Genomic DNA, 57,513 nt, shown 5'->3' on the forward strand with positions numbered 1-57,513 from the left:
AACAGGAAGTCCAGCCGATGCCGACTGAAGAATTGCAACGCAGTTGCGCCACGGCTGCGGCCGACCCAGCGCGTCAAACGGGAATCTGGACGGTACTGCAGCGCGGGCCAGACGAACGACAGCAAGGTACCTATGATCGCAAACTCACCCGTCCAGTTCGGAATGATCCGTGCCCAGTTATGGGTAATCTTTTCGAACAGATGACTTTCCCCGAGGGGGAAATGGCCGGCTACCGGATCGTAGAGCAGGTTGCTGAGCATGATGTCCAGGCGGGTCAGATCGAAGGTGGCGAACACCACCAGACCGAACACTAAAGGAAACACCAGATTGTTGCGGTAGAAGGTGTAACGGGCGCTGGACGGTGTCTTCAATTCAGTTGCTCGCTGTCGATATCTGCCCATTGCCTGGCATTCAGGGATCCAAGGATTTTCGGAGTGTGCGTGCCGTCCACTTGAACGAATACCGCTTCGGCGTAGGCGCTTGAGCGTTCATTGAAGGGCACGCCCAGCTTGCGCTCGAACTGATCGATGCAGCCGCTGTGGGTGACCAGGATCATGTTTTCGCCCTTGACCTTGTGCGCCTGCACGGCGTTCTTGAAATTACCGTTGCAGTCGTTGGGCCACGCCTCGTTGGCGACAGCGTGCCCAGAGATCAGGTCGGCGGTCTGCTGGGTGCGCATTCTCGGGCTAGTGATCATCCGGGCGTTGACGAAACCAAGCCGCTTGAGGCCCGCGCCTACTGCAAGCGCTGCCTCGCTGCCCTTGAGCGTGATGCCCTGCGGGTCGGCCATGCAGGGATTGCTGGACCGATCACAGCGTTCCGCATGCCGAATCATGACCACCACATCGCCCTGCTTCCAGCGCGCATAAAGGCCCGACTTCTTCAACATGCCGCTGCCCCCCAGGTTGACGACGTGGGCTGCCTTGAAAGCGCTGACGCCCCAGCCACCGACTGCAGCGGTGGCCACCACGACGAGCATCAGAGCGATCTGTCGATTGGTCAACAACGGTTTCCCGGTCGTCGACCTGAAGAACCAGGGTCTGGTGATGGACCCGTCTCTGCTGGTTGAACTGCGCGCCACGTGGCCGCTCCTGTACTGGGTATCTGCGTGATGTCAGCTGCGGCCAAGATAGGGTCGGGTTCGTGCGGAAGCGGTGAAGAAGATGTGAAAAAGACGTTGCAGGATGCGCGTGACTGGCAATGCCCTGACGCAGACTTTCAGCCTGCAGGCCACATGCCATAAGGCCTGCATGAACAAATGGGGTTCAACGTGGAATGCCTGCGCGCTGCAGGATGAAAACTATTTAACGTTTTTTCTGAAAATCCCTGTCGCTGTCCCGTCCTTTGACTCGCACATACATTGAGATCAATTCTCATTCAAAGTTTGCGGGCCAAGGCCCGTATAGGGACACGGGATGACACCGAACATTCAGCCATCGCACAACCTGACCACGGCGATCCGCAGGCATTTGAACCATGCCGCGCAACTGAGCGCCCTGAGTCTTTGCTGGGCGATCGGCAGCCAGACCGTCATGGCCAGCACCACGCTGAACGAACGTGAGCCGATCCTGCAAACCCTGCACAGCTTCGATATCTCGGTGCAAAAACTCGACGCGGCATTGATCAGTTTTGGTCAGCAGAGCGGCCTGCAAGTGTCGGTCGATCCCGGCTTGCTGGCCAACCGCTATTCGCAAGCGGTCAAAGGCTCTATGAGCAGCGAGCAGGCACTGAAAAAACTGCTGTCCGGCAGTGGCGTGGACTGGCGCTACGAACAAGGCAGTCTGGCGTTGCGCCTGAGCAGCGGCATGGCCTTCGACAAGCCCATGGAATTGCAGAGCACTGTGGTGCTCGGTCAGCCTGAAGAGAACAGCTTCCAAGGCGAAACGGTCATCGGTCGAAAAGCAATTCAGGCGTTTCCCGGAGCCAACGGCGACATCACCACCTTGCTGCGCATGCACCCCAGCGTGCAGTTCGACAGCAACCAGCAGAGTTCCAACTCGCCGGGCGAGATCGATCCCGCAGACATCAGCATCAACGGCGCGAAGTACTACCAGAATAATTTCATGATCGACGGCATCTCGATCAACAACGACCTGGACCCCGGCGAACATGACTACAACTCGGTTCGTCAGTTCGACTCCGCCCCCAGCCGCTCTCATGGCATCGCGCTGGACGCTGATCTGTTGCAGGAAGTGCGGGTTTACGACAGCAACGTGCCGGCGGAATACGGCGGCTTCAACGGCGGCGTGGTCGATGCGGTGACCCGCAAGCCGACCCGTGAGCTGCACGGCAAGCTGTCGGCGTCCATGACCCGTTCGGCCTGGACCCGGTACCACATCAGCGAGGACGATCAGGCAAACTTCGACAATGCCTCCGACGAGCAATATCAGCCGGATTTCGACAAGACCACCGTGCGCGGGACGCTGGAGGGTCACCTGACCGACGATTTCGGCGCGATTCTCAATTTTTCGCAGAAGCGCTCGACCATCGCCCTCAATGCCTTCGAAAACGGCTACAGCAGCCCCAACGCAGACAACAGCAAGGACCAGACCCGGCGCATCGACAACTATCTGGTCAAGACCTACTGGAACGTCAACGACCGGCTGACCCTCGACACCTCGCTGACCTATGCACCGCAGGAAAGCTATTACTTCCAGGCCAACCGCATCAACTCCGGTTTCACCACTGAAGGCGGCGGGTATCAGGGCTCGCTCAAAGCCACCTGGCTGGCCGACAACGCCACCTGGACCCACAAACTGGCGCTTACCAACCTCACCAGTTCACGGGATGCCGAGTCCGACAGCTACACCAACTGGTACTACTCGCAGGCCAAGAACTGGGGCAATCCGAGCAGCGCTACCGCACGCAGTGCCGACGGCGCGTTCGGCTCTCTGGATCAGACCCAGCGCGGCGTCACCTACAGCACCAAGGCCGACTGGCTGCCCGTGGAACTGGCAGGTACCGAACACACCTTCACCACAGGCATGGAGCTGTCGCACCAGACCGCTACCTGGGAACGCCCCGACACCGTAATTGCAGCCACCGGTTTCACCCGCGACAACGGCACCACCTGCGGCGTCGATGAGCTGTGCTCGGTCAGCCCGCTGCTCAACGGCAACCGACGTCAATACGCCAACCGCAGAACCGAATACGCTGCCGGCAAGCTTGAGGAAACCGAAAACAAGTACGCGTTCTTCATGCAGGACAAGATTCAACTGGGCCCGTTGACCCTGCGTCCCGGCCTGCGTTTCGAAGGCGATGACTACATGGAAAAGAAAACCATCGCCCCGCGCTTTTCCGGTGACTACGACGTGTTCGGTGATCGCAGCACGGTGGTGGTGTTCGGCGCCAACCGCTACTACGGTCGCAACCTGTTCAAGTACCGACTGGCCGACGGTCGCAATTCGCTGCTGACCAGCTACACCCGCACCAGTCAGACCGGTGCCTGGAGCGGTACGCGCCAGAGCAGCCTGACCAGGTTCTCGACGCTGGACATTCCCTACGACGACGAGCTGACCCTGGGCCTGGATCAACGTTGGCTGGACACTGACTTTCGTCTGAAATACGTCAACCGCAAGGGCAAGGACAAGATCAACCGCTCGCTGGGCCGCGTGCAGGGATTGCCGAGCGAACCCGGTTACGCCACCGAGTACTACACCTACACCAACGAAGGCTCCAGCGAGAGCGACAACGTCACACTGAGCATCACGCCGTTGCAGGAACTGAAACTTCAGGGCACCCATACCAGCGTGCAGATGGCCTTTGACTGGTCCCGGACCCGCGATGCCTATGGCAACTACGATGACGCCATCAACTCCGAACTGCTGCTCAACGATGACGTGCTGTACGACGGCAGCCTGATCAAGTACAGCGACCTGCCGGCGGGCAATTTCAACCGGCCATGGACGGCGCGCATGACCACCATCACCGAGATCCCGCAACTGCACCTGACCTGGAGCAACTTCTTCCGTTACCGCGGCCCGTACGACCAGATCGTCAACACCAATGATGACGTGATCATCGATGGCCGAAGCGTCTCGGTCTTCGAGACCGAAAGCGTCAGCGCTGCCCCTACCTGGGACATGCGCGTCGACTGGGAACTGCCGACCGGCAAGGACGAGGCGGTGTTCGTCGCCGTAGACGTTACCAACGTCGCCGACCGGGTCAATTCCATCGTGAGCCGCGGCGGCAACACGACCTATGAAGTCGGGCGCCAGTATTGGCTGGAAGTGGGCTACCGCTTCTGACCACATCCTCTTCGCCCATACCTATAAAACGCTCGAACCGGGATACCTGATGAACACAATAATCATGAGCCTGATCGGCTTGCTGATGCTGGGCGGCTGCGCCCGTGGTCTGGACAGCCAGGAGGCTCAGGTCTGGGATGGCCAGGTCACACGAGGGCAGCTGAGCAACGGCCTGGAATACCGTCTCGTGCGCGAGGCAGGCCAGCCGGGGCGTATCGACATGCGCCTGACCGTCAAGGCCGGTTCAGTGGATGAAGAAGACGATCAAGTGGGCGTCGCGCACATGGTCGAACATTTGAATTTCTACAGCCGTGGCCAGCAATCACAAGATATCCGCAGCCTCATGGACCAGTGGGGCTGGATCCAGGGCCGCAGTTACAACGCCATGACCAGCTACGACCGCACCCAGTACCTTCTGAGCCCGCCGGGCGGCACGGCGCAGACCGAACAGGCGTTGCAAGCGCTGGCAACGCTGACGCTGGCGCAGGATTACACCGCCGAAAACCTCAAACGCGAACGCCCGATCGTCATCGAAGAATGGCGCGGCGGCCTGGGCGTGGCGCAGCGCATGAACGACCAGCGCACCGCGTCGCAACGCATCGGTTCACGCTATCCCGCGCACCGCACCATCGGCAACGAAGCGGCGATCCGCTCGGCACAGATTTCCGATCTGAAGGATTTCCAACAGCGCTGGTACGTGCCGAACAACATGCTGCTGACCGTGGTCGGCGACATCGACCCCGCCACCCTTCCTGCCCGTATCGAGCACTGGTTCGGTGAGGCAAAACCGAAGCTACTTCCCGAAAAAGGCTATCGCGAGTTGCCACTGCAGCCGACGCTGAAGATCGTTCGCTTGCAGGACAGCCAGAGCGGCAGCAATCAGGTCACCCTGTTGTTCCGTCTGCATGAGTCGGCGAGCCGCACTTCGACGCTGGACGGCGTTCGGGAACGCCTGATCGACCGCCTGACCCTGAATGCCTTGCAGGCCCAGTTGCGCCGTCAGCCGCATGAACCGGGCGTACGCAGCCTGACCGTGCAGAAAAGCCTGATCGGCGACCACTCAAGCGTGCTGGGCATCGCCGCCGGTGTCGACGGTCAGAACCACGCTGCGGCGTTGCGGCAATTGTTGAACGAGATCGAACGCCTGCGTCGTCATGGGCTGCAGGCAATGGACCTGGACAAGGAGCGCGAGGCCATCCGGGGTATCGCCAGGCGCATGCTGAGCGAAAACAAGCCGCGCACCTTCGAACAATGGGTGACCGGACTGAACGATGCGGCGACCCAGAACAAAGTATTGTCCAGCAAGCACGACATTGCCTCGCAATACCTGGCAGTGCTGGACACGGTGACGCCTGAGGACATCAATGCGCGCCTGGTGCGCTGGACCGACAATCAGGATCAGGTGCTGCAAATGACGGCGCCCGGCCTGACTCCGCTCGAGCTGCCGGGCGTGAGCGACGTCCGGACGCTCATGGCTCTGGTGCGCAACAGCGAACTGGCTGCACCTGAATCCGCCTCTGTCGTGGCACAAATCGAGACACAGCAGTTACCGGAAATTCCGGCTGCACGCGGCGCCGGAACGATCACCGAGCGCAAGCATTTTGCCCGACAGAACGTCGAGCACTGGCAACTGAGCAACGGCGACAAACTGGTCTGGCTCAAGCGCAACGGCGACAAGGGCCGCTTCGTGATGCAGGCCGACTCAAGCGCAGGCTTCATGACGCCCGAGCTGCCTTACTGGCGCAATCAGATGGCTGCGCAACTGGCGGGGCAAAGCGCGCCGGAAGGCTGGAGCGAGGAGCAGATTCGTCGCTGGCGCAGCGAGTCCGGCACATCGTTGTCGCTAGACCAGCAGGCCGACCGGCTGCAAATCGACGTGACAACGGTGGACGCCAAAAGCGATCTTCCTGCACTGCAACGTTTGCAGGCCTTGCTGCAAACCTACCGCCTTGGCCAGGCCGTCAATATTGAAGCCAGCGCCGTCGAACAGGCGCGGGACGATCTGGCCGACGAGCTCTCACGCAACACGGTCAATGTTCGCGAACAACAGGACAAGGCGTTGCGCGAGCTGCAGTACGGTCCGGAAACCTGGCTCACACCGACCGCGCAAGAGGTTGCTCAGGTTCAGGCCTCACAGCTCAACAGTGACTGGCAGCGTTTGAGTCAGGCTCCGGTGACCTATTACCTGATGGCCGATGTCGAGCCACAGGTGCTACAGCCGTTGATCGAACGCGAGCTGGCGAGTATCCAGCGCGGCGCAGCCCTGAAGCCGCAGGTCCGGGTACAGCGCGACGGTCGACATCAGCAGTCGCTGGCCCTCGGCATCGAGCCGAGGGCCTTGCTGCAAGTCATCACCTTCAAACCTCACCCATGGACACCCGAAGACGCCGCACGTATTTCGGTGCTCCAGGAAATCGCCAGTGCCGCTCTGAAGCGGCAACTACGAGGCGAGGCGTCGGGCGTCTACCGGTTGTCCTTCGACAGCACCTTGAACCAGCAAAGCCAGCGTATCGAAAGTCGTCTGAGTTTCAGCAGTGATCCGGCGCGGGTCGAAGAGCTGTGGCAACTGGCGAACAGGACCCTGTCGTCATTGCCGATCACGGTGAGCGAGAAAGACGCGGCGACAGCGCGCAGTCGTCTCAGGCAACAGGAACGTCTGCGTCAGGATGATCCGCAGACGCAACTGCGTCGTCTGATCCTCAGCGAGCGTCATTGGGGGGATCCACGTTACCTCACCGAACAGGCACGACTGCCTGACGCGCTGACCGTCAAGGCGCTCAAGCGAATGGCTGGCGAGTTGTTCAATGACCGGAATCAGGTGCAACTGCGTCTGTTGCCTGCGCCGGAGGCGACGGCAGGACAATGAATACGCTCAGAACCTTTTACCGTCTGGCTGCACCGTACTGGCTGGATCGCAGGCAGTGGCTGTCCTGGGTGCTGCTGGCCAGCGTCATCGGCCTGGGCCTTCTGGTGGTGCAGGTCAACGTTCTGATCAACACCTGGAGCAAGACCTTCTTCGATGCGCTGGGCGGGTTCAATACTGGGGCGCTGTATGCGCTGATGGGCGAATACGTGATCTACATCGCCGCCTATGTGGTGATCATGGTTTACCTGGAGTGGCTGCGCAAAGCGCTGGTCCTGCGCTGGCGGCGGGCGATGACCGCGAGCACGCTGGAAAACTGGATGCAGGGTCAGGCGTACTACCGACTGGGCCTGACCGGTGAGCCGGACAACCCGGACCAGCGCATCGCCGAAGACATCGCCGTACTGGTCGACCGCAGTGTCGAGCTGCTGGCTTCACTGATCATCAACACCGCGCAGGTCGGCGCCTTTGCCGTGGTGCTGTGGAACCTGTCCGGCGTGCTGACTGTTCAGGTGCTCGGTCAGGACGTTACGATTCACGGCTACCTGCTGTGGATTGCCGTCGCCTACACCTTGCTCGGCACCGCCTTCACGCACGTCATCGGTCGCCCGTTGCAACCGCTGAATTACCAGCAGCAGCGCTACGAAGCGGACTTTCGCGCCAGCCTGCTGCGCAAGCGCGACCATGCCGAACAGATTGCGCTGTATCGCGGTGAAGCGGTCGAACAACGGCAACTGGGCGAACGCTTCGAACACATCGCGGGCAACTGGTGGCAATTGATGAACCGCATGCGCAAGCTGCAGTTCTTCACTGTCAGCTATGACCGGGTCAGCCGGATCATTCCGGTGTTCGCCGCACTCCCCGCCTTTCTCGCCAAGACCATTACGCTGGGTGGTCTGATGCAGATCCGCAACGCATTTCAGTTAGTGCAGGGCTCGCTGAGCTGGTTCATCGACGTGTACCCGCGTCTGGCTGCATGGAGCGCGACGGTCGAGCGGCTTGGCCAGTTCCAGCAGGCCATCGAGGCGACACGCGGTCAGGTTGTCAAACCTGAACAGGGTGCAGTGCTACGCGTTGAGAACCTGGTGATTCATCACGCTGATGGCAGTCATTTGCTGGGCACACTGAACTTCATCGCCGGGCCCGGCCAGTGGTTGCGGATTGCGGGCCGCAGCGGCATCGGTAAATCGACTTTGCTGCGCACGCTGCAAGGATTGTGGCCCTACTACCAGGGCAGTTGGCAATTGCCGGGCGGAAGCAGCCTGTTGATCCCGCAGCAGCCGTACCTGCCCAACCTGCCGTTGCGGCAATTGCTGGCATACCCGGCCACCGAGTGCCCCGCAGACGAGGTGCTCGTGTCGGTGCTGCATCAGGTGGGCCTCGCACAACTGGTCGACAGTCTGGCGCATGAGCGCGAGTGGAGCCGGGAACTGTCCGGCGGCGAACAGCAGCGCATCGGCCTGGCCCGCGCCCTGCTGTGTGCGCCTCAGACGCTGTATCTGGATGAAGCGACCAATCAACTGGACGAACCGAGTGCCTGTCAGTTGCTGGAAACCGTCCGACAGGCACTGCCGAACACACTGATCATCGGCATCAGCCATCAACCCGCTGTTGCCAGACTGTTCTCGCGCACGCTGACGCTTGAGGTGCAAGAGCGGGCACTGGCGCTTTCGGACAACAGATAACCTCCTGGTGATACCTCCCTTCATCAAAGACCCTGTTACCGGCTGAAGAAACGCGATGTTGTGGGAGCGGACAGCGCTACGTCGAAGACGTGGTGAGACTTCCCACAGACCAATGAACGATCAATCTCTTGCACAAAGGTATGACGACTTTTCAGCCGTCATATCACCCAGTAAACCAAGCCTCCTACGCGCCTCCGCCAGTATCATGCCCTATAAACAACGTTTATATCGCATAAAGTCATCATACGACCCTTGACATCGTCCTACAAAAGCACAAATACTCGGCTCAACGTTGTATGACGACATACTAGAAATTTTCAAATAACTACAATAACTTTGAAGGCTCTCATGAACATCACATCGGTCAGTGTCGACGTCTTTACCTTTCCCTCGCGACGCGCTGTAGACAGCGCAGGCCACGCCCATCCCGGCGAAGAAAAACCGGTCAGGATGGCCATGCTGCGTATCGCCTGTGACGACGGCAGCGAAGGCTTCTCCTTCGGCCCGCCAGAACTGATCCGTCCCCACATCATCGAGTCGTTCGTCAAGAAAGTGCTGGTCGGCCAGAACCCGATGAACCGGGAAAAGATCTGGCAGGAACTGGCCCACTGGCAACGTGGCAGCGCCAGCCAGTTCACCGACCGCGCCCTGGCGCTGGTGGAGCAGGCACTGTGGGATCTGGCGGGGCGTGTGCTGAAACAGCCCGTGCACCAACTGCTGGGTGGTTATCGCGACAAGGTGCTGGCGTACGGATCGACCATGTGCGGCGATGACCTGGCAGGCGGCCTGTCCACCCCGGACGAGTACGGCCAGTTCGCCGAGAAACTGGTCCAGCGCGGCTATAAAGGCATCAAGTTGCACACCTGGATGCCCCCGATCTCCTTCGCCCCCGATCCGCGCATGGACGTTCAGGCCTGCGCCGCCGTACGTGAAGCGGTCGGCCCGGACATCGCCCTGATGCTCGACGGCTACCACTGGTATAGCCGCACCGACGCGCTGTACATCGGACGCGAGCTGCAAAAGCTCGACTTCGCCTGGTTCGAAGAGCCGATGATGGAAGATTCCGCGGAATCCTATGCCTGGCTGGCGGCCAACCTGGACATTCCGGTCCTGGGCCCGGAAAGCATCGCTGGCAAATACCACAGTCGTGCCAGCTGGGTGGCCAACAAATCCTGCGACATTCTGCGCGCAGGCGTGGCCGGTGTGGGCGGTATCGGACCCTGCCTGAAAGTCGCGCATCTGGCGGAATCTTTCGGCATGGATTGCGAGGTCCACGGCAACGGTGCCGCCAACCTGGCCGTGGTCGGCGCGATCAGCAACTGTCGATGGTACGAACGCGGCCTGCTGCATCCGTTTCTCGATTACGATGACGTACCGGCGTACCTCAATACGCTGGTCGACCCAATGGACAAGGACGGCTTCGTACACCTTAGCGAGAAGCCCGGGCTGGGTGAGGACATCAACTTCAGCTACATCGAGACCCATACCGTACAACGCTACTGACCGGTGGCGTAACGAGGGGTGCTCGAGGCGCCCCTCGCTAAAGTGTTTCGACAAACAAGCGTCTGAATAACTATAAAAAAGGACCGCACCCATGAAGCTCTGGCCCAAGCGCCTGCCCTGGCTGCTTTGCTTCGCCATGACGGCGACACTCATGCACACCCCGCCCGCTCTGGCACGCGGCGAGACACCGGTGGATCAACTGGTGGTCGGCATGAGCATGATCAACCTGCTGTCACTCGATCCTGCCGGTGCAACCGGACTGGAAGTGGCCGAGGTCAATTCCAACGTCTACGACATGCTGCTGGAGCAGGACGCAGCCAGACCGGACCAGTTGATCCCGGCACTGGCCGAGCGCTGGGAAATCAGTCCCGACCGCATGCGCCTGACCTTTCACTTGCGTGCCGGCGTGACGTTTCATTCCGGCAACCCGCTGACCGCCCAGGATGTCGCCTGGTCGCTGCAACGAGTGGTGACGCTGAACAAGGCACTGGCTTCGACCTGGAAAGCCTACGGCTATACCGGCAGCAATGTCAGTGCGTTGATGCGCGCTGAAGGCCCGTCCACCTTCGTGCTCGATCTGCCCAAAGCCACTGATCCGATGCTGGTACTCAACACCCTGGCGACTTCGCCGAGTGCCTTCATCATCGACCGCGTTACCGCACTGCAGCATGCCAAAGGCGATGATCTGGGCGCAGGCTGGCTGACCACCAATACCGCCGGTTCCGGCGCCTTCAAGCTGGACATCTGGCGTGCCAACGACGTGATCCTGATGAGCCGCTACGACCAGTACTGGCGCGGTCCGGCGAAAATGCGCCGGGTAATCATGCGCAACATGACCGAATCCCAGGCCCTGCGCCTGATGGTCGAGCGTGGAGATCTGGACGTCGCTCGCGGCATGGCTGCCACCGACATCAAGGCCCTGACCCGCTCGGACGAGGTCACGGTACAGACCATTGCGCGCGGCACGATCTATTACGTTGCCCTCAGCATGGAGCAGCCCGTGTTCAAGGACATTCGCGTGCGTCAGGCCATTCGCTCGCTGATCGACTATCAAGGCATCAACAACGTGGTCATGCCGCACTATGGCGTGATCAACCAGCGCCCGCTGCAATTGGGTCTGCCCGCCCGCCTCGACGATCCGGGCTACGCGCTGAATGTCGCGAAAGCCAAACGCCTGCTGGCTGAAGCCGGGTACCCGGATGGTTTCAAGATCACCATCCGCTCGCTCACCGATTCGCCCTTCATCAACATCGCCACCAGCCTGCAGTCGACCCTCGCTCAGGCCGGCATTCACGCCAATATCATTACCGGCACTGGCAACCAGATCTACGGCGCGATGCGTGATCGACGCTTCGACATCCTGGTCGGTCGCGGCGGCGGCGGTGCCGAACGTCATCCCCACTCCAGCCTGCGCGCACTGATCTACAACCCCGACAACCGTGAGGAGGCCAGGCTGAGCAACTTCCAGGGCTGGCGCACCTCGTTCTACGACGCCGAGATCAATCAATTGATCGAGCAGGCCGAGCGCGAGCGCGACGCCGCGCAGCAACTGGCGGATTACCAGCGTATCCAGGCCCTCTACGACCAGAAAGCCGGGCCGATCATGCCGGTGTCGCAGATGACGGACGAGGTGGTGATTCACGCCGACGTGCGCGAATACCTGGGGCATAGCGCCGCCACCACGCGCCTGCGTGACGTCTACAAGCAACGCTGAACACACGCGTTCAATCGCTCAAGCCAAGGCAGGAATACACCATGTCGAGTGCATCGATTTCATTTTGGAGCAGTCGGGTCGCCAACGGCACCCGTCGCAGCGGATCAGTGGCGGCGACCCTGTTCGGCCTGCTTTTGCTCACTTTCTTTATCGGCCGGGTCATGCCGCTGGACCCGGTACTGGCCATCGTCGGACCGGACGCAGACGCGGCCGCCTACGCTCAGGCCTACCAGGAACTGGGCCTGGACAAACCGCTGACCACCCAGTTCGTGATGTACATCAAGGACCTGTTGCACGGTGATCTGGGCAAGGCCCTGCTGACCGGCCACCCGGTAATCGAAGACATCGCCAGGGTGTTCCCGGCCACGCTGGAACTGGCGACCCTGGCTATTCTGTTCGGCGTACTGATCGGCCTGCCACTGGGCGTTTATGCCGCAACGCATCAGGGCCGCGCCGGTGATCATGTCGCCCGGGTCATCACCCTGTTCGGTTACTCAACACCGATCTTCTGGCTCGGCATGATGGCGTTTCTGGTGTTCTACGCCTGGCTCGGCTGGGCCGGCGGCGTAGGACGCATCGGCCTGGCCTACGACGGCCTGATCGAAACCCGCACCGGCCTGCTGCTGATCGATACCGCACTGTCCGGCGACTGGGAGGCGTTTCGCAGTGCGCTGCGTCACATCCTGCTGCCTGCGGTGATTCTGAGCTTCAACTCGGTGGCCTACATCAGCCGTATGACCCGCAGCTTCATGCTTGAACAGCTGTCGCAGGAATACATCATCACCGCCCGGGTAAAAGGCCTGTCGCAACGCCGCATTGTCTGGGGCCATGCATTCCGCAACATTCGCGTGCAGCTGCTGACCATCGTCGCCCTCGCCTACGGCGGTCTGCTGGAAGGTGCGGTGCTGATCGAAACCGTCTTCGCCTGGCCCGGCTTTGGCCAGTACCTGACCAGCAGCCTGTTGCTGGGCGACATGAATGCAGTGATGGCCTGCGTGTTATTGATCGGCCTGATCTTCGTGGTCCTGAACCAGATCAGTGACGCCCTCTACAAAGTCTTCGACCCGAGAACCCGCTGATGACGACTTCCATGACAAGCAGCGCCAAATCGACGTTTCAGGCCCCGACTTCAAGCCTGGCGGCCTTCGCCAATAGCAGCGCAAAGCTGATGCGCTTCCTGCTGCGCAACCCGATGACCCTGGCGGGACTGATCGTGATCAGCACGCTGATGATCGTCGCCCTGTTCGCACCCTGGATCGCGACCCATGATCCGCTGGCACAGGATCTGTCGGCCGCGCTGCGCAGCCCTGGCGCGCAGAACTGGTTCGGCACCGACGAGTACGGCCGTGACGTGTTCAGCCGTCTGGTGTACGGCTCGCGCATCACGCTCTACATCGTGATGCTGGTGACCGTGATCGTCGGCCCCATCGGCCTGCTGATCGGCACGGTGTCGGGCTACTTTGGTGGCTGGGTCGACAGCCTGTTCATGCGCATCACCGACATCTTCATCTCGTTCCCGAGCCTGGTGCTGGCACTGGCCTTCATCGCGGCACTGGGCCCCGGCCTTGAGCATGCGGTGATTGCCATCGCCCTCACCGCCTGGCCACCCATCGCGCGTCTGGCACGGGCCGAAACCCTGTCGCTGCGCAACGCCGATTTCGTCGTCGCAGTGAAGCTGCAAGGCGCCTCGTCGGTGCGGGTCATTGGCCGTCACATCATTCCGATGTGCCTGTCCTCGGTGATCATCCGCCTGACCATGAACATGGCCAGCATCATCCTCACCGCTGCCGCGCTGGGCTTTCTCGGGCTGGGCGCTCAGGCGCCGCTGCCGGAATGGGGCGCGATGATCTCCAGCGGTCGGCGCTACATGCTGGAAAGCTGGTGGCTGGTGGCAGCGCCCGGCGCAACCATCATGCTGGTCAGCCTGGCGTTCAACCTGCTCGGCGACGGCCTGCGCGACGTACTCGATCCACGCAGCGAATGACAATAACAAGGACGATAACCATGTCTCAGATAAAGCTTGCGGTAGAAGATTTGCGGGTCGAGTTCCACAACGCCGGCAAGACCACGGCGGCGGTTCGCGACGTATCGTTCACGCTGGGCCGCGAAAAGCTGGCAATCGTCGGCGAGTCCGGCTCGGGTAAATCCACGGTCGGACGCAGTCTATTGCGCCTGCATCCGGCCAGCGCGCGGATCACTGCCAAAACGCTGCGCTTCGGCGACGTCAATCTGCTCGAATGCAGTGAAAAACAGATCCAGGGCATTCGTGGCCGACGCATGTCGATGATCATGCAGGACCCGAAATACTCACTCAATCCAGTGATCAAGGTCGGCGAGCAGATCGCCGAAGCCTATCTGGCGCATCACCGGGTATCGCGCAAGGAAGCCCGCGAACGCACGCTGGACATGCTCGCCAAGGTCCATATCCGCGAACCGGCCCGGGTCTACGAGCTGTACCCGCACGAGGTGTCGGGCGGCATGGGGCAACGGATCATGATCGCCATGATGGTCATCACCGATCCGCAGGTCATCATCGCCGACGAGCCGACCTCGGCCCTGGACGTGTCGGTACGCCGCCAGGTGCTCAATGTGCTCGAAGAACTGGTCAGCGAGCGGGACCTGGGGCTGATCTTCATCAGCCACGACCTGAACATGGTGCGGCATTTCTGCGACCGCGTGCTGGTGATGTATGCCGGGCGCGTCGTGGAATCACTCAAGGCCGATGAACTGGATCAAGCCTGTCACCCCTATACCCAAGGCCTGCTGGCCGCACTGCCCAGCCTTGATCGCCCGCGCGCCAGCCTGCCGGTATTGCAGCGCGATCCCCTCTGGCTCACTCACTGAGAACGCTCCCATGGCAATGATTGAAGTCAATTCACTGAACCTGAGCTTCGGCACGGGCGCTGCTTTGAATCAGGTGCTGCGCGACGTCAACCTGCAGGTCGAGCAAGGCCAGTCGTTCGGGCTGGTCGGCGAGTCGGGGTCGGGCAAGACCACCGTACTGCGCTGCCTGGCGGGGCAGTATCACCACTGGACCGGCGTCTTGAGCGTGGCGGGCCAGAAAGTCGGCCGCAAGCTCGACGCCAGCCATTACCGCACCGTGCAGATGGTGTTCCAGGACCCCTACGCATCGTTACACCCGCGTCACACCATTGACGCGGCCCTCAAGGAACCGCTGAGCATCCACAAGATCGATCAGCGTGACCGACGCGTCTGCGACGTGCTTAACCGCGTCGGCCTCAACGAGAGTTTCCGCTTCCGTTATCCGCATCAACTGTCCGGCGGCCAGCGCCAGCGCGTTGCGATTGCCAGGGCGCTGATTCTGGAGCCGCGCGTATTGCTGCTGGATGAACCGACCTCGGCACTCGACGTCTCGGTGCAGGCTGAAATCCTCAACCTGCTGGCTGACCTTCGCCAGCAGCAGGGCCTGACCTACCTGATGGTGACCCACGATCTGGGCGTGGTCGCGCACCTGTGCGACCGGGTTGCAGTGATGCAACAGGGTCAGGTCGTGGAAACCCTCGACAGCAGCCAGTTGAGCAACGATCAGGCGCAGCACGACTACTCACGACTGCTGATCCAGGCCAGTCGCGACATGGACGTGCGCCCGAGCGGATGACCGCTGCAGGTCCGCCTACCCCCAAACCTGGCTGACAGCGTGATCCCTGGCCGAACCGGCCATCGGATCCGGCTGCCTGCGATTTGCCCAAGACACCTTTTTTCTCACTCGAACAAGAATAAAAAAATGAAAAAATCAACCGCATTGCTTTCTCTGGCCGCCCTGTTTCCAAGCGCATGGACCCATGCCGACAGCGCCTACATCAACTACCGCCACCAATACGCAGAAAGTACCCGCATGCACGCCGACCGGGTCAAGTTCGGCACGCGCCTGGACAGCGGCTGGGGCTTTGAGGGCGAACTGAAATACAAGACGGCGGGTGATCGTCAGGACGTTGCCTTCGACAACACCGTGGGCAACGGCCACGAGCTGACGGTCAGCTATCAGCACAAGCTCAATGACAAATGGCTGCTGACCCCTTCCCTTGCGCTGGAAAGCATCGAGCGCTCCACGGCTTACAAGATGGGGTTGAAGGTCGGCTACAAGGTGACCGACCAACTGACGCTGTCGGGTCGCTATCGCTATGACTCGATCAAGCTCGACCGGGACAAGATCAACAAGGACATGCCCGACAATCAGATGAACGATCAGTCGATCAACCGCTACGACGTCTGGGTCAACTACGCCACCAAAGGCCCCTGGTCATACGAGTACCAGTTCACCTATTTCGACGCCGACTATATCCGCTACGACAATGACAAGACCGACTACGAACAGAACGCCGCCTTCAAATACAAATGGGACAAGAACTGGGTGCCGTTTTTCGAAGTGGGCGACATCAAGGTCAACGCCGAGGACGACAAGCGCCAACTGAGGTTGCGGGTGGGGGTGCAGTACAACTTTCTTTGAGGGTTGAAGCGCAAAAGGGGCCGCAACGATGACATCCCGTTGAACGCATGACCCGTGGGAGGCGGCGTGCTGGCGATGACGTCAGCTCAGTCACTGAAAAGTCGCATCAGAAAATGCATCGCCGGCAAGCCGCCTCCCACAGCTCGTTGATTGCGACAGGATTTGTACAAACAGCAGAACGGACGCTCAGCATCCCTTCGATGTCAGTCGCTGTAGAGCGCCTGGGTCCTGCGCAGGCGCATGCGGCTGCCGTTGAGGTGCAGGTACATGGCAGAGCGGGCGGCGTCGACATTGCCTTCGGCGATGGCGTTGTAAATCTGTCGGTGTTCGGCATTGATGCCGGCCAGATAGGCATGTCGGTCGCTCTGGCCGGTGTAGGCGGAGTTCATGCGCGTGCGGGGAATCAGCTTGGTGCCGAGGTGTTTCATGATATCGATCAGGTAGGCATTGCCCGACGCCTTGGCAATCTTGAGGTGAAACTGAAAGTCGGCATTGATGGTCGTTCCGGACTTCTGCGGGCCTTCCAGCAGCGCGTCGAAGGCCCGTTTGAGCTCCAGCAATGCTTCAGGACTGCGTCGTTGGGCGGCCAGACCTGCCGCTTCGACCTCAAGGCTCAGACGAAACTCCAGCAGGTTCAGCACGTCCGCCACCGTGACGATGGTGGCAGGCCCGACGGAAAAACCCTCCGGCGGCGGCATATCAAGCACAAAGGTTCCGACCCCATGACGCGTTTCCACCAGCCCCGCAGCCTGCATCCGCGACAACGCATCGCGCACCACCGTGCGGCTGACGCCCTCGGCTTCCATGATATGAAGCTCCGAAGGCAACTTTTCGCCACGCTGAAGCACACCGTCACGCATGCGCTGGGCAAAGCGGTCGACCAGGGTTTCAGCCAGGCGGCGATGATTCTTTTGCGAGGAAAGCGCGTTGTCCGACATTGCAGCCTCATGTCTATCGAATACCCGAGTATAGGCTGCGATCCCCGCACAAAACACGCCCTGAGTGAGGTTATACTCAGCGCCCCGATACGGACCTGATCACCCGCCATGGAACCTACCGCATCCCCGAAAGGCCGCCGTTCCAGCCTGACCCAGCAATTGGTCGCCGAATTCGCCCGCAAAATTCGCGAAGGCGAGATCCAGAGCGGCGAAAAGCTGCCCACCGAGCAGGTGATCATTCGGGAAACCGGGGTCAGCCGTACCGTTGTCCGTGAAGCCATGTCACGCCTGCAGGCCGAAGGACTGGTCGAAACCCGGCATGGCATCGGCACCTTCGTCGTCGATGCCTCCCAGGCCAGGGCCGATCAATCGGACGAGCTGTCCATCGGCACGCCCGGCGACGCCGTGGCAATCATTGAACTGCGACTGAGCCTGGAGCCCGAAGCTGCCGCGCTGGCTGCACAACGTCGCACGCCTGAACAATTGAGCGCCATTCGTCAGGCCCTCGACGAGTTGCACCGCTGCGTCCGGACCGGCCAGGACACCCTGCAGGCCGATTACGAATTCCATCGGCGCATTTCCCTGTGCACCGCCAACAGTTTCTTCACCGATGTGATGAACCAGTTGGGCAGCAGCATCCTGCCGCGCGCGCGCAGTGGTTTCGGCAACATCACGTCGTTGCAGATGGAAGACGATCCTCATATTCAGCAACGCGAGCAGGAACAGATCTTCGATGCCCTCGCCCATCAGGATCGCGACGCCGCCCGGGCCGCCATGCGCCTGCATCTGATCAACAGCCTGCAACGCCTGCGTGCAAAGCCGTAGCGAGCCCATCCCTTATCGTTTACCATGCCGCCCGTCGGTTTCCGAGAGGAACTAACAGGGAATTCGCCCGCCTCGCGCCACGAGCCGAAACGAAACTGCCCCCGCAACTGTAGGCATCGAGCCAGCTCCACCACTGCCACTGGGTGATACCCGGGAAGGCCGGAGCCAGGCAATGACATGCCAGTCAGGAGACCTGCCGACCTTAATCAATCACTAACCGGCGGGGTGTCCGGGAAGGACATCCGCGCATGGCCTTATTGCGCCAATTGCTGCTGTTTCCGGCAGATCGGGATGTGTTTTCCTGCTGTGCGTGCGCCCTGACACACGTTCGAATCGAGGTCGCATTCCATGTCTCTGCCCCGCCTTGTCGCACTCGCTGCCAGCCTGGCCCTTTCAAGCCTGGCGCTTGCCGCACCGACCCACTATCCGCTGACTATTGAAAACTGCGGCTACTCGCTGACCTTCGCTCATGCGCCAGCCAAGGCCGTGACCATTGGACAATCGGGCACCGAGATGTTGTACGAATTGGGCCTGGGCGACAGGCTGGCCGGTACATCCCTGTGGTTCAACGATGTACTGCCGCGTTTCAAGGAACAGAACGACAAGGTCGAGCGTCTGGCCAACAACGAACCCAGCTTTGAGGCCGTGATTGGCAAACGTCCCGAACTGGTTGCCGTGCAACTGGAATGGATGGTCGGCAAGCAAGGTGCAGTCGGCACGCGGGAGCAGTTCCACGAACTGAAGATCCCGACCTACCTGATGCCGTCCGACTGCGAAGGCAAAGACAATCTGGTCGGCGCAGACGGCACGCGTCTCGAAGCGTTCCGCATCGAGACCATCTACAAGAGCATCGAGCAACTGGCGCAGATCTTTGATGTGCAGGATCGTGGCGACAAGCTGGTCGCCGACCTCAAGGCCCGCCTGAGCGCTGCGGTGGCCAACGTCCAGCAGAACCATGCCAAGGATGTGTCGGCGGTGTTCTGGTTCTCAAGCTCCGATCTGAAAGCCGATCCTTTCGTCGCGGGCCGCAAGGGTATTCCGGACTTCATGCTCAATAATCTGGGAATGCGCAACATCGTCCAGTCTGATGAAGAGTGGCCGACCGTAGGCTGGGAAACCATCGCCAAGGCCAACCCGAGCATTCTGGTGATCGCCCGCATGGATCGCCGCCGCTTCCCGGCCGACGACTACCACAAGAAAATCGAATTCCTCAAGTCTGACCCGGTGACCCGCAACATGGACGCTGTGAAGCACGACCGCATCGTGATCATCGACGCAGAAGGCATGCAGGCCAGCCTGCGTCTGTTCACCGGCATCGAAGAGCTGTCCGCTGCCGCCAACCGCTTCAACGCCACTCCATGAGATTGCCTGTCGCACTCGGCCATGTGATCTGGGTCTCGGCGGTGCTGGTGCTGGTGCTGGCAATCATCGTCGGCGCCGCGATTGGTGAAACCTCGATCAGTCTGCAGGTGGTGTTTCAGGTACTGGCCAACAAACTGTGGGCGGCGGGCTATGTGCTTGATCCCATCGATGAAGGCATCGTCTGGAATTACCGCCTGACCCGCGCCATCGTCGCCGCTGCCTGCGGTTCGGGGCTGGCTATTTGTGGCGTGGTGCTGCAGTCGCTGTTGCGCAACCCGCTGGCCGATCCTTATCTGCTGGGCATTTCAGCCGGCGCCTCGACCGGCGCAGTCATGGTGGCGATTCTGGGTTTCGGTGCCGGGGTCATTTCCATGTCGGCAGGCGCTTTCGTCGGCGCGCTGGTGGCGTTCTCTCTGGTCGCTCTGCTCGCCCATTCATCGAGGGGCAACACGGCCGCCGGGCAAATCATTCTGGCGGGTATTGCCGGCTCGCAACTGTTCAACGCGCTGACCTCGTTCCTGATCACCAAGTCGGCCAGCTCCGAACAGGCACGCGGCATCATGTTCTGGTTGCTGGGCAATCTGAGTGGCGTACGCTGGCCCTCGGTGTGGATGGCTGTGCCCGCAGCGCTGTTCGGTCTGCTGGTGTGCCTCTGGCATCGTCGCGCGCTGGATGCGTTCACCTTTGGCAGCGACTCCGCTGCTTCACTCGGCATCGCCGTGCGACGGGTGCAGATCGTGTTGATCGCCACTGCGGCGCTGGTGACAGCGGTGATGGTCTCGATTGTGGGCTCCATCGGTTTTGTCGGTCTGGTTATTCCGCATGCGGTAAGAATGCTCACCGGCGTACGCCATGCCCGGCTGGTGCCGCTGAGCGCCTTGAGCGGTGCACTGTTCCTGATCGCGGCCGACATTCTTTCGCGCACGCTGATCAAAGGCCAGGCGCTGCCGATCGGGGTGATCACCGCCCTGATCGGCGCACCTGTGTTTGCGTTGATCCTCATTCAGGGGAACAGGACACGATGAGCGCCTTCAGTCCCGATGTCGCTACCTCGGTGCTCGGTTGCACAGGACTGGGCTATTCGGTTCGCGGCGCGACCCTGCTGCGCGATGTGGACCTGAGCATTGCCCAGGGCGAGACACTGGGTATTGTGGGTCCGAATGGCTCTGGCAAATCGACGCTGCTCAAATTGCTGTCCGGCATCCACGAGCCGTCCAGCGGTCAGGTAACCATCGGCGAACGTCCTCTGTCGAGCCTGAACCGGCGCGACATCGCCCGGGCGCTGGCGGTGGTCGAGCAACAGGCCGAAACAAGTGACGCGATCACTGTACTGGATGCGGTGGAACTGGGCCGCACACCCTGGCTGTCGGCGCTGGCGCCCTGGAGTGACAACGATGACCGGATCGTTCGTCAGGCGCTGGTGGACGTGGACATGCTGTCCTTTATCAAGCGCGCCTGGCATACCTTGTCAGGCGGCGAACGGCAACGGGTGCATATCGCCCGGGCGCTGGCACAGAGGCCGGGAATCCTGTTGCTGGACGAGCCGACCAATCACCTGGATATCCAGCATCAGTTGACCATTCTCGGTCTGGTCAAGGCGTTGCCGGTCACCACGGTGATCGCCCTGCATGATTTGAATCAGGCATTGGACTGTGACCGGGTGGCTGTAATGGAAAAAGGCCGCATGGTCGCACTGGGTGCACCCGCCGAGGTGCTGACGCCCGAGCGGCTGCTGGACACCTTCGGTGTGATCGGCCGCTGGCTGACCGACCCGTTCGATGGCTCACGGATTCTGCGTCTGCGCTCGCCCTGAAGCACCCGCCTCAACCCCACCGACAGTCAGTAAATGCCGCCTTAGCGATCAGCGCAGGTGCGCAGCGCGGCCCATGGCACTACAATGCGCGCTTTGCCCGCCGTCGGATGCCGTAGCCATGTCCCTACCCAAACACCATCTGGAATTGCTCAGCCCCGCACGGGACACGAGCATCGCCCGTGAAGCCATCCTGCATGGCGCCGACGCGGTGTACATTGGCGGGCCAAGCTTCGGCGCACGACACAACGCCTGCAACGAGGTCAGCGATATCGCCGAACTGGTGAAATTCGCCCATCGCTACCACGCGCGCATCTTCACCACCATCAACACCATCCTGCATGACGACGAGCTGGAACCGGCCCGCACGCTGATCCACCAGCTCTACGATGCAGGCGTGGATGCGCTGATCGTGCAGGACCTCGGCGTTCTGGACATGGACATTCCGCCCATCGAGCTGCATGCCAGCACCCAGACCGACATCCGTACTCTGGGCCGGGCGAAGTTTCTCGATCAGGCAGGTTTCTCGCAGCTGGTACTGGCTCGTGAGCTGAACCTGCAGGAAATCCGCGAGATCGCCGACGAAACCGACGCGGCCATCGAGTTCTTCATTCACGGCGCGTTGTGCGTGGCGTTCTCCGGGCAGTGCAACATCTCCCACGCACAGAACGGCCGCAGCGCCAACCGTGGCGACTGCTCCCAGGCCTGCCGTCTGCCCTACACCCTCAAGGATGATCAGGGTCGCGTCGTGGCCTTCGAAAAGCACCTGCTGTCGATGAAAGACAACAACCAGAGCGCCAACCTGCGCGCGCTGGTTGAAGCGGGCGTGCGCTCGTTCAAGATCGAAGGCCGTTACAAGGATGCGGGCTACGTCAAGAACATCACCGCGTACTACCGCCAGCGTCTGGACGACATTCTGGAAGACCGCCCGGATCTGGCGCGTGCCTCCAGCGGCCGTACCGCGCACTTCTTCGTGCCTGACCCGGAAAAGACCTTCAACCGCGGCAGCACCGATTACTTCGTCAGCGACCGCAAGATCGACATTGGTGCGTTCGACACGCCGACCTTCACCGGCCTGCTGGTCGGCAGCGTGGAGAAACTGGGCAAGCGCGACCTGATCGCGGTCACTCACGAGCCGCTGTCCAACGGCGACGGGCTGAACGTGCTGATCAAACGTGAAGTGGTGGGTTTCCGCGCCAACGTCGCGGAACTCAAAGGTGAATTCGAGGAAGACGGTGAGAAACGCTGGCGCTATCGCGTCGAGCCCAACGAAATGCCGGCCGCCCTCTCCCGTCTGCGTCCGAATCATCCGCTGAGCCGTAATCTGGACCATAACTGGCAACAGGCCCTGTTGAAGACCTCGGCCGAACGCCGGATCGGCATTCAGTGGCAGGTCGAATTGCGCGAAGAGCGCCTGAACCTGACCGCGACCAGCGAAGAGGGCGTCAGCGTCACGACCCATCTGGACGGTCCGTTTGGCGCGGCGAACAAGCCGGAACAGGCGCTGGACCAGTTGCGCGATCTGCTGTCCCAATTGGGCACCACGATCTATCACGCCCAGGACATCAGGCTGGACGCACCCCAGGCATTCTTCGTGCCCAACTCCCAGCTCAAGACCCTGCGCCGCGACACCATCGAAGCGCTCACCGAAGCGCGCGTCAAGGCGCATCCACAGGGCGGACGCAAGGCTGAAACCACGCCACCTCCGGTTTACCCTGAGTCGCACCTGTCGTTTCTGGCCAACGTCTATAACCAGAAAGCGCGTGATTTCTACCACCGCCATGGTGTGCAACTGATCGATGCGGCTTATGAAGCGCACGAAGAAACCGGCGAAGTGCCGGTCATGATCACCAAGCACTGCCTGCGTTTCTCGTTCAACCTGTGCCCGAAACAGGCCAAGGGCGTGACCGGCGTGCGCACCAAGGTCGCACCGATGCAACTGATTCAGGGTGACGAAGTGCTGACCCTGAAGTTCGACTGCAAGCCATGTGAAATGCACGTGGTGGGCAAGATGAAAGGCCACATCCTGGACCTGCCGCTGCCGGGCAGTGCTGCGGCCAAGGCAGTCGTCGGCCATATCACGCCTGAAGACCTGATGAAAACCGCACGCCAGCGCGCTCCGCGCTGACGTCAATCACGTCCTGAGGGCAGGCGCTTACTTGCCCTCTGAACTCCGGTGCCGCCTGTCAGGCACGCACTCCATATGCGTGGTTTTCCACACCGGATCGGTTTCTACGTCTGTCACGGCGAAACCCTGTTTTTCCCAGAAGCGGATCGCGCCGGGCAAAAATGGATGGGTGTGCAGGTACAACACCTCTATCCCGCTGGCTTCGGCGTGCGCCCACAGCGCCTCACACAAGCGACTGGCCAGCCCGTCCCCTCGGAACTGAGGCATGACGTAAAGGCGCACGATCTCCACCGTGTCGCGACCGGTATAGTCCAGTTGTGGGAAGCGATGATCGAATGGCAGATAGCCGACAGCAGCAATGATCTTCCCGTCGTGACGTGCAGTCAGGAATTTGCCTCTGCTGCCGTTCAGGTAAACCTGTTCGAAAGCTGCCAGGTCGGCAGGGAACACGGTGCCATCGAGCATGGGGAAAACCTCGGCCCGTGCACGCATGGCGAAGTCGATGGTTTCAGGGATTTCGGCGCGGGTGACTTCCTGGATAGTAAAGGTCATGGCAACGGATCTTGTGAATGAAGGCGCAGGGTAATACAAATGCTGCGCCAGCTTCAGGGGAGCGGCGGACATGCAGACCTCTTGATCGCGTCTTTTGGGTAAAGATCGTGCCCATCGCTCCGCGTGGGAATGGATCCAGCAACGCTCTACATCCCCCCCGACCATCCTCCTCCATGCACACCTTTACAGCGCAACCCGCCCGCTGCGCACCATTGCAATGCAGCCTGCCAAGCCACCCTGACACACGCTCCGGATCCCTGCTGTCGCGCCAGACACCCGGAAACACGAGGCTCGGGGTCACTCATCAACGATCGACGCCAAGCTGGCACAACCCCTGCATTATTCCAGACAACCCCGCCTTCAATGTGGTCGGGCCGCCCCGGTTGATCGACGCAGATCGCCAGTCTCACAGAGACCACAGGGCTATCAGGTGCATCCGGCAACGTGGCTCGATCCGCACCTTTGAACACCCATAAGAGAACAGGCAAAGGCGCCTGGAACCGAAAGGTTCCGGGCGCTTTTTTTTGCTTCAAAAAACCTGATTGGCCTCGGCCGGGATTAGCCATGAACACCACAGTCTTCCCCCACAACGATGTAAAAACCCTGATCGTCGTCGGCAATGGCATGGTCGGTCATCATTGCGTCGAGCAGTTGATCGCAGGCGGCGCGCTTGAGCGCTATCGCATTCATGTGTTCGGTGAAGAGGCGCAGCGTGCCTACGACCGCGTGCACCTGTCCGAGTACTTCACCGGACGCGATGCCGAGTCACTGGCCATGAGCGAAATGGCGCTTTACCAACAGGCTGGCCTGACCCTGCACTTGGGCGTGCCGGTGCTGGAAATCGACCGCGACCGCCACGAAATCATCACCGCTGAAGGCTGCTTCAGCTACGACAAGCTGGTTCTGGCGACCGGCTCTTACCCGTTCGTACCGCCCATCGAAGGCGCGCAGGGCAATTCGAAGCTGGTGTACCGCACGCTGGAAGACCTGGACAGCATCCGTTACGCGGCCTCGAAAGCCCGTCGTGGCGTGGTGGTCGGTGGCGGCCTGCTGGGGCTGGAAGCCGCAAACGCCCTGAAATCCCTGGGCCTTGAAGCCCATGTCGTGGAGTTCGCACCACGCCTGATGCCCGTCCAGCTCGACGAACCGGGCGGCGCTGCCTTGAAGGCCCGGATCGAAGCGCTCGGCGTGGGTGTTCACCTGTCACGTGCCACTCAGTCGATCAGCGACGGCAAGCAGTACCGCTACCGCATGAACTTCGCCAATGACGAATTTCTCGAAACCGACCTGATCGTATTCTCCGCCGGTATTCGCCCGCAGGATGCCCTCGCCCGCCAGTGCGAACTCGAACTCGGCCCTCGTGGCGGCATCGCGATTGACGAACACTGCCGCACCAGCGATGAAGACATCTATGCCATCGGCGAATGCGCAGCCTGGAACGGCAGCGTGTTCGGTCTGGTCGCACCCGGCTATCAGATGGCCCGTGGCGTCGCGGCGCAGTTATGCAACAAGGACACCGAACCGTTCTTCGGTGCCGACATGTCCACCAAACTCAAGTTGCTGGGCGTGGACGTCGGCTCGATCGGCGACGCCCACGGCGCGCTGGCGGGCGCAGTCAGCTATCGCTACATCGACGAAGCCACCGCCAGTTATCGCCGTTTGGTGGTGTCGGCTGATGGCAAGCAGGTACTGGGCGCGGTGCTGGTCGGCGACAACAGTTATTACGACACCCTGCTGCAATACGCGCAGAACGGCATCACTCTGCCCGCCGATCCGTCGAGCCTGATCCTGCCACACAGCGAAGGCGCGCCGACGCTGGGTGCCGACGCCCTGCCCGCCACAGCGACGATCTGCTCATGCCACAACGTCAGCAAGGGTTCGATCTGCTCGGCCATCGACAATGGCTGCACCGACCTTGCCGGCATCAAGGCCTGCACCAAGGCAGCGACCGGCTGCGGTGGCTGTACGGCGCTGCTCAAGCAAGTGTTCGAACACGAACTGATTGCCCGTGGTGTCGCCGTCGACAAAAGCCTCTGCGAACATTTCGCCTACACCCGTCAGGAGCTGTATTCGATGGTGCGCGTCGAAGGGATCGAATCCTTCGAAGAGCTGTTGAGCCGTCATGGCAAAGGCGCTCATGGCTGCGACATCTGCAAGCCTGCGGTCGGCTCGATTCTCGCCTCGTGCTGGAACCGGCCGATTACCGAGCCCTCACTGGTGCCACTGCAGGACACCAATGACACGTTCATGGCCAACATGCAGAAGAACGGCACCTACTCGGTGGTGCCACGCATTCCAGGCGGCGAAATCACGCCCGACGGCCTGATCGCCATCGGCGCGGTGGCCAAGAAGTATGACCTATACACCAAGATTACCGGCGGCCAGCGTATTGACCTGTTCGGCGCGCAACTGCATGAGCTGCCGGACATCTGGAGCGAATTGATCGAAGCCGGTTTCGAAACCGGTCACGCGTACGGCAAGTCCACCCGCACGGTGAAATCGTGTATCGGCAGCACCTGGTGCCGCTATGGCGTTCAGGACAGCGTCGCCATGGCACTGCGCATCGAGGATCGCTACAAGGGTCTGCGCTCACCGCACAAGCTCAAGTTCGCGGTCTCCGGCTGCACCCGTGAATGCGCCGAGGCGCAGAGCAAGGACGTCGGCGTGATTGCCACCGAGAACGGCTGGAACCTGTACCTGTGCGGCAACGGCGGCATGCGCCCACGTCACGCAGAACTGTTCGCCACCGATCTGGATGACGAAACCCTGATCCGCTACATCGACCGGTTCCTGATGCTCTACATCCGCACCGCCGACAAGCTGCAGCGCACATCGGTGTGGCGCGAATCGCTGGAAGGCGGGCTGGACTACCTGAAGTCCGTGATCCTCGACGACAGCCTCGGGCTGGCGGCGGAACTCGAGTCGCAAATGCAACTGGTGGTTGACCGCTATGAATGCGAATGGGCCAACGCCTTGAAGGATCCGGAAAAACTCAAGCGCTTCCGCACCTTTGTCAACGACGGCCGTGGCGACCCGGACGTGCATTTCGTCAAGGAACGCGCTCAGCGTCGTCCTGCAAAACCTGAAGAACTCACGCTGATCCCATTGTTCAAGGAGGTGGTCTGATGAACTCGCCCGATACAGCCTTCCCAGAAAACACTCATTCCGCGCTGCACTTGCACTGGCACGCCCTGTGCGGTCGGCAGGATCTGGTCGCCAACTCAGGTGTGGTGGCCTGGCTCGACGGTACGCAGGTAGCGCTGTTCTATGTGCCGGATACGGCGGACGGCGAGAAGCTCTATGCCATCGACAACCGCGACCCCAAGTCTGGAGCCAACGTGATCGGGCGCGGGCTGATTGGCCAGATCGCCGGAGACCTGGTGATCGCCTCGCCACTCTACAAACAGCACTTCCGCCTGCATGACGGCTCCTGCCTGGAGTATCCGGAGCAGCGACTGGAGGTCTGGCCGGTGCGGTTGAATGGTGATCAGGTAGAGATTGCGGTTTAGCGGCGGGGATCGTTGGCAGACAGGACCACGCTTTACTCCAGATCCGTCGCCGGGACGCGGGCATGCAGCTCAGGGCGCGCTACGCGCCCTGCTGCTGATCAGACGTCTATGACCTCTCAGGGTATTTATCTGTATATCCATACAGATAAAACTTGCCCATCGCCGATTCGACGTTCATCCTTGCAGCCTTCACCACCGGTAATCGAAGACGGTAGTCATGCGGCTGTTCCTTTGCGAAAAACCCTCTCAGGCCAAAGACATCGCGGCCGTGCTCGGCGCAACGCGGCGTGGGGACGGCTGCTGGGTGGGTGCCAATGCCACGGTGACCTGGTGCATTGGCCATTTGCTGGAAACGGCACCGCCGGATGCCTACGATGCCCGTTACAAGCGCTGGGTGCTGGAAGACCTGCCCATCGTGCCGCAGCAATGGAAGATGCTGGTCAAGCCCAGAACCGCCAGCCAGTTCAAAGCGGTCAAACGTCTGTTGGGCGAAGCAAAAGAACTGGTGATTGCCACGGATGCCGACCGCGAGGGCGAAATGATCGCCCGGGAGCTGGTCGAACATTGCCGTTATCGCGGGCCGATCCAGCGCCTGTGGCTGTCCGCTCTGGACGACGCCTCGATCCGCAAGGCGCTGGCCACGCTCAAGCCCGGTGCTGATACTTTCAGCCTGTACCATTCGGCATTGGGCCGCTCCCGCGCCGACTGGCTGATCGGCATGAACATGAGCCGCCTGTTCACCCTCCTGGGCAGACAGTCGGGCTATCAGGGCGTGCTGCCGGTCGGACGTGTACAGACCCCGACTCTCAGACTGGTCGTGGACCGCGACCGCAGCATTGCCAATTTTGTCCCTGTGCCTTACTGGGCCATCGATGTGAAGCTGCTCCATGAGCATCAGGCGTTCATCGCCCAATGGCGGGCACCGTCGGACGCTTGTGATGATCAGGACCGTTGCCTGAATCAGCCGCTGGCCCAACAGGCAGCAGAGGATATTCGCGGGGCGGGCAGCGCCCGACTGGTCAAGCTGCGCACCGAGCGGATTCGTGAAGCGGCGCCCCTGCCCTTCGATCTCGGCACGCTTCAGGAAATCTGCTCGAAGAAGCTGGGCCTCGGCGCACAGGAAACCCTTGACATCGCCCAGTCCCTGTACGAAACCCACAAGGTCATCACCTACCCGCGCAGCGATTGCGGCTACCTGCCCAACAGCCAGCATGGCGAAGCGGCGAGCATCATTGCGGCGCTGGGCAAAGCCGATCCGGCGCTTGGCGAGCTGATGCCGCACCTTGATGCGCAACGCCGCTCACGGGCATGGAACGATGCAAAGGTCAGCGCCCACCACGGCATCATCCCCACCGCCGCGGCCCGAGGCATCGAGCGTCTGACCGGCAAACCGAAAGCAGTCTACACGCTGATCAGAGCCCGCTATCTGGCGCAGTTTCTGCCCAACCACGAATACGATCGCACCCAGGCCGACTTCGACTGCGCGGGACACGCCTTGCGCGCCGTCGGCAAACAGATCGTCGAACCGGGCTGGAAACGTGCCATGCCCGAGGCACTGACCCCGCCAAAAGGTCGCGAAGCCCCTGCGCCGCAGCCACTGCCCAGGTTGATCCAGGGCTGCGAGTGCGCCGTTGCCGATATCATGCTCAAGGACCTTTGGACCCAGCCGCCCAAACCGTTCACCGAGGGCGATCTGATCAAGGCGATGAAAAACGTCGCGAAACTGGTGGAAGATCCGCTGCTCAAGCAGAAACTCAAGGACACCACCGGGATCGGCACCGAGGCGACGCGGGCCGGCATCATTCAGGGCCTGCTGGACCGCGGGTATCTGACCAAACAGGGCAAGGCGCTATGCGCCACACCGGCGGCATTCGGCCTGATCGACGCCGTCCCGCGCGCCATCGCCGACCCCGGCACCACCGCTATCTGGGAACAGGCGCTGGACATGGTCCAGAGCGGCGAGATGAGCCTTGAAGAGTTCGTTACCCGGCAGGCCGCCTGGATGAGCAAGCACGTGAGCCGATGCGTCGGCATGCGCATGTCCATCAGCGGGCCTGCGAGCCCGGCAGGCGTAAAGCCGCCGTGGAAGAAAAAACGCAAGGCCAGCCCGCGCAAGGCCGCAGGCGCCGAGAAAGCAACCGGCACGGCGGCGAAAAAACCGCGCCGCGCCGCGAAACCTGCCAGCAAGGCGTAAGACCCTCAGGCAGGTATTCGCTGCAAAGAATCAATTCAAAACTGCATAACCAGGTGTAGCCACATGTCAGACCGCGAAATCATTGTCCCTCCCACCATGGAACTGATCATGGACCGCGCCGGCTATGCGCCTGCGGTCAGGGTCGGCCATACGCTTTACTGCTCGGGGCAGGTCGGGCGCACACGCGATATGGAAGTGATCCTGAACCCTGAAGCGCAATTCATCGCCTGCTGGGAAAACCTGCGCACGGTACTGGCCGAGGCTGGCTGCACATTCGATGACATCGTTGACATGACGACCTATCACGTGTCGATGAGCGAGCACATGCCGGTCTTTCGCGACGTCAAGAACCGCCTGTTTCCACGCGGACAATGCGCCTGGACCTGCATAGGCGTTGCCGAACTGGCGCACCCCGGCCTGCTGCTGGAGATCAAATGTATCGCCGTGATACGCCAATCCTGAATGGATGCCTCAGCTCGCGGAACGCGTTTTCAACTGTTCCAGCATCGCCGTGTCGGTACGTTCGAAACGCAGCGGTGTAACGGAAATACCGCCATTCATGACCACATGGGTTTCGCTGCCGGGCGCGTCCGCCAGATCGTGTCGATGGATGCTCAGCCAGAAATAGTCGCGCTCACGCATATCGGTGCGTGAAGTGACTTCCAGCGCATCGATGCGACCGGCACCCTGGGTGGTGAACTGCATCGGGCCGGCTTCCGCCGCGGGAACATCCGGGAAATTGATGTTCAGGCAAGCGCCCTGCTCCCACCCCAGCCCCCAGACCTTGCGAATCACATCAGGCGCCAGTTGCCGTGCCGTATCCCAGCGCACCGAGTCACGGCGCGTCAGGGCCTGACTCAAGGCAATCGAAGGCACGCCCAGTAACAGCCCGGCCATGGCTGCGCCGACCGTACCGGAAAACACCGTTTCAACGCCCAGGTTCGCGCCTTTGTTGATGCCGGACAGGATCAACGTGGGCGGCTGGCTCATCAACTGTTGCAAGGCCATGGCGACACAGTCTGCGGGCGTACCCGAAACCGAAAACTTATGCTCGCCACGCGTGGTCAGGCGCAATGGATGGTGAATGCTCAACGCGTGCGAGATGCCGCTCTGGTCATGATCAGGGGCGACGATCCAGACTTCGTCAGCCAGTTCGCGGGCCACTTCTTCAAGTGCCAGCAAACCCGGGGCATCGATGCCATCGTCGTTGGTGATCAGGATTCGGGGTAATTTCTGGAAAGACATGACGGCTCCTGAGTAGTGAACTGCCCTCAAAACCTCAACAGGCAGTATCGACCGACCGCTCTGACGTGCAGAGCGGTGTTCCATTCATTCGGACAGATGAACGCTGTATATCAAAGGCTGGAGCGCAACGGAATCTCATGCCGGGACGATTCGACCTGCACGTCGTCCAGGCCGACCATTTCGTCGTGAGCCACGCCCTGGCTCAGAAACAGCTGTACGTCCGGTACCGACGACAGCACCTTACGTGCTTCCTCGACCGAAGCCAGATGCAACGGCTTGCCGTGTGAATCCTGAACCGGCACTGACTTGCCTTCCACCAGTGCGTGAAGCACGTAGGAGCCGCCTTCCATCGACACCAGATTGAGTTCACTGATCTTGCCAGCCTTGATGTCGCTGGACAGGTCTTGAATGTTCAAAATCACACCTCCGTAGGCGTTCCGGGAATCAGAGCGTCACAGAAATTGAGCCTGAACAGGCGTTAACGTTCCATTGCCGTCAAGTCAGACTGGAGCAATGCTCCTGGTCGGGCGACTGACCAGAAAAGTGGCCAGATGCTACTCTGCACGCGGCAATGCCCGGCATAGACGCGCTCCGCTTCCTTCGTCAACGGTTCAAGGACAGAAAATGATCGACTTCAACAACAAAGGTTTTTTCAAACTCAAACAGAATGACGAGTACGCAGACCGCGTGAAGGATCTGCTGCTGGACGGCGAAACAGTCATCGATTCCTACAAGTCCATGCGCGACGGCGTCGTCTTTACCACCAAACGCATCATCTCGGTCAACGTTCAGGGGCTGACAGGCAGTAAGAAAGACTTCACGTCTCTGCCCTACAAGAACATCGTGGCCTGGTCGGTGGAAACCTCGGGGACGTTCGACCTGGACTCGGAACTGGAAATCTATTACTCGGCGATCGGCAAGGTGAAGTTCGAATTCACAGGCAAGACGTCAGTGGTCCAGATCTCAAGGTACATCGCCCAGCACCTGCTTGGCTGACTGAACGGACTCCCGTCGGTGTTCGCACAACCGGCGGAAGTCACCCCCGACGTGTCAGCGGCCCAGCAACTGCGCCGCGTCGAAGCCCATCCGCAGGTTGCCCCAATGACGGCCTTCGAAGAAGAACGGTACATCGATCTCGGTCATGATTTCACCGGTATCGCGCAGGTAAGTCTGCAGCAGGAAACGCTGTTTGTTGCTTGCCGCTCGCAGGCCGACCGGGTCAGAGAACATCCGTTTGTTGCGACACACCGGCAAGTCAACGGCGCGATTGCCGGTCGGTTTCTGTGAAACCCAGCTGTTGTTGACCGGGCAATAACCCTTGCTATCGACAATGAACGAGACCTTGCCGCCTCGGGTGCCCTTGGTCAGTTTGTCGCATTCTTCCTGGCAGATCTGCGCGAATCGCTCGGTGTAACTGGTCATGTATTGCTTGGGATCGGTGCCGGGAATCAATTTGTAGTTGTGATCGAACAGATTGACGCCCTCCTTGTGCAGCACCGCGAGCCGCGCCTGCAAGGTATCGCGGCACTGACTGGCCCGCGTGATTGCAGCATCCAGTTCACCGTGCCCGAGCACGAACCGTCCCAGCAACGCCTGCACGCGCTCGGCAACACCGGACAGGTCGCGGGTGGCCGTCGCTGAATGCTGCATGCGCTGGTCGATGGCCTGGCTGTCCGCATAGATACGCGTGACCCGGTCGTTGATGCCCGTGTTGGTCGTGGCGAACTGCTGGATGTGGGAAGCAATGTCGGCAAGCTTGCCATTGGTCGACTCGAAGTCGACGATCATGCTTTCGAAATGACCCGACGCACGTTCCACGACCAATTGCGTTTCACGTGCGCTCTGACTGATCTGGGTGGTCTGCTCGTAGGTCGAGCTGACTTCCAGGAGCATCGCATCAATATTCTGCGAGATATCGTCCGTGGCTTTGCTGACGTTCTGCGCCAGGGTGCGCACCTCGTCGGCCACCACGGCAAAGCCGCGACCGCTTTCGCCGGCACGTGCCGCTTCGATGGCCGCGTTGAGGGCCAGCAGGTTGGTCTGCGAAGAAATCTGCTGGATCAGGCCGACGATGGACTTGATGCTCGACGAGCGCTGATTCAAGGCCGATACCAGCACGCCGAACTCGTTGAGGCTGCTGGATATCTGGCTGATGTTGCCGGTCACTTCCAGCAGTTCGGAATAGGAGCCGCGCGCCATGCTCAGGTTCTGGGCGGTGGTGCTGGAAATCCCCTGAGTCTGCTGCGACACGTCCTCGATGCTGCCTACCGCCATGTTGCTCTGATCCATGACCTCCTTGGCAAAGCGCGCCTGATCGGTTGCGCTGTCACTGGAATCACTGATGTTCTTGAGCGAGCGCGCCGACTCGACCGCGATCTGCACGGTCAGTGCCTGGATGCTGCTGATCACTTCGCGCTGCTTGGCCAGGAAGCGGTTGCAGGTGCTGGCCAGCACGCGGATTTCGTCGTGGGTCAGCAGTGGCAGATCCTTGGACAGATCGCCCTCGCCGTTGGCAATTTCTTCCAGCGCACCGGTCATGAACATCACAGGCCGCACAATGAGATGGCGCAGGTACCAGACCATGAAACCGACCATGCCCAGCGTGAACAGGGTGCTGATCAGAATGGCGTTGCTCAGCGCATCCAGCCGGCCTTCAATGCGCGCCAACACACCGGATTCCAGGTGCGCACTGCGCAACAACGTCACGATGTCGGCACGAACGGACAGCGCCACCCAATACAGCAGCGCACTGACGACAACCAGCAGGAAAAGGCTTGAGAGCTTTTTGGTCAAGGTGTTGAAAAACTGCTTTTCGACCGACTCGTACAAAGCCTTTAACGTTTGCATGCAGCAGCTCCTGGGCGCGGAAGGTATTCCGTTTGGATGGTTAACGTCTGTTAGTGCAAAAGCTTTAATGACCGGGGCGATCAGAACACTGGACGGTGTCCCTATCAGGCTCGACTACCGGCAAAAAAGCACAGAGTGGGCGGATCGGGAGATTACGCCAGATAATGGCTTATAGATATCAAAGCCGGAACCGGTCCACCGAACGCGAGAGCTGGACTGCCAGCGCGGACAACTCATCGGTGGTGGCCGCCGTCTGGCCGATGACCCGGCTGTTGTCCTCGGACATGCTGGCGATCATCTCCACCTGATGAGCAATTTCATTGCTGGCCAGGCTCTGTTCGCCAATCGTGCGGGTGATGTCGTTGACCAGATGCGTGGTGCTCAGCGTGGCATCAAGAATATCCCGGATGGCTTGCTGGACCTCGGCGGTCACCACCATACCTTTGTCGACCTGCACCACCCCGGCTTCCATGCTGGTCACCGCCTCGCGGGTGCTTTGTTGAATGCGGGCGACCATGCCGGTGATTTCCTGGGTCGATGCGCTGGTACGACCTGCCAGGCTGCGCACCTCGTCGGCCACCACGGCAAAGCCACGGCCCTGTTCACCGGCACGTGCCGCCTCGATGGCCGCGTTGAGCGCCAGCAGGTTGGTCTGGTCGGCAATGCTCTTGATCACCTGAATGATGTTGAAAATGGCTTCCGACTCCTTGTCGAGCGTGCGGATTACCTGCGCCGATTGCTGGGCCGAACGGGCAATGCCGTCCATGTCGCTGACCACCTGATGGATCACCCGTCCGCCATTCTTGGCCAGCGCCTCGGCCTGATTGGCCATCTCCCGTGCCTGTTCGGCATGACGCGTGATTTCTTCGATGCTGGCGGTCATTTCACTGGCGGCCGCCGACATGGTCGCTGCTGCCGAGCTTTGCTGCTGGCTGCTGCCCGCCACCGCGTGACAGCCGCTGCTCAATTGCCCGCTCATGCCGCTCACGCCATGGGCATTGCCGCGCACCACTTCGATCATGCCGCGCAGATCGCGCTGCATGACGGCAAGGCTGCGAATCAGCGCGCTCGCTTCATCACGGCTGCTCGGCTCGGCAATTGGTTCGCTGAGGTCGCCATGCGCAATGCTGTCAGCGATACGGCTGGCAGATTGCAAAGGGATCATGATGCTGCGAGTCGCCCAATGCCCTTGCGCAACCAGCAGTAACAGGCTGATGACCAGAACCACGCCGAGCGTGGTATTGGCGGTGTTGATCGCATCGCGGGTGACTTCGCCGCTGGCTTTCGAGTTGTCTTCGATCAGTTCGCTCAAAGTGGACATCTGGCCTTCAAGCTGAGTAAAGGCGGCAGAAAATGTACTCAGGTCCTGCTGGGCACGGTCAGGGCTGTCCAGCGCCAGGCCGACAATCCGCTCGCCTGCGCTGATGTAGGCATCGAGGCTCGGTTTGACCTTGTTCAGTTCGGCCTTGAGGGTGTCGCTGATGGGCAACTCCAGATTGTTACTCAGGACTTTGCGGAATTGCGTGGCATGCTCGCTGAGGGACGCCAGCACCTCTTCACGGGTGGTTTCACTCTTGCCCAGCCCGACCAGCATCGCCGACAGCACATCGGCGCGCAGGGCGTCGTGCATCATGTCGGCCTGTAGATGATTGCTCAGCGCAGTCATGCTGACCTCGTTATCGGTCATCGCGGCCGCCATCCGGTTGTTGCCCAGATAACTGACCAGACTGATGATCAGCACAGCCACTACCCCGGTGCCTATCAACAAGAACAAACGAAGTTTGATCGACATCCTGAAGCTCCCCTGCGGTCAATGAAATAACGCGAGCTGCGGATTGCTCTTATGCAAAGCTTATCGACGCCTGTTCACGGATATTTAAGACTATTTTCGCGGGGTTACCGGTTTAAATCGAAAAGGAGGTTTCGAGCGTGCAGCGTCAGGCCCGCAGGACGGGTTCTGACGCGGCGAAGGGTGCAGCTCGCTTCTTTACTGCGATGCGCGCGCTTTGGCGATTTCGTCGTACATCATCTTCACCAGGCCGGCATCCAGTTGCTGGGAAAACTCGTCGATGACAGGTTTTACGCGCTCACGAAAACGGTCTTTCTCGGCGGGAGAAATGTCGTTGACCGCAATCTGTTTCTCCAGATTGGCCCGGGCCTTGTCCATGCTTTCGGCCGTCACTTCACGCTGGAAGACCTGCGCCTTGGCGGCGGCGTCGCGAATCAACGCTTTCTCATCGTCGTTCAGGCGATTCCAGGTTTTCTGACTCATGATCAGCGACTGCGGGTTGAAGATGTGCCCGGTCGCCGACAGGTATTTCTGCACCTCGAAGAACTTGCTCCCTTCAATCACCGTGTAAGGGTTCTCCTGACCGTCGATGGTGTGCTGCTCAAGGCCGGTGTAGACCTCGGGAAACGCCATCGGCACCGGGTTGGCGCCGAGCGCCGAGAAGGTTTTCAGGTAGATCGGCGACTGAATGACGCGGATCTTCAGGCCTTGCATGTCCTCCAGGCGGGTGATCGGGTGCTTGCTGTTGGTCACATTGCGAAACCCCAGGTCCCAATAACCCAGGGCGACCAACCCTTTGCTGTCGAGTTGCGCGGAGAGCTTCTGGCCGACCGGACCGTCAATGACGGCATGCGCTTCCTTCACGTCGTTGAACAGAAATGGAAAGTCGAGCATCGCGAAGTCGGGCGCCTGAGCGGCGAGAATTCCGGAGTTGAGCACCGTGATATCGAGCGTGCCGCCCTGCAAGGCTGACACCGTCTGCACATCGCCGCCCAGCGTGCCGCCGGGGAACAGCCGTACCTTGATCTTGCCGCCACTGCTTTCACTCAGCAGATCGGCAAACTTCTGTGCACCCTGCCCTTGCGGATGTTCCTTGACGTTCTGGAAGGCGAACCGCAGCGTGCGCTCGCGAATCTCTGCCGCATGACTGGCCACACTCGCCAGCAACAGGCTGGTGGCACAGGCCCCGGCCAAAAGGGTTTTCATCAGTTTCTGCATGTCATTCTCCGGTCTTGTTATTGGAAATGGAGTGGTTGAAAGCCTTCGACGTCTGTCACCTCATCAACGGGTCAGGAAACTCAGGGGGACCAGGACCAGTTGCGGGAACAGCACCAATAAAAACAACACGACGAACTGCGCCAGCATGAACGGCCAGACGCCTCGGATGATCTCGTCCATGCTGATCTTCGAGACGCCGCACACCACGTTGAGCACCGTCCCCACGGGCGGCGTGATCAGACCGATGGCAGTGTTGATCAGAAACAGCACGCCGAAATACACGGGGTCGATACCGGCCATGGTCACCGCAGGCATCAGAACCGGCGTCAGAATCAGAATGGTCGGTGTCATGTCCATCACGGTGCCAACCAGAATCACCAGCAGCATGATCACCATCAGCAGCAGGGTCGGGTTGTCCATGAACGGCTCGAGCAACGCCGCCAACTGGTCAGGCAGCTCGGCGATCGTCACCAGCCACGACGAAACCATGGCCGCAGCGACCAGCAACATCACCACCGAGGTGGTCTTGGCGGACGACAGCACCAGTTCGTACAGTTGATTGATCTTCAGCTCGCGGTAGATCACCAGCGACACGAACAAGGCATAAACCGCTGCAACCACGGCCGCCTCAGTCGGTGTGAAAATACCGAACTTCAGGCCGAAGACGATGATCAGCGGCAAGCCCAGAGCCCATGAACCATCCACCAGCGTGCGCAGGATTTCCTTGCCGCTGCGCTTGGGTGGCGGTTCGACGTTTTCACTGCGCGAGACGAACCACCAGGCAACCGCCAGCGCCACACCGAGCATCAACCCCGGAACGATCCCGGCCAGAAACAGCTTCGAGATCGAGACACCGGACGCGACACCGAACACGATGAAGCCGATGCTCGGTGGAATGATCGGCGCAATGATGCCGCCCGCCGCAATCAGGCCGGCCGAATGCGAACGGTTGTGCCCGGCATGAACCATCATCGGTACCAGCAACGCGGCCAGTGCAGCAGCATCGGCCACCGCCGAGCCCGACAGCGAGGCCAGCAGACAGGAGGCAATGATCGCCACGTAACCCAGCCCGCCGCGCTTGTGCCCGACCAACGCCATGGCGATATTGACGATACGTTTGGACAAGCCTCCGGCGTTCATCACCTCGCCAGCCAGCATGAAGAACGGCACGGCCATCAACGGAAAGCTGTCAGCGCCATTGAGCAGGTTCTGGGCAATGATCTGCGCATCGAACAGGTCCAGATGCAGCATCAACGCAACGCTGACCAGCAGCAGCGCGAACGCAATCGGAATCCCCAGCGCCATGCTGCCCAGCAGCGATCCGAGAAAGATCATCAGGGTCATGGTCGATTACTCCGCGTGGCAGCAGGTGCATCGGATTTGACGACCGCGTCGGCTTCGTTTTCCCGAACCATGACCAGCGCCTCCTCGTCCAGCCGACCACTGAGCGCCAGATACAACTGATACAACAGGATCGCGGCAGCACTGACCCCGAACACCAGGCCCGCAGCGTAGAACACCGCCATCGAGAATCCGGACGCAGGCGCCACCACATGCAGGTTGATCACGGCCTGCTGCCAACTGCCGCTGGAAATCAGCCAGCAGATGTAGAGCATCAGCAGTTGGCTGGCGATCAGGCAGATGCGCCTGCCCATCGGTGGCAAGCGTTTGACCAGGCTGTCGAGGCCCAGGTGGCCTCGCTCTTTCATGGCCACCAGCGCGCCGAGGAAGATCATCCACACGAAGAACCAGCGTGAGAGTTCTTCCGACACGCTGATGCCGGAGTTGAATGCATAGCGCAGCACGACGTTGCCGAACACCAGCACAACCATGGCCACCATGCACAGCACGATCAACAGTTTGAGCAGCTTGAAATACAGATCGACGATTTTCGTCATTGGCCAGACCTCGCAGATGCACAAGAGCCAGCGCAGCAGCCAGACACCCTGAAAGCCCTGCGTGAAAGGGGCTCCATGTGATGGATCTGCGCTGAAGCGGATGGGCGAATCGGACAACTACTGCGAGCGTATCCAGCCAATGCCTGCATATCGGCATCGAACGTTAACGAAGGGTGAAGGTAAAACGGAAAGGATCAATCCCTGGAGCATGACGGTGTGCCTCGATTGTTTTTATTGTGTTCCTGCCTGGAACGGCACAGGCGGATATACAGTAAAAATGTACCAGCCGGTTAATAACGTCAATGTGTTTTTGATCGGGGTGCGGTCGATCGAACCGCGATTTCAGCGAGCTTCGTCCTCGAATAGCGGCCAAAAGCGACGATTCGTGCCGAATAAATATTTTCTTCGTGTGGGCACGTCGCAAACTTGCGCATAAAACCGGGCGATTATCGGATAAGAATGACGAGGATTGCGGTGATTGGCGGCAGTCGGCAATTGCGTCCAGCCAAGCGCAACCTGACGCAGCGCTGTCATGGGTCTATGGTGAACTGAACGCAATCCACGCCCACCGCAGGAGAAAGCGCAGTGCCTGACAAGACTTTGAAAGCCGATCTGACCTATCGCCCTCGCCTCGCCGACCTTACCCCACTCAACCCGCCTGCCGGACTGCTCGCATCCCAGGCTGAGCCGTTGGTGGCCCCACGCACCACGCCTGCCAGCGATCTGAAGTCGCGCAAAGGTTATGCGGAGAATTTTCTGGGCGACTTCGTCGTGCCCTGGCCCGTGCCGGACACTGAACTGGCCGCCGACGTCTATCCCCTGAAGAACGCCGGGGATCGCCTGGATTACATGCACTTCTCCATCACCATGTCGCGCAGTCGCCGTCTGGCGCTCTACGTGGGCGTGAACATTGATGGCGACAGCAGTGTGGAGGTGAAGCGCAGCAACGACGCGTGGTCATACGACGGCCGACTGCCTGCCGAGGCGCAGATTGGCGAAAGCCTGTATGCCAGCAACCTGCTGGACCGCGGGCATCTGGTTCGGCGGCAGGACCCGAACTGGGGCAAGGACGCGCAAACCGCCAATGCCGACACCTTCCATTTCACCAACTGCTCACCACAGATGAGCGCGTTCAACCAGAAGACCTGGCTGGAGCTGGAGGACTACATTCTTGATAACACCCGCCGCTGGAAATCTCGGGTAACGGTATTCAGCGGCCCCATCCTGCGCGATGACGACCGCAGCTACCGTAACGTCAAAATCCCTTCGGCTTTCTGGAAGGTTGTGGCGTTTCTCGGCGACGACGGCAAGCCTTCCGCCAGCGCTTACATGATCGATCAGAGCCGCGAACTGGGCGACTTGAGCATCGTGTTCGGCCAGCTCAAGACCTGGCAACGCAGTGTGGCGCAGATCGAAAAGCTCACCGGCATCGACTTCGGCAAACTCGCGGACTATGACGGTTTCTCCAACGAGGAGCGACTGACCGGTACCCGTATCGAAGCGCAGATTCGCGGGCCACAGGACATCCGGCTGTAAGTAACCGTCGGACGCCCTGCTCGTGCATCACTCGAACTGCTGGCGGTTTTCCGGGGTGATCAGCTTGAACGGCACCCAGATCACCGGAGACGCCAGCGTTTCGCCTCGCGCCATGCTCAATGCCGCGTCCACGGCACCGTTGGCCTGACCGACCGCATCCTGAAACACACTCACCGCCAGCTTGCCCTCCGCCATCAGCTTCAGTCCGTCAGGCGTGCCATCAATGCCGCCCACCAGATAGTCACTCGCGTTCTTGCCAGCCTTTTCCAGCCCCATAATCGCGCCAATGGCCATTTCATCGTTGTTGGCAGCAATGATCGAAAAGTCCACACCCTGCTTGACCCAGTCGATGACGATGGTCGCGGCCTGGCTGCGTTCCCAGTTACCGATTTTCTTCTGCACGACCTTCATGTTCGGGTATTTGGCGACCACCTTTTCCACGTCTTCAGTGCGCATGACCGACGATTTATTGCTGGGATCGCCCACCAGAATCACCACGTTGCCCTTGTAGTTGGCACGCCGTGCGAGTTCTTCCGCCTGCAGCGTGCCGGATTCCAGTTCGTCTGAACCGACGAACGCCGTCTGCGGCGGCCACTTGGCGGGCTCGGGATTGCGATTGACGAACACCAGCGGAATCTTTGCCTCGTTGGCCAGCCGCATCATCTCCGGCGCGCTTTTGCCGTTGACCATCGCGACGACAATGGCGTCGACTCTGGAGCTCACCAGATTACGGAACTGGCGCATCTGCAGCTCCACATTGTCCTGGCCGTTCTCCATGAAGATATCGGCGTCGAGCACCGCAATCTGTTTCTCCACACCGTGACGCAGGATGGTCTGGAAGTTGTCGTTGTACTTGGCCATGCCGACGCCGACCAAAGGGGTGCTGGCGTACGCCAGACTGGCGGCCAGCAGGCTGGCACTCAGGGAAATCGTTAACCATTGCTTCATGTTCTGACTCCCGGGCATCAAACGCTGAAATGATGGAGCAGCTCGCGCTGATCCCTGGCCATTTTCGACAGGTCCTGGCTGCTGCTGGCCGACTGTTCGGCACCGTCAGCGGCCTGTTGGGCAGAGTCGTTGATGTGCGTGACCATGCGACTGGTTTCCTGCACCGTCGCGCTCTGCTCTTCGGTAGCAGCGGCAATCTGGATGTTCATGTCACGGATGGTGCCTACCGCCTCGCCCATTTCCTGCAACAGCTCATCCGCGCCGGACGCCAGGGTGACGCAGTGATTGGACTGGATCTGGCTTTCGTTCATGACCTGCACCGCAGAATGAATCTTGCTCTGCATCTGACCGATCATTTCCTGGATTTCACTGGTGGACGTCTGGGTGCGACTGGCAAGCGATCGGACTTCATCGGCCACCACCGCAAACCCGCGACCCTGCTCGCCCGCACGTGCGGCTTCAATGGCGGCGTTGAGGGCCAGCAGGTTGGTCTGCTCGGCGATGGTACGAATCGCATCGACAATACCGTCGATGTTCTGGCCGTACTTCTGCAACTCGTCGGTCACCGCCGACGCCTTGTTGACCTGCTCGGCCTGTTGGCGAATGTTGACGATGGTTTCAGCCACACGCTGTTGAACCTTTTCGTTCAGCTCGCTGGTGCTGTCCACTGCGCTACGGGTGTCCTGGGCACGCCGGGCGACTTCCTCGACCGTGCTTTCCATCTCGTTCATGGCCGAAGCGGCCGAATGCAGGCGATCCTTCTGTTCATCGACCACCCGCGTGGTCCGCTCGCTGATCTGGGCATTGTTGCTGGCGGTCAACGCCAATGTATCGGCCGAGCCGATCAGCTCGCGGAAGGTTTGTTGCAGGGACTGGGTGAACTCGTTCAGATAGCCACCCAGCTCGCCGAACTCATCCTTGCGGCTGACATCGAAGCGCACGCGCATGTCGCCTGTGCTCAGGGTTTTCAGTACCTCGCGGAACGCAGCCAGCGGGCGACGCAGACTGAAGGCCACCCAGATCCCGATCACGACCGCTGCCAGTACCGCCAGAATGCAGGCGACGAGCAACAGGCTCAGGCTGGTGGCGATCGTCGAGTCGGCGCCCTCCTTGGCCTCGTTGGCAACCGCCAGCGACTGGTTGCCGAACTCGCCGATCTTGTCCAGCGTGGCTTGAAGGCGTGCTTCGGCGGCCTGACGCTGTTTGCCGACCTGATCAGCCAGCGCCGCTTCCTGACGATAGGCCTGATAGACGCCGTCGGCGCCGGTCAGGTCATTGAGCAGACGGTTGACCATCACCCCGGCAATACGCCCGGCGCGAGGGTCGACAGCGGTCAGTTCGCGAGCGCGGGTGCTGATCACTTCGTCCTGCAGATTGAGCAAACGCTGCAAGGTTTGCATATCAGGCGTCGCAGCGTGCGCGGCCAGACCTTCATAGGACTTGCCCACTTCCAGCAGCAACTTCTCGGCCGCGGCGACGTTGTCGGCAGAACCGGTGTTGCGCTCGCGGGCAATATAGTCACGCAGGTAACTGGTCAACTGGACGCCCTGACTGCTGCTGTAGCCCTGCAGGACGCGGGTCTGCAACATCTGGATGACGTGTTGACGGTGGCTGGCGATCAGGGTCTGCGCTTGCTCGGCATAGGCCGCGCTGAGCTGCCGCTCCTGTGTCAGGTTGTCCCGCAGCGCGGCGCGGTCGCCGATATAGGCAGACGTACTGTCGAGCAACTGATTGAAACGCGCCATGCTGTCGTTGAACGGCTGCTTGCCGTCATCGATCTGCTTCGGATCATTGCTGACCAGCACGCCCAACAGCGCTTGGTTGGCGCGCAAGACGTGAACGTACAGCTCGCTCGCTGCACGGCTCAACGGTGCCGATTGCCCCGTGATCACGGTCAGACGGTCGCTTATCGAATGGGTGCTCTGATAGCTGATACTCACCATGGCGAGTAACAGCACCACCAGCACGGCAAACCCACCAATCACTCGCTGAAGAATGGTCATGGCTGTCCTCTTTTGTTTTTATGGTGCGCCGGGTGCAGTGCGCGGTGACGCAGGGGCGTCAGCGCGCAAATGAGTCGGAGCTCAAAAAAGGGTGTCGGCTGGGGAATAGGCGACTTGAGGCAGGGTTCACACTATTTCATGTTGCTCGGGAAGTGCCTGACATCGCCTCAGGCACTGCCTTGATGAAGATCAGCGGAAGTGTCGCGCAACCGCTTCAGGCGCATCGGGTACATCCATGTTGATGCGACGCCACGCCGCCTGGGCAAAGCTGTACACCGAAAATGCAATCAGCCCGAGCGCCACGATCAGCAGCACCAGACCGCCTGCCGGAAGATCCTGCAAACCGTTGAGCGCATCTTTCATGCCTGGCGGATGCATCGCCTGGTAGCTGGAACCGCTCACGGCAAGCAATACCGCGATCTCGATGAAAGCCACACCCCGCGCAATCAGACCGAAGCGCGAGACAGGACGCACGTAGCGCATGACGTCTTCGTCGGCCTCGAAGTACTTTTCGAACGACGCCTTGTAGCCCTTGATGATGTGCACAATGCCCAGTGCCAGCGGCACCAGCGCCACAACGTAAACGAGCAGGTTGGAGTGGTCCCAGGACAGGATCGACTGCAGCAGATCCTGCGTCTGACCACCGCCCGAACCCCCTGAACTTTTCAGACCGCTGATCAAAAGGCCTGCAGCGAAGAACGCCAGTGCGCCATAGGTGAAACCGCCAACCAGCAGACCGCCACGAATCACCAGCCCCTTGAGTTCGCGTCCATGATGATCGACATCGCGGGTCGCTTGCAGCACACGCCAGGCGGCGAATGCGAGCAGGCCGACCACGACAATCCCGACCAGTACGTTACCGAACGGCTGACTCAACAAGGCCTCGAGGCTGCTGTGACTGTCTGCGGGTTGTGAAGAACCCTGCGCCGCCAGCACGGCAAACAGACCGATGATTAGATAGACAACACCACGAGCGGCGTAACCGCCTCGTGCAAGCATGACAAGGCTGCGTTGCGCAGACATAAGGACCTTCCCTGAAAAGAGTGATACACGAACAGACCCGTGACCACTCCAGGGGTTCGAAGCAATTGAGGTGCAGCGCGAAATGAATCGCTCTGCACCCTTTACGTCGCATCAGGCGAAGGTCGCGCCTCGGGCATTGACGAACACCGAGTACAGCGAATGGCTACTGGCCATGAACAGCCGATTGCCTTCCCGACCGCCGAAGCAGACATTGGCGCAACGTTCCGGAAGCGTGATGTGGCCGATGGCCTTGCCCTGCGGATTGAACACCCGCACCCCATCGAGCTTTTCCAGGTCGGCCTGCGGATTGCCGTTGCCGCCCCAACCACACCACAGGTTGCCGTTCTCGTCGCATTTTATGCCGTCGATGGCGGCGTAATCCACACCCTCGACATGCTTGCGACGCGCGCCCAGCGTGCCGTCATCATTGACCGCGATAGCCCAGATGATGCCATTGGGTTTGGCGCGACCTTCGACGACATATAAGGTCTTCTCATCCGGCGCGAAACACAGGCCGTTCGGCCCGGCCAGATCATCGACCACCCGGCTGACCTTGCCGTCGGCCGGATCAATGCGGTACACACCGAATGGCTGCGACTGCGGCACCTTGTGGCCTTCGTAGTCGCTGTTGGCCTGGAACATGGGATCGGTAAACCAGATCGAACCGTCGCGCTTGCAGACGATGTCGTTCGGCGAATTGAAAGGCTTGCCTTCGAAACTGTCGGCCAGCACGGTGATGCGCCCGTTGTATTCGGTGCGTGTGACGCGTCGCCCTTCCTGGGTGGTCGATGACCCTTCGCAGACCAGCAGACGTCCCTGACGATCACGGCACATGCCGTTGGAGAAATTGGAGTGCTCGCGGTACACCGACAGACTGCCGGTGACCTCATCCCAGCGCATGATGCGGTTGTTGGGGATATCGCTGACCAGCAGGTAGCGACCATCGCCCACCCATACCGGCCCTTCGGCCCAACGCATGCCGGTCGCGAGCCGTTCGACGCTGGCATTGAAAATGCGCAGCTCCATGAAGCTGTCGTCCAGCACGTTGACCAAGGGGTCGGGGTAACGCTGGGTCAGTGGCTCGGCGACGGAAAAACGTGGCAATGCGCCAATGGCCGCAACGGTCGCCGAGACCGCCAGCGACTTCTTCAGAAATCCCCGACGGCCCTGATCGGTAGCGGTAGCTGCTTGAGAAAAATCCATATGTGCGTCCCTTTTTATTTTTAGAGGAATGACATCGCACCTTCGACGGTGCCCAGGCAGTAGGACAGCGTCAAGGTCGCTCAAGTGCGATGTGCATTCGACAATGAACAGGCTGGGGCTTGAAACCACAATCAGGTATCGTGCTGCGCCTTCATTCATCTCATTTTTCGAGGAATTCAGGCATGCCGTCGAGCAAACGCGAACAGGCACGTACCGAACGACGCTTGATTGCAGCGCTGACACAGGCCTGCGAGACGGCTAAATCGGAGATCGCGGGCTTCTGCTGGCTGACCCACGAAGTCGACTACGCGAACTTCCCGGAAAGTCTTCAGGTGATCTGGGCATTCGATACCGTGGCGGCAAAGGATCAGGCATTGAGCCAGGGGCTGGGTCAACGCATGATCGAGTTGACTGCCCAGGCGCTGGAAGAATCCGCGATCACGCTGACGACGTTGCCCGGACACGTGCATTTCGACAGCGAAGAGCAGTGCCTGCGCGAGAACGGCGGCAATTGGGAGCTGCGGCTTTCACGTCAATACGCCAAACGAGGTTGACCATGGCCAAGGACATCGAAAACCCATGCATTTCCGTGTGCCAGCTCAGCGGTGATCTGTGCGTAAGTTGCGGCCGTACCAAGGAAGACATTCGCAAATGGAAGCGCATGAAACGTCCGGAAAAAATGGCCGCTGTGCAACGCGCTGCTCAGCGCATGAAGAGCCTGCAGAAAAAGACTGTCTGACACTGCTTATTCATGAAACATGCTGAAACTTCTTTAAAACGGCTCAGGTCTGTATTTCCCGTGGCTCAGTGGGTTGGAGTCTGACGAATTACGAGAATGCTCGCCTTGGCCAGTCATGCAGATCGCCGCAATACCCTGTCTCTGGATAGCCTGAACTTTTTCCTCGCCGATGTCCGCGACGGACTGGGGCCCTACCTCGCCATTTACCTGTTGGCGGTCCACAAATGGGACCCGGCCAGCATCGGCGTGGTGATGACCATCGCGGGCATTGCCGGGCTGGTGACCCAAACACCTGCGGGTGCCCTGATCGACCGCACGACCTACAAACGCGCCATCATTGCCGCCGCTGCGTTACTCGTCACCCTGAGTTGCCTGGTGCTGCCGTTCACCTCCTCTTTCACGCTGGTGGCGCTGACTCAGGCACTGAGCAGCGTCGCTGCATCGGTCTTCGCCCCGGCCATCGCCGCCATTTCGCTGGGTATTACCGGACCGCGCGCTTTCACCCGACGCACCGGGCGCAATGAAACCTTCAACCACGCAGGTAATGCGTGCGCAGCACTGTTGGCCGGAGGATTCGCGTACCTGTTCGGTCCGGTAGCCGTGTTCTATCTCATGGCCGCCATGGCGCTGGCCAGCATCGTTGCTGTCAGCTTCGTTTCCGCCGACGCGATCAACCATGATGTGGCGCGAGGTTTCGATGCCAGTCATAAAATCCATGACGGTGCGCCATCGGGCCTGAAGGCCTTGCTGAGCAACAAGCCGCTGCTGTTGTTCGGCATCTGCTGCGCCCTCTTCCACTTGGCAAACGCCGCGATGCTGCCGCTGGTGAGCCAGAAGCTTTCGCAGATCAACATGCAGATGGCCACGCCGCTGACCTCGGCCTGTATCGTTGCTGCGCAACTGGTCATGGTTCCGGCGGCTTTGCTGGTGGGTGTGAAAGCGGACGTGTGGGGCCGCAAACCCTTGTTGCTGGCAGGTTTTCTGATCCTGCCGATTCGTGGCGTGCTCTACACGTTGTCTGACGATCCCTACTGGCTGGTTGCGGTGCAGATGCTCGACGGCATCGGTGCCGGCCTGTTCGGGGCGTTGTTCCCGTTGATGGTCAAGGACCTGACACAGGGCACCGGCCGCTTCAACGTCAGCCTGGGAGCGCTGTCGACGATGTTCGGTCTCGGAGCTGCGCTGAGCAACAGCCTGGCAGGTTTCGTGGTGCATTCGGCGGGTTACAGTGCCGCGTTCCTGACCCTGGCAGGGGTGGCTGCGGCGGCGTTCTGTCTGTTGTGGTTCGCCGTACCGGAAACCCTTACCCAGTCCGAGCGGAACTCCAATGGAAAGGGCCCGACCGATTCCGACCCTGACACAGTGACCGTCACACCAGCCTGATTGTCTGCACCTGCCAGCCGTGCGGCTGGCAGGTCGCGATTACCAGTCCATTTCCTGCCCCTTCCAGACCGCCTGTCCAACGGCCCTGTTCGTCCCACAGACCGCTGCGCCCGGCCGATTCCCAACCGCCGGTAGGTCCGCCGTGGTTGGCCATCAGAACAGGTAAACCGTGACGTCGGGCATGGCCTTGCAGCAGTGCTGCGTCGTTTTCGTAGCCGCCAGGGGAGATCAGCACGCTGGCCGCGTACACCCAGGCCTTCCCCGCCGCCATGCGGTGTACGTGTTCGGGATGACTGAAGTCGGCGCACACGCACAGACCGATCAGTCGCTGCCCCAGTGGCAGGAAACCGTCTGTTGATCCGGCACTGAACACTGCGTCCTCGCCGGGGTGCAGGTATTGCTTGGCGTACGCGATGACCTTGCCCTCCGCGGTGAAGGTCAGCGCCCCAATGTGGACGGTGTCGTTCGGCCCTTTCAACGGGATGCCGACGGTGGTAGCCAGATTCAACTGCATCGCCAACAAGCGGATGGGCTCGAGACGACTGCTATGAGGGTCGCAGGCCAGTTCATGGGCAATGTCCGGCTCGTAGCCGGTCAGGGACAGCTCGGGGAACAGCAGGTAATCGGCACCTTGTTCTGCGGCACGGCGCATGAAGGTCAGGTGGCCATCGAGATTGTGCGCAATATGGCCCCGGTCGGAATGGAATTGCGCGGCGGCAAGTATCGGGGGCATGGCAGTCTCCATGAATTGTTCGGCAGGTCAGCGATCCGTCCGGGGGCATTGTGCACGAACTTCCGACCGGACGCGGAGCGCCTTGAAAGGCGTTACCACACAGTACGTGGGAGCAACCTGCATTCATATGAAGTTACATTTCAATCCCCCACGCACGTTGTACGACGTCTTATCTTATCTGCGACTGTCTTTCGTCTCACTACAATAACAATGGAGATTCGACACATGCCCGGCAGCCCCTCGATTGAAGAAAAGGTGACGCCCGTCGCAGAGCCCCGTTTGAAAAAGCTCGCCAAGCTATTGGGACCCGGCATCATCGCCGTGTTGTCCTGGCTAGGCGCGGGCGACCTGATCACGTCTTCGGTTGCCGGTGCGAGTTACGGTTACGCGATGATGTGGGTGCTGGCGGTTTCGCTGCTGCTCAGGTTTCTGATCGTCAACATCATTGCCCGCTTCCAGCTCTGTAATAACCAGGGCATGACCATCCTGCAGGGCTACGCGCAACTGCATCCGTTCTTCGCCTGGTTCATGCTGGCGTACGCACTACTGATGGGCCATCTGATCAACGCCTACATGATCAAGGGCGCTGGCGAGGCGCTCGCCATGTTGCTGCACATCAACCAGCCGCTGCTCTGTTCGGTCGCGGTGGTGATTGCCGTGTGGTTGCTGGTCGGACGCAACATTTACACGATGATAGAAGGCGTGATGAAAGTCCTGCTGGCGATCATGACGCTGGCCTTTCTGACTCTGGCGATCATGTCCGGGCCAGATGTCACCGGCATTATCAAGGGCACCATCGGTTTCAGTATCCCGCCCGATGAAGGCGTGCATGGCGCGCTGCTGGTCGCGGTGTCGGTCATCGGAGCCGTGGCCGGTTCCATCGCCAACTTCGTTCATCCTTACGTGATGCGCGAAAAGGGCTGGGTCGGTCCGCAACACAAACGCATTCAGCGCAACGACCTGCTGTTCGCGGTCATCGTCGGTATCGTCATCAATCTGGCGATCTGGGTGGTAGGCGTCGAGATTCTGCGTCCAAACGGCATTCAGGTGAACACGCTGGGCGATCTGGGCAAGGCGCTGGAATTGTTCTTCGGTCCGCTGGGCTGGTACATCTTCTTCGTCGGCGTGTTCGCCACGCTGTTCGCCAGTATTTCCGGCAAGACCACAGCGTTCCCGATGCTCATCACCGACGCATTTCAGCACATCCGTCCGCAACGCCGTGCACGCTACGGCAAAGAGTTTCACCGTGACCCGATGCACAAGTGGTTCATGCTGTTCATTCTGGTGACACCACTGATCTGGTCGTTGCCAGGCATGCCGGATTTCGTGACCCTGACGCTGGGCGTCAACGCGCTGAACATCGTCGGCCTGCCAATTATCTCGCTGGGCCTGCTGATCATGTCCAACCAGAAATCCCTGCTGACCAAGGAATACCGCAACAACCTGTTCGAAAACATTGCGCTGACCTTCGCCACAGGTCTGGCGCTGTGGGTCGCGTTCCAACTGGGAGCAGATCTGCTGGGGTAATCTGGCCGTGATCAGGCGCAGTGAGCCCTCCGGCTCATTGCGCCTGAATCCGTGCCGTGCGCCCTCCGCTACCAGTTGTACGTCACCTTCCCGTAATAAAACGCCCCGCTGTAGCCGTAAGGCGAATAGGTGCTGTACGCCAGATTGCCGCCGCTGGACGCGAAGTCGTTGAGCTTTTCCGGGTACTTGTCTGTCACGTTGTCCCCTCCCAGGGTGAACACCCAATTCCTGTGCGTGTAATCAACGGCGAGGTCCAGAAGCCAGGCTGCGCTGAAGGTCTGATCGTTGGCCTTGTCGGCCTGATAGCTGGTGAATTCCCCGTAGCGAACCAGATTGGAGTGCAGTGACCAAGGCCCGAACGTGAGGTCGTTGCCCAGGCTCAGCTTGTGCTGCGGCGTGGTATCGCCCAACAGGCCGATGCGTTCGCGGCGGTCCACTCGCACCAGATTCACGCCCAGTTGATCGAGTATCGCCGGGTTGGCTTTTACATCGGTGACTTTGGTGTGGTTGTAGTTGTAGCCCACAGTGCTGTTCCAGCGCACACCGTTATCGAACGGATAACGGTAGTTGGCCACCAGATCGACGCCGTCGGTGCTGGTGTCAGTAGCGTTGGTGAAATAGCGGGCACTGGTGTAATTGATATCGCCCACGCCATTGCCGCGCAGATAGTTGATCGCGGTGTTGTTGAGCACCAGATTGGACGACAACGAGATCCGGTCGCGAATGTCGATGCGATACACATCGGCTGTGACGGTCAGGTTGTCCAGAGGCTCCAGCACCAGTCCCAGGCTGTAATTGCGGGACTTTTCGGCCTTCAAGTCTTCAGCGCCAAGCAACTGCGCCACGTTGCTGCCTGCCGGGAACGTCCCGGCTTCCTGAATGGTGTTGCCGATCAACTGCGATGAGGTAAAGGTGAAGTTCTGTTGCGCCAGCGACGGCGCACGGAAACCGGTGGACACACTGCCGCGCAAGGCGACCTGCGGGGTGAAATCATAGCGCGCCGACACCGAGCCGCTGATGTTGGAGCCGAAGTCGCTGTAATCCTCGTGACGCACCGCCGCCGACACGCCGAGCTTCTCGGTCAGGTTGGTTTCCACATCCAGGTACTGCGCGAAGTTGTGGCGTGAAGAACTGCCTGCATCGGCCGCACGGAATCCACCCAGCCCGGAACTGCCGGTCTGGAAGTATGATTCGGCCTGCCCGGCCTCAATCTGATAACCCTGATGCAGGTATTCGGCACCGAACGCTACCGACACCGGATACGGCAGCCAGGCTGCGTTGAATTCCCGCGACAGGTCCAGGCTCAGCTGCTTCTGATCATTGGTCAGCGTGCCGTTGTCGAACGAGCGCGGCGTGGCCAGACCTAGCGACGTATTGATGGTCCGGGTGCGAATTTCGTAGCTGTTCTTGCCGTAGTTGACCGACAGGTCGTAATGCCAGTCATCCGCCAGTTCGCCGCGCAAACCCGCGACCAGCGAAGTGTCTTCCAGCGTGCCGTGAATCAGCGGCAGGTAACCATTGGGAAAAATGGCCGGGTTGTTGTTCGACGCGTTGCCGGGTCGATAAAACGCAGCGGTTTCGCCCCGCCGCTTGCTGTAGCCACCGAAGCTGTAGAACTCCAACGCGTCACTGAAACTGTATTCGGTGTTGAACTGGACCTTGCCCTCTTCGGTTTCGGGTTCGCCCTGGCGAAACACACGCTGGCCGTAAGTCGTCGATCCGATGCTGGACGCCCGCAGGTCGTCACCGGCCCGATTGGTGTAATCGTTGTTGGCACCCTCGCCGGACAGATTGAAAAAGCCGTTGCTGCCCAGCGCAAACCCGGTATTGCCTGCAACCTGGCGCTGAATGCCGTCGCCTTTCTTGTACTGACCGTAACGCGTCGAGACCGAGCCGCCATGATCGGCGTTCTTGAGGATGATGTTGATCACCCCGGCAATGGCATCCGAGCCATAACGGGCCGAGGCGCCGTCACGCAGCACTTCGACATGGTCGATGGCAGACAGCGGAATGGCGTTCAGATCCGCAGGAGCGGAGCCTCGCCCTACCGCGCCCCCCAGATTGACGAAGGCCGAGGTGTGGCGGCGCTTGCCGTTGACCAGCACCAGCACCTGATCCGGCGAAAGACCGCGCAATTGCGCAGGACGCGCCAGCTCGGCACCGTCCACCAGACTGGGACGCGGAAAGTTGATGGACGGGATGAGCCGCGCCAGCACCGTGCCCAGCTCACTTGAGCCGGAACTGCGCAGGCTGTCGCCGGAAATCACATCGATGGGCGACAATGATCCGCTGGCAGTACGTTCCTGTGCGCGGGTGCCGGTGACAATGACAGTGCCCAGGGTCGAGGTTTGCGCCTGTGCGTTGTCCTCAACAGCCTCTTCAGCTGTTGCGACCGTGCTGACACCTGCAGCGCCCAGCAGATTTGCCGAGAAAATCGCCGTAGCCAGCACTTTTCGTTTGAAACTCCCCATACCGCAGCCCCTTGAATTCCCTGATCCAGAACATCGTGTTCTGGTGACAACGAGCGATCCGTGCGGTGGACGGTGGCGATCATGACGGTTGTATTTGATGTTCCGGTGGACCGATGCTTTATAGCTTAACGCCATTAAAGACCATGTTTTAAATACTAATAACGCATAAGCTACTGCCTTTTCGTCAAACCGAAAAACACCCGATGACACATAAAAAAGAGGCCGCATCTGCCTTGGAATGCGGCCTCGAAAGGTGACTGGTTCTGAATGCTGACAACGCCTATCTGGCAGTGATCACCGACAGCTTGGTAATCCCGGCGCGCTCGATGGACGCCATGGCGCGTGCCACTTCGCCATAGTTCACGCCGTCATCGGCCTGCAACTGCACGCGCACGTCCGGTGCCTTATCCTTGGCAGCCTTGAGGTTGGTTTCCAGCAGGTCCGGCTGGATTTCGTCCTTGTTGATGAACAGTTTGCCCTGCCCGTCGATACTCACCACCAACGGGTCTTTCTGCTCCACTGGTGCTACGGATTCGGTCTTGGGCAGGTTGATCGGAATCGAGTTGGTCAAAAGCGGCGCGGTGACGATGAACACCACCAGCAACACCAGCATCACATCCACCAGCGGCGTGACGTTGATCTCGCTCAGCACTTCATCGCTGTCCTGGGTGGAAAAGGCCATATCAGGACGCCTCCTTCACTTTTTGCCCGGCACTGTTTGCACCTGACTTGAGTACAGGATGCAGCAGCACCCGGAAGGCACTCTTCTGCGCCAGGCTGTAGAAGTCGTGGGCAAAGTCGTCGAGATCGGCAACCGTGAGCTTCAGGCGGCGCAGGTAGTAGTTGTAAACGAGTACCGCAGGTACGGCGACCGCGATACCAACACCTGTCGCCACCAGCGCAGCACCGATGGGACCCGCCACGGTTTCAAGACTTGCAGAGCCCGCGGCGCTGATGCCCTTGAGCGCCGACATGATGCCCCAGACCGTACCGAACAGGCCGATAAAGGGCGAAGTGCTGCCGATACTGGCGACAATCGCCAGGCCGCTTTCCAGAGACCGACGCTCGCGCACGATCTGCTGACGCAACGAACGCTCAAGTCGATCCTGATGATTGATGGACTGGCTCAGGTCGTGGGGTTGCGAACCTTCGCTGACCTGAATGGCCGCGTAACCGGCCAGTGCAACGCGGGCGGCAGCACCCGGCTTTTCGTGGGCCAGTTGAGCGGCGGCATCCAGGCTTGAAGCGGCCCAGAACTGCTTGTGAAACTTGCGATCCTGAGCCTTGAGGCGCGAGAACTGCACACCCTTGAGCAGGGCCAGGCCCCACGTGGCGACCGAAAAGATCACCAGCAGCCAGATGACGGCGTGTTCAATGGATTCAAACGGCGAAGCAAGTAGATTCATGGCACAGCTCTCTCTGAACAAGGCATGGGGTGTCGCGATGCGCCTTTTGTCAGGTAGCCCGCAAGGTCAGTCGAATGCGTGGGTTTAGTTGATCTTGAAGTCGATGGGCACGCTGACCCAGCCATCCTGGGCAACATCGCCCTGCTTGGCGGGCACGAAGCTCCAGCGTTTCACAGCGGCCAGTGCGGCATCGTCAAGCGACTCGCGACCGCTGCTTTTCTGAATCTGAATCTCGCCGGGTTTGCCGCTGGCCAGCACGTGTATGCGCAGCATCACTGTGCCTTCCCAGCCGCGCCGCATGGCCAGCGAGGGGTATTCCGGTGCCGGATTGCGTAAATACCCGGCGCTGGCCGAAGCCGGGGTAACAGGCTTTGGCGCGGGCGGTGCGGGAGGTGCAGGTGCCGCGACTGGCGGTGCGGGCACAGTTGGCGCAGGCCTCGGTTCAATAGGTTTCGCGACCGGTTTGGGCGGTGCCGGCTTTGGTTTGGGCAGGGGTTTGGGTGGCGGCGGCTTGACGGCCAGCTCATCCTCGAACGGAGGCGGCGGTTCTATCGCCGGCTGTACAACAGGCTCCGGTGGGGGCGGTGCTTCCACGGGCGGCGCGGGTCTTGAAAATTCGATGGTCATCGGCGGAATTTCCGGTGGCACCACCGGCAACACCGGGGCCGGTTTCTGGCTCAGCCAATAGATCACCGCGCCATGCAACACGAGCGCAAACACGCCCAGCAGGATGGCTTCACGACGTCCGAGAACAGGTGTGGGGATGCTGTGCAGTCGTGACGAAGACAAGGGCCCACGAAAAGGACGCCCCAGATCGACCAGGTCGCCACTCGGCGTCTGGTGCCGTGGCACATCAAGTGCGCTCGCGGCGGTCTGGACATTGCCCATTGATACACTCCCTGCATTTTTTGATAAAAATCCAGGTTCTGTTGGTATCAGTCACCTTTCCAAAGTTGATGTGGCAAGGCAATCATGGCTTAAAGAAGCTTGTTCCTGAAAAGAATATTTGGTTCGCTGGTTATTCTTTTAAGAGATATAAATTTTTGGCGGGAATCGACATACGGTCGGCGGGAGGCGGCGATGGCGTCCGGCAAGCCGCCTCCCGCAATTTGCGTTCACTTCGAAGCGTTCAGACCGAAGGCTGTCGGCATCAAGCCGGACGCGACCTGCCCCAGTCACGAACCGGCAGGGAAACCGCGTAGGCCATGGCTTCCTGTCGCGTGTTGAATGAGGCAAGGCGGTCTTTCGGTGTACAGACGGTCCAGGGACCGCGATTGACGCTGATCAGTTGATAGCCGTTGATCTGGGTCTTTGAAAGCATGGGAACACTCATATTCACCTCCAGTAGCAAGAGAAATATCGTGATGCCCCGCCTACCTTACTCCAGAGCGACCTGCCTGTGCGGGCCGCTCGGCCGACAGACTCAATGACCGCTGTGATCGCCATGACCGCTGTGTCCATCAGCCGTCAACGACCTGGCCACGGCTGTCACCTTGACGGACTCCTTCACACCCTTGGCGTTTTCCACGGTCAGGATCAACGGAACCTGATCGCCCTCTTTGACCTGCGCCAGCAGCCCCATGAACATCACGTGATAGCCGTCGGCATCAAACGCAACCGTCTTGCCGGCAGGCAGGTCCACGGACGCCACCTGCCCCATGTTCATCACATCGTTTTTCATGCTCATCTGATGGATCTGGACGGTTTTGGCAACAGGCGAAGCGACGTCGACCAGCTTGCTGTCCTCGCTTGCGGTGATCTGCATGAACGCACCCGTTGCAGACTGGCCCGGCACAGTGGCGCGCACCCAGGCATCATCGATCCGGGTCTCGGCAAACGCCTGAGCGCTCAGGCCCAGCAGCGAGACAGCCAGCAGCATCGGTTTTACGGCATTACGAATCAGCGTATTCATCAACATACTTCCATCAAAGTGAGCAGGTCTTCGGCGCATTGTTGAGCAGACAGCTTGTGCGACAGGCCCAGACGCAGGACGCCACGGGTGTCATAGACGTAGCTGGTGGCGGTGTGAGAGATCGTGTAGGTATCGCCAAGCGGGACCTTTTCGAAGAACACACCGAACTCCTTGGCGGTAGCAGCGGTTTCTTCAAGTGTTCCCGACAGGGCGACGAAGGTTGGATCGAACGCTTTTACGTAGGCATCGATGACTTCGGGTGTGTCGCGCTCCGGATCCAGCGTGATGAACACCACTTGAAAAGTCTTGCCGTCCTCGCCCATCAGCTTTCTGATCTGAGCGGCACGGGCAAGCGCTGTCGGGCAGATGGCCGGACACTGGGTGAAACCGAAGAAGACCATCGGCATCAGGCCGCGGAAGCTCGACAGCGTCTTGACCTCGCCCTTCGGGTCCTTGAGCCGGAAGTTACGACCGACGATTTCATTGCTCATGTCCTTGCCATGTTTGAACGGCAAGGCATTGGAATTGCCGCAACCGGCCAGCAGGCCGAGGCTGAGCAGCGAGAGGCCGGAGACGACCTCGCGGCGGGTGAAATTCTGCGTCATGTATTACGTCCCTTGAAGGATAAGGCGCGACCACTGATATGAATCCAGCTGTCGCTCCCGTAAACCGGCAGGCTCAACAGCGTTGATGCCTTGCCACAAACGATGAGCATAGGCACGCAGGCTCAAGGCGCCTGCGGCAGGCATCCGGGAGACGAATGGCGAGGGGCTTGATGTAACAGGCCTTGAGGCAGGCGCCGCCTGACATTCAGCGTGCGCGCCAGCCAGCCCAGGCCGATGAAGAACAGCAGCGCAACGGTCAGCTTGCCTGCAAAGGCGCAATCGAACGCGGCCAGTTGCATGACAAGGGCATGGCTGCCCTTGTCCATCGAAGGCGAAACAGCGCCGGTATCACCGCAGATATCGTCCGCCGAAATCGACGAAATGGCCGACAGCATCTGCCCATGGCCGAATCCGCACGCAACGCCATTGAACAGGACGAAGCCGTACAGCATCCAGGCAATAAGCGAGCGGTGGGTTCGGACGAAATTCATGGCGGCGAATTTAACACTCAAGGGTGCTGGCGAACACCGCGAATGCTGTTACAAAAAACGTGCTGATGGCCGAGCCGCGCTGCTGCGGGCTGCGCCGCGGGTGCGACAAAACGGCACAGGCAGCCATTGCGCTGTTCGACCTCAGAGCCACCGGCATGATCGATCAGCCAACATGGACACCCTGCATGAACAATTGAGTCAACATCGCCCCCATCCCGGCCCGCGCCACTCGCCCACGCCGCTCGGCATCGACCAGACCGAACAATAACGAAGCGAAGGTTTCCGTGAGCACCGCAGCGCTCATGTCGATCCTGAAGAGCCCTTCTCGCTGGCCACGCAGAAAGAATGCATCCAGCGCGTCGGAATACGGCAACCAGCGACGCCCGCCGCAGCTTTCGTCCATGGTGTCCGGGCGCCATTGAAAGACCAGAAATACCAGCATTTCACGATGAATGAGGTGGTTATCGACCAGACGCTGCAGGGCTTCGACAGGAGGCGCGTGCTCCAGGTCAGCCTCGGCGATCATCTGATTCATCAGGTCCGAGGCATGATTGAGCAGCATTTCAATCAGGTTGGCGCGGGTGCCGCAGAACCGGTTGAGCGTGGCCTTGCTCACACCGGCAGCCTGGGCGATGTCCTTGAAGGTGCCGGCGGGATGGTCGACCAGCGCAACGGCAAGAGCCTTCAAAAGCTTTTCATCAGCAGCGGTAAAGTCCATTGGGTGCTTTTTTACCTCGT

Annotated in this window: 50 protein-coding genes, 1 pseudogene and 1 riboswitch (1 of these 52 cut by a window edge); of the genes and pseudogenes, 25 read left to right on the forward strand and 26 right to left on the reverse strand. The window is 60.3% G+C overall.

Annotated features, from left to right (window positions below):
* Both JTJ32_RS22845 and pmrG read right to left on the reverse strand, forming a co-directional pair.
* Positions 1-401, reverse strand: partial view of a phosphatase PAP2 family protein gene (locus tag JTJ32_RS22845; protein ID WP_210043377.1) — the start only. It extends 469 nt beyond the left edge of the window; 401 of the gene's 870 nt are visible here — the first part of the coding sequence; the start codon lies at positions 399-401; the stop codon falls past the left edge of the window.
* Positions 368-979 carry a lipopolysaccharide core heptose(II)-phosphate phosphatase PmrG gene (gene pmrG / locus JTJ32_RS22850; protein WP_236059415.1) on the reverse strand — a complete coding sequence of 204 codons (612 nt, stop codon included), beginning with the start codon at positions 977-979 and terminating at the stop codon, positions 368-370. Before pmrG ends, JTJ32_RS22845 begins: the two co-directional genes overlap by 34 nt.
* A gap of 436 nt (positions 980-1,415) precedes the next feature.
* On the opposite strand from pmrG, the gene JTJ32_RS22855 reads away from it, so the two are divergent.
* The 10 genes from JTJ32_RS22855 to JTJ32_RS22900 all read left to right on the forward strand — a co-directional run bounded on the left by JTJ32_RS22855 (position 1,416) and on the right by JTJ32_RS22900 (position 16,480).
* Positions 1,416-4,247, forward strand: a complete 2,832-nt coding sequence (locus JTJ32_RS22855) for a TonB-dependent receptor (protein WP_210043381.1) — start codon at positions 1,416-1,418, stop codon at positions 4,245-4,247.
* A gap of 49 nt (positions 4,248-4,296) precedes the next feature.
* The gene (locus JTJ32_RS22860; protein ID WP_210043383.1) at positions 4,297-7,113 is read left to right on the forward strand and encodes a M16 family metallopeptidase; all 2,817 of its coding nucleotides are present in this window, start codon (positions 4,297-4,299) and stop codon (positions 7,111-7,113) included.
* On the forward strand, positions 7,110-8,795 hold the full coding sequence (locus JTJ32_RS22865) for an ABC transporter ATP-binding protein/permease (RefSeq protein WP_210043385.1): 1,686 nt from the start codon (positions 7,110-7,112) through the stop codon (positions 8,793-8,795). The genes JTJ32_RS22860 and JTJ32_RS22865 overlap by 4 nt, the downstream gene beginning before the upstream one ends.
* Before the next feature lie 348 nt (positions 8,796-9,143).
* Positions 9,144-10,298 carry a mandelate racemase family protein gene (locus tag JTJ32_RS22870; protein ID WP_210043387.1) on the forward strand — a complete coding sequence of 385 codons (1,155 nt, stop codon included), beginning with the start codon at positions 9,144-9,146 and terminating at the stop codon, positions 10,296-10,298.
* Positions 10,299-10,389: 91 nt separating this feature from the next.
* Complete coding sequence (locus JTJ32_RS22875; protein WP_210043389.1) at positions 10,390-12,012, forward strand: ABC transporter substrate-binding protein; 1,623 nt, start codon at positions 10,390-10,392, stop codon at positions 12,010-12,012.
* A 41-nt stretch (positions 12,013-12,053) separates the two neighbouring features.
* The gene (locus tag JTJ32_RS22880) at positions 12,054-13,091 is read left to right on the forward strand and encodes an ABC transporter permease (RefSeq protein WP_210043390.1); all 1,038 of its coding nucleotides are present in this window, start codon (positions 12,054-12,056) and stop codon (positions 13,089-13,091) included.
* Positions 13,091-13,996, forward strand: coding sequence for an ABC transporter permease (locus tag JTJ32_RS22885; protein ID WP_025993532.1), 906 nt, complete (start codon positions 13,091-13,093; stop codon positions 13,994-13,996). Before JTJ32_RS22880 ends, JTJ32_RS22885 begins: the two co-directional genes overlap by 1 nt.
* Positions 13,997-14,016: 20 nt before the next feature.
* The gene (locus JTJ32_RS22890; protein WP_004881922.1) at positions 14,017-14,856 is read left to right on the forward strand and encodes an ABC transporter ATP-binding protein; all 840 of its coding nucleotides are present in this window, start codon (positions 14,017-14,019) and stop codon (positions 14,854-14,856) included.
* 10 nt (positions 14,857-14,866) lie between these two features.
* Entirely contained in the window at positions 14,867-15,631 is a 765-nt protein-coding gene (locus JTJ32_RS22895) for an ABC transporter ATP-binding protein (protein WP_210043391.1), read from the forward strand.
* Positions 15,632-15,757: 126 nt separating this feature from the next.
* Positions 15,758-16,480, forward strand: coding sequence for an oligogalacturonate-specific porin KdgM family protein (locus tag JTJ32_RS22900; RefSeq protein WP_210043392.1), 723 nt, complete (start codon positions 15,758-15,760; stop codon positions 16,478-16,480).
* Positions 16,481-16,683: 203 nt separating this feature from the next.
* Here the strand turns inward: JTJ32_RS22900 and JTJ32_RS22905 are convergent, their stop codons facing one another.
* Entirely contained in the window at positions 16,684-17,418 is a 735-nt protein-coding gene (locus tag JTJ32_RS22905; protein WP_099226609.1) for a FadR/GntR family transcriptional regulator, read from the reverse strand.
* A 108-nt stretch (positions 17,419-17,526) separates the two neighbouring features.
* On the opposite strand from JTJ32_RS22905, the gene JTJ32_RS22910 reads away from it, so the two are divergent.
* The 5 genes from JTJ32_RS22910 to JTJ32_RS22930 all read left to right on the forward strand — a co-directional run bounded on the left by JTJ32_RS22910 (position 17,527) and on the right by JTJ32_RS22930 (position 23,543).
* Positions 17,527-18,243, forward strand: coding sequence for a FadR/GntR family transcriptional regulator (locus JTJ32_RS22910; RefSeq protein WP_099226608.1), 717 nt, complete (start codon positions 17,527-17,529; stop codon positions 18,241-18,243).
* An 18-nt stretch (positions 18,244-18,261) separates the two neighbouring features.
* Positions 18,262-18,458: riboswitch (cobalamin riboswitch) on the forward strand.
* Between the two features lie 133 nt (positions 18,459-18,591).
* Positions 18,592-19,605 carry an ABC transporter substrate-binding protein gene (locus JTJ32_RS22915; protein WP_210043393.1) on the forward strand — a complete coding sequence of 338 codons (1,014 nt, stop codon included), beginning with the start codon at positions 18,592-18,594 and terminating at the stop codon, positions 19,603-19,605.
* The gene (locus tag JTJ32_RS22920) at positions 19,602-20,630 is read left to right on the forward strand and encodes a FecCD family ABC transporter permease (RefSeq protein WP_210043394.1); all 1,029 of its coding nucleotides are present in this window, start codon (positions 19,602-19,604) and stop codon (positions 20,628-20,630) included. Before JTJ32_RS22915 ends, JTJ32_RS22920 begins: the two co-directional genes overlap by 4 nt.
* Positions 20,627-21,418 (forward strand): ABC transporter ATP-binding protein, encoded by a 792-nt coding sequence (locus tag JTJ32_RS22925; RefSeq protein WP_184323013.1) that lies wholly within the window; start codon positions 20,627-20,629, stop codon positions 21,416-21,418. The genes JTJ32_RS22920 and JTJ32_RS22925 overlap by 4 nt, the downstream gene beginning before the upstream one ends.
* A 118-nt stretch (positions 21,419-21,536) precedes the next feature.
* A complete protein-coding gene (locus tag JTJ32_RS22930) occupies positions 21,537-23,543 on the forward strand; it encodes a peptidase U32 family protein (RefSeq protein WP_210043395.1) in 2,007 nt (668 codons plus the stop codon).
* Positions 23,544-23,570: 27 nt separating this feature from the next.
* Here JTJ32_RS22930 and JTJ32_RS22935 read toward each other — a convergent pair whose 3' ends face one another.
* Positions 23,571-24,095, reverse strand: coding sequence for a GNAT family N-acetyltransferase (locus JTJ32_RS22935; RefSeq protein ID WP_210043467.1), 525 nt, complete (start codon positions 24,093-24,095; stop codon positions 23,571-23,573).
* A 564-nt stretch (positions 24,096-24,659) separates the two neighbouring features.
* On the opposite strand from JTJ32_RS22935, the gene nirB reads away from it, so the two are divergent.
* From nirB to JTJ32_RS22955, 4 genes are all read left to right on the forward strand, one after another.
* Entirely contained in the window at positions 24,660-27,221 is a 2,562-nt protein-coding gene (gene nirB, locus JTJ32_RS22940) for a nitrite reductase large subunit NirB (protein ID WP_210043396.1), read from the forward strand.
* Positions 27,221-27,604, forward strand: a complete 384-nt coding sequence (gene nirD, locus JTJ32_RS22945; protein ID WP_099226603.1) for a nitrite reductase small subunit NirD — start codon at positions 27,221-27,223, stop codon at positions 27,602-27,604. The genes nirB and nirD overlap by 1 nt, the downstream gene beginning before the upstream one ends.
* A 217-nt stretch (positions 27,605-27,821) precedes the next feature.
* Complete coding sequence (locus JTJ32_RS22950) at positions 27,822-29,798, forward strand: DNA topoisomerase III (RefSeq protein ID WP_210043397.1); 1,977 nt, start codon at positions 27,822-27,824, stop codon at positions 29,796-29,798.
* A 63-nt stretch (positions 29,799-29,861) separates the two neighbouring features.
* A complete protein-coding gene (locus JTJ32_RS22955; protein WP_099226601.1) occupies positions 29,862-30,260 on the forward strand; it encodes a RidA family protein in 399 nt (132 codons plus the stop codon).
* Positions 30,261-30,269: 9 nt separating this feature from the next.
* On the opposite strand, the gene surE is transcribed toward JTJ32_RS22955, so the two are convergent.
* Together surE and JTJ32_RS22965 are read right to left on the reverse strand one after the other, a co-directional pair.
* Entirely contained in the window at positions 30,270-31,043 is a 774-nt protein-coding gene (gene surE / locus JTJ32_RS22960) for a 5'/3'-nucleotidase SurE (RefSeq protein ID WP_210043399.1), read from the reverse strand.
* 110 nt (positions 31,044-31,153) lie between these two features.
* A complete protein-coding gene (locus tag JTJ32_RS22965) occupies positions 31,154-31,465 on the reverse strand; it encodes a DUF6482 family protein (protein ID WP_099226599.1) in 312 nt (103 codons plus the stop codon).
* 202 nt (positions 31,466-31,667) lie between these two features.
* Here JTJ32_RS22965 and JTJ32_RS22970 point away from each other — a divergent pair, with 202 nt between their 5' ends.
* Complete coding sequence (locus JTJ32_RS22970) at positions 31,668-32,039, forward strand: PH domain-containing protein (protein ID WP_099226598.1); 372 nt, start codon at positions 31,668-31,670, stop codon at positions 32,037-32,039.
* A gap of 54 nt (positions 32,040-32,093) precedes the next feature.
* Here JTJ32_RS22970 and JTJ32_RS22975 read toward each other — a convergent pair whose 3' ends face one another.
* The 6 genes and pseudogenes from JTJ32_RS22975 to JTJ32_RS22995 form a co-directional block, all read right to left on the reverse strand.
* Positions 32,094-33,890 carry a methyl-accepting chemotaxis protein gene (locus tag JTJ32_RS22975; RefSeq protein WP_210043400.1) on the reverse strand — a complete coding sequence of 599 codons (1,797 nt, stop codon included), beginning with the start codon at positions 33,888-33,890 and terminating at the stop codon, positions 32,094-32,096.
* 178 nt (positions 33,891-34,068) lie between these two features.
* Positions 34,069-34,932 carry a methyl-accepting chemotaxis protein gene (locus JTJ32_RS26835; protein ID WP_408004621.1) on the reverse strand — a complete coding sequence of 288 codons (864 nt, stop codon included), beginning with the start codon at positions 34,930-34,932 and terminating at the stop codon, positions 34,069-34,071.
* Positions 34,927-35,682: pseudogene (locus JTJ32_RS26840) on the reverse strand (MCP four helix bundle domain-containing protein); the annotation flags it as partial. The pseudogene JTJ32_RS26840 and the gene JTJ32_RS26835, both read right to left, overlap by 6 nt.
* A 195-nt stretch (positions 35,683-35,877) precedes the next feature.
* Entirely contained in the window at positions 35,878-36,897 is a 1,020-nt protein-coding gene (locus JTJ32_RS22985) for a TRAP transporter substrate-binding protein (protein WP_099226595.1), read from the reverse strand.
* A 63-nt stretch (positions 36,898-36,960) separates the two neighbouring features.
* On the reverse strand, positions 36,961-38,241 hold the full coding sequence (locus JTJ32_RS22990; protein ID WP_210043401.1) for a TRAP transporter large permease subunit: 1,281 nt from the start codon (positions 38,239-38,241) through the stop codon (positions 36,961-36,963).
* Entirely contained in the window at positions 38,238-38,795 is a 558-nt protein-coding gene (locus JTJ32_RS22995) for a TRAP transporter small permease (RefSeq protein ID WP_210043402.1), read from the reverse strand. The genes JTJ32_RS22990 and JTJ32_RS22995 overlap by 4 nt, the downstream gene beginning before the upstream one ends.
* 585 nt (positions 38,796-39,380) lie before the next feature.
* On the opposite strand from JTJ32_RS22995, the gene JTJ32_RS23000 reads away from it, so the two are divergent.
* Positions 39,381-40,331, forward strand: a complete 951-nt coding sequence (locus JTJ32_RS23000) for a DNA/RNA non-specific endonuclease (protein WP_210043403.1) — start codon at positions 39,381-39,383, stop codon at positions 40,329-40,331.
* Between the two features lie 27 nt (positions 40,332-40,358).
* Here JTJ32_RS23000 and JTJ32_RS23005 read toward each other — a convergent pair whose 3' ends face one another.
* The 4 genes from JTJ32_RS23005 to JTJ32_RS23020 form a co-directional block, all read right to left on the reverse strand.
* Positions 40,359-41,279: a substrate-binding domain-containing protein gene (locus tag JTJ32_RS23005; RefSeq protein WP_099226592.1), complete on the reverse strand. Its 921-nt coding sequence runs from the start codon at positions 41,277-41,279 to the stop codon at positions 40,359-40,361.
* A gap of 17 nt (positions 41,280-41,296) precedes the next feature.
* Positions 41,297-43,282, reverse strand: a complete 1,986-nt coding sequence (locus JTJ32_RS23010; protein WP_210043404.1) for a methyl-accepting chemotaxis protein — start codon at positions 43,280-43,282, stop codon at positions 41,297-41,299.
* Positions 43,283-43,471: 189 nt separating this feature from the next.
* Positions 43,472-44,305: a DUF1206 domain-containing protein gene (locus JTJ32_RS23015; RefSeq protein WP_004886498.1), complete on the reverse strand. Its 834-nt coding sequence runs from the start codon at positions 44,303-44,305 to the stop codon at positions 43,472-43,474.
* Between the two features lie 111 nt (positions 44,306-44,416).
* Complete coding sequence (locus JTJ32_RS23020; protein WP_210043405.1) at positions 44,417-45,508, reverse strand: SMP-30/gluconolactonase/LRE family protein; 1,092 nt, start codon at positions 45,506-45,508, stop codon at positions 44,417-44,419.
* A gap of 182 nt (positions 45,509-45,690) precedes the next feature.
* Between JTJ32_RS23020 and JTJ32_RS23025 the strand changes: the two genes are divergently transcribed.
* The 3 genes from JTJ32_RS23025 (at position 45,691) to JTJ32_RS23035 (ending at position 47,630) form a co-directional block, all read left to right on the forward strand.
* Positions 45,691-46,062 carry a hypothetical protein gene (locus JTJ32_RS23025; protein ID WP_210043406.1) on the forward strand — a complete coding sequence of 124 codons (372 nt, stop codon included), beginning with the start codon at positions 45,691-45,693 and terminating at the stop codon, positions 46,060-46,062.
* 2 nt (positions 46,063-46,064) lie between these two features.
* Positions 46,065-46,247, forward strand: a complete 183-nt coding sequence (locus JTJ32_RS23030; protein ID WP_099226588.1) for a DUF1289 domain-containing protein — start codon at positions 46,065-46,067, stop codon at positions 46,245-46,247.
* Positions 46,248-46,352: 105 nt separating this feature from the next.
* Positions 46,353-47,630: an MFS transporter gene (locus JTJ32_RS23035; protein WP_210043469.1), complete on the forward strand. Its 1,278-nt coding sequence runs from the start codon at positions 46,353-46,355 to the stop codon at positions 47,628-47,630.
* Here the strand turns inward: JTJ32_RS23035 and JTJ32_RS23040 are convergent.
* On the reverse strand, positions 47,617-48,363 hold the full coding sequence (locus tag JTJ32_RS23040) for a carbon-nitrogen hydrolase family protein (RefSeq protein ID WP_408004619.1): 747 nt from the start codon (positions 48,361-48,363) through the stop codon (positions 47,617-47,619). The two genes, JTJ32_RS23035 and JTJ32_RS23040, sit on opposite strands and share 14 nt — an antisense overlap.
* Positions 48,364-48,588: 225 nt before the next feature.
* Here JTJ32_RS23040 and JTJ32_RS23045 point away from each other — a divergent pair, with 225 nt between their 5' ends.
* A complete protein-coding gene (locus JTJ32_RS23045; protein WP_099226585.1) occupies positions 48,589-49,890 on the forward strand; it encodes an Nramp family divalent metal transporter in 1,302 nt (433 codons plus the stop codon).
* Positions 49,891-49,958: 68 nt separating this feature from the next.
* Here the strand turns inward: JTJ32_RS23045 and JTJ32_RS23050 are convergent, their stop codons facing one another.
* The 9 genes from JTJ32_RS23050 to JTJ32_RS23090 all read right to left on the reverse strand — a co-directional run bounded on the left by JTJ32_RS23050 (position 49,959) and on the right by JTJ32_RS23090 (position 57,493).
* The gene (locus tag JTJ32_RS23050) at positions 49,959-52,361 is read right to left on the reverse strand and encodes a TonB-dependent receptor plug domain-containing protein (RefSeq protein WP_210043408.1); all 2,403 of its coding nucleotides are present in this window, start codon (positions 52,359-52,361) and stop codon (positions 49,959-49,961) included.
* Between the two features lie 280 nt (positions 52,362-52,641).
* A complete protein-coding gene (locus tag JTJ32_RS23055) occupies positions 52,642-53,043 on the reverse strand; it encodes an ExbD/TolR family protein (RefSeq protein WP_099226583.1) in 402 nt (133 codons plus the stop codon).
* 1 nt (position 53,044) lies between these two features.
* Complete coding sequence (locus JTJ32_RS23060; protein ID WP_099226582.1) at positions 53,045-53,767, reverse strand: MotA/TolQ/ExbB proton channel family protein; 723 nt, start codon at positions 53,765-53,767, stop codon at positions 53,045-53,047.
* 84 nt (positions 53,768-53,851) lie between these two features.
* Positions 53,852-54,655 (reverse strand): energy transducer TonB, encoded by an 804-nt coding sequence (locus JTJ32_RS23065; RefSeq protein ID WP_210043410.1) that lies wholly within the window; start codon positions 54,653-54,655, stop codon positions 53,852-53,854.
* A 262-nt stretch (positions 54,656-54,917) separates the two neighbouring features.
* On the reverse strand, positions 54,918-55,100 hold the full coding sequence (locus JTJ32_RS23070; RefSeq protein ID WP_210043412.1) for a DUF2188 domain-containing protein: 183 nt from the start codon (positions 55,098-55,100) through the stop codon (positions 54,918-54,920).
* 90 nt (positions 55,101-55,190) lie between these two features.
* The gene (locus JTJ32_RS23075; protein ID WP_210043414.1) at positions 55,191-55,685 is read right to left on the reverse strand and encodes a copper chaperone PCu(A)C; all 495 of its coding nucleotides are present in this window, start codon (positions 55,683-55,685) and stop codon (positions 55,191-55,193) included.
* Positions 55,679-56,284 (reverse strand): SCO family protein, encoded by a 606-nt coding sequence (locus JTJ32_RS23080; RefSeq protein WP_004886461.1) that lies wholly within the window; start codon positions 56,282-56,284, stop codon positions 55,679-55,681. Before JTJ32_RS23080 ends, JTJ32_RS23075 begins: the two co-directional genes overlap by 7 nt.
* Before the next feature lie 122 nt (positions 56,285-56,406).
* Positions 56,407-56,775, reverse strand: coding sequence for a DUF2946 domain-containing protein (locus JTJ32_RS23085; protein ID WP_184323031.1), 369 nt, complete (start codon positions 56,773-56,775; stop codon positions 56,407-56,409).
* 163 nt (positions 56,776-56,938) lie between these two features.
* The gene (locus tag JTJ32_RS23090; protein ID WP_180274244.1) at positions 56,939-57,493 is read right to left on the reverse strand and encodes a TetR/AcrR family transcriptional regulator; all 555 of its coding nucleotides are present in this window, start codon (positions 57,491-57,493) and stop codon (positions 56,939-56,941) included.
* Positions 57,494-57,513 lie beyond the last annotated feature (20 nt).

Origin of the sequence: Pseudomonas alliivorans (assembly GCF_017826695.1) — a bacterium.
In the GTDB taxonomy this organism is placed as follows: domain Bacteria; phylum Pseudomonadota; class Gammaproteobacteria; order Pseudomonadales; family Pseudomonadaceae; genus Aquipseudomonas; species Aquipseudomonas alliivorans.

What these genes read in the sequence shown, in the direction of transcription:
- JTJ32_RS22920 (WP_210043394.1), top strand. Translation starts at nt 19,602, where the DNA reads ATGAGATTGCCTGTCGCACTCGGCCATGTGATCTGGGTCTCGGCGGTG.
- JTJ32_RS22910 (WP_099226608.1), top strand. Translation starts at nt 17,527, where the DNA reads ATGGAACCTACCGCATCCCCGAAAGGCCGCCGTTCCAGCCTGACCCAG.
- JTJ32_RS22955 (WP_099226601.1), top strand. Translation starts at nt 29,862, where the DNA reads ATGTCAGACCGCGAAATCATTGTCCCTCCCACCATGGAACTGATCATG.
- JTJ32_RS22860 (WP_210043383.1), top strand. Translation starts at nt 4,297, where the DNA reads ATGAACACAATAATCATGAGCCTGATCGGCTTGCTGATGCTGGGCGGC.
- JTJ32_RS23015 (WP_004886498.1), bottom strand. Translation starts at nt 44,305, where the DNA reads ATGTCTGCGCAACGCAGCCTTGTCATGCTTGCACGAGGCGGTTACGCC.
- JTJ32_RS22865 (WP_210043385.1), top strand. Translation starts at nt 7,110, where the DNA reads ATGAATACGCTCAGAACCTTTTACCGTCTGGCTGCACCGTACTGGCTG.
- JTJ32_RS23075 (WP_210043414.1), bottom strand. Translation starts at nt 55,685, where the DNA reads ATGTTGATGAATACGCTGATTCGTAATGCCGTAAAACCGATGCTGCTG.
- JTJ32_RS23090 (WP_180274244.1), bottom strand. Translation starts at nt 57,493, where the DNA reads ATGGACTTTACCGCTGCTGATGAAAAGCTTTTGAAGGCTCTTGCCGTT.
- nirD (WP_099226603.1), top strand. Translation starts at nt 27,221, where the DNA reads ATGAACTCGCCCGATACAGCCTTCCCAGAAAACACTCATTCCGCGCTG.
- JTJ32_RS23045 (WP_099226585.1), top strand. Translation starts at nt 48,589, where the DNA reads ATGCCCGGCAGCCCCTCGATTGAAGAAAAGGTGACGCCCGTCGCAGAG.
- JTJ32_RS22890 (WP_004881922.1), top strand. Translation starts at nt 14,017, where the DNA reads ATGTCTCAGATAAAGCTTGCGGTAGAAGATTTGCGGGTCGAGTTCCAC.
- JTJ32_RS23010 (WP_210043404.1), bottom strand. Translation starts at nt 43,282, where the DNA reads ATGACCATTCTTCAGCGAGTGATTGGTGGGTTTGCCGTGCTGGTGGTG.
- JTJ32_RS22880 (WP_210043390.1), top strand. Translation starts at nt 12,054, where the DNA reads ATGTCGAGTGCATCGATTTCATTTTGGAGCAGTCGGGTCGCCAACGGC.
- JTJ32_RS23030 (WP_099226588.1), top strand. Translation starts at nt 46,065, where the DNA reads ATGGCCAAGGACATCGAAAACCCATGCATTTCCGTGTGCCAGCTCAGC.
- JTJ32_RS23050 (WP_210043408.1), bottom strand. Translation starts at nt 52,361, where the DNA reads ATGGGGAGTTTCAAACGAAAAGTGCTGGCTACGGCGATTTTCTCGGCA.
- nirB (WP_210043396.1), top strand. Translation starts at nt 24,660, where the DNA reads ATGAACACCACAGTCTTCCCCCACAACGATGTAAAAACCCTGATCGTC.
- JTJ32_RS23025 (WP_210043406.1), top strand. Translation starts at nt 45,691, where the DNA reads ATGCCGTCGAGCAAACGCGAACAGGCACGTACCGAACGACGCTTGATT.
- JTJ32_RS22950 (WP_210043397.1), top strand. Translation starts at nt 27,822, where the DNA reads ATGCGGCTGTTCCTTTGCGAAAAACCCTCTCAGGCCAAAGACATCGCG.
- JTJ32_RS22870 (WP_210043387.1), top strand. Translation starts at nt 9,144, where the DNA reads ATGAACATCACATCGGTCAGTGTCGACGTCTTTACCTTTCCCTCGCGA.
- JTJ32_RS22895 (WP_210043391.1), top strand. Translation starts at nt 14,867, where the DNA reads ATGGCAATGATTGAAGTCAATTCACTGAACCTGAGCTTCGGCACGGGC.
- pmrG (WP_236059415.1), bottom strand. Translation starts at nt 979, where the DNA reads ATGCTCGTCGTGGTGGCCACCGCTGCAGTCGGTGGCTGGGGCGTCAGC.
- JTJ32_RS23055 (WP_099226583.1), bottom strand. Translation starts at nt 53,043, where the DNA reads ATGGCCTTTTCCACCCAGGACAGCGATGAAGTGCTGAGCGAGATCAAC.
- JTJ32_RS23005 (WP_099226592.1), bottom strand. Translation starts at nt 41,279, where the DNA reads ATGAAGCAATGGTTAACGATTTCCCTGAGTGCCAGCCTGCTGGCCGCC.
- JTJ32_RS23020 (WP_210043405.1), bottom strand. Translation starts at nt 45,508, where the DNA reads ATGGATTTTTCTCAAGCAGCTACCGCTACCGATCAGGGCCGTCGGGGA.
- JTJ32_RS22985 (WP_099226595.1), bottom strand. Translation starts at nt 36,897, where the DNA reads ATGCAGAAACTGATGAAAACCCTTTTGGCCGGGGCCTGTGCCACCAGC.
- JTJ32_RS23070 (WP_210043412.1), bottom strand. Translation starts at nt 55,100, where the DNA reads ATGAGTGTTCCCATGCTTTCAAAGACCCAGATCAACGGCTATCAACTG.
- JTJ32_RS22875 (WP_210043389.1), top strand. Translation starts at nt 10,390, where the DNA reads ATGAAGCTCTGGCCCAAGCGCCTGCCCTGGCTGCTTTGCTTCGCCATG.
- JTJ32_RS22975 (WP_210043400.1), bottom strand. Translation starts at nt 33,890, where the DNA reads ATGCAAACGTTAAAGGCTTTGTACGAGTCGGTCGAAAAGCAGTTTTTC.
- JTJ32_RS22915 (WP_210043393.1), top strand. Translation starts at nt 18,592, where the DNA reads ATGTCTCTGCCCCGCCTTGTCGCACTCGCTGCCAGCCTGGCCCTTTCA.
- JTJ32_RS26835 (WP_408004621.1), bottom strand. Translation starts at nt 34,932, where the DNA reads ATGCAGCGCGATCTGCGCGGCATGATCGAAGTGGTGCGCGGCAATGCC.
- surE (WP_210043399.1), bottom strand. Translation starts at nt 31,043, where the DNA reads ATGTCTTTCCAGAAATTACCCCGAATCCTGATCACCAACGACGATGGC.
- JTJ32_RS22855 (WP_210043381.1), top strand. Translation starts at nt 1,416, where the DNA reads ATGACACCGAACATTCAGCCATCGCACAACCTGACCACGGCGATCCGC.
- JTJ32_RS23080 (WP_004886461.1), bottom strand. Translation starts at nt 56,284, where the DNA reads ATGACGCAGAATTTCACCCGCCGCGAGGTCGTCTCCGGCCTCTCGCTG.
- JTJ32_RS22990 (WP_210043401.1), bottom strand. Translation starts at nt 38,241, where the DNA reads ATGACCCTGATGATCTTTCTCGGATCGCTGCTGGGCAGCATGGCGCTG.
- JTJ32_RS22970 (WP_099226598.1), top strand. Translation starts at nt 31,668, where the DNA reads ATGATCGACTTCAACAACAAAGGTTTTTTCAAACTCAAACAGAATGAC.
- JTJ32_RS22900 (WP_210043392.1), top strand. Translation starts at nt 15,758, where the DNA reads ATGAAAAAATCAACCGCATTGCTTTCTCTGGCCGCCCTGTTTCCAAGC.
- JTJ32_RS22925 (WP_184323013.1), top strand. Translation starts at nt 20,627, where the DNA reads ATGAGCGCCTTCAGTCCCGATGTCGCTACCTCGGTGCTCGGTTGCACA.
- JTJ32_RS22905 (WP_099226609.1), bottom strand. Translation starts at nt 17,418, where the DNA reads ATGTCGGACAACGCGCTTTCCTCGCAAAAGAATCATCGCCGCCTGGCT.
- JTJ32_RS22885 (WP_025993532.1), top strand. Translation starts at nt 13,091, where the DNA reads ATGACGACTTCCATGACAAGCAGCGCCAAATCGACGTTTCAGGCCCCG.
- JTJ32_RS22995 (WP_210043402.1), bottom strand. Translation starts at nt 38,795, where the DNA reads ATGACGAAAATCGTCGATCTGTATTTCAAGCTGCTCAAACTGTTGATC.
- JTJ32_RS23085 (WP_184323031.1), bottom strand. Translation starts at nt 56,775, where the DNA reads ATGAATTTCGTCCGAACCCACCGCTCGCTTATTGCCTGGATGCTGTAC.
- JTJ32_RS22935 (WP_210043467.1), bottom strand. Translation starts at nt 24,095, where the DNA reads ATGACCTTTACTATCCAGGAAGTCACCCGCGCCGAAATCCCTGAAACC.
- JTJ32_RS22930 (WP_210043395.1), top strand. Translation starts at nt 21,537, where the DNA reads ATGTCCCTACCCAAACACCATCTGGAATTGCTCAGCCCCGCACGGGAC.
- JTJ32_RS23060 (WP_099226582.1), bottom strand. Translation starts at nt 53,767, where the DNA reads ATGAATCTACTTGCTTCGCCGTTTGAATCCATTGAACACGCCGTCATC.
- JTJ32_RS23040 (WP_408004619.1), bottom strand. Translation starts at nt 48,363, where the DNA reads ATGCCCCCGATACTTGCCGCCGCGCAATTCCATTCCGACCGGGGCCAT.
- JTJ32_RS23065 (WP_210043410.1), bottom strand. Translation starts at nt 54,655, where the DNA reads ATGGGCAATGTCCAGACCGCCGCGAGCGCACTTGATGTGCCACGGCAC.